The sequence below is a fragment of the Thermus sp. 2.9 genome (assembly GCF_000794385.1).
GTDB lineage: Bacteria > Deinococcota > Deinococci > Deinococcales > Thermaceae > Thermus > Thermus thalpophilus.
The window spans coordinates 1-54,803 of the sequence record NZ_JTJB01000031.1 but is presented as its reverse complement, the minus strand read 5'-3'; the positions used below and the strand labels follow the sequence as shown (position 1 = coordinate 54,803).

The 54,803-nt window shown below is 67.4% G+C and carries 51 protein-coding genes, 2 tRNA genes and 7 pseudogenes (1 of these 60 running past the window's edge); 26 read left to right on the top strand and 34 right to left on the bottom strand.

From position 1 onward, the window contains the following. The 4 genes in view from soxA to QT17_RS07480 are tightly spaced (at most 43 nt apart) and all read right to left on the bottom strand, a layout consistent with a single transcriptional unit that may run on beyond the window. Window positions 1-64, bottom strand: the start of a protein-coding gene (gene soxA / locus QT17_RS07495) for a sulfur oxidation c-type cytochrome SoxA (RefSeq protein ID WP_039458515.1). 719 nt of this gene lie to the left of the window's left edge; 64 of the gene's 783 nt are visible here — the first part of the coding sequence; its start codon is at window positions 62-64; the stop codon falls past the left edge of the window. A 43-nt stretch (window positions 65-107) separates the two neighbouring features. Then, entirely contained in the window at window positions 108-434 is a 327-nt protein-coding gene (gene soxZ, locus QT17_RS07490) for a thiosulfate oxidation carrier complex protein SoxZ (protein WP_039458512.1), read from the bottom strand. Between the two features lie 16 nt (window positions 435-450). Further along, window positions 451-903 carry a thiosulfate oxidation carrier protein SoxY gene (soxY, locus tag QT17_RS07485; RefSeq protein WP_039458510.1) on the bottom strand — a complete coding sequence of 151 codons (453 nt, stop codon included), beginning with the start codon at window positions 901-903 and terminating at the stop codon, window positions 451-453. After that, window positions 896-1,297: a thioredoxin family protein gene (locus QT17_RS07480; protein ID WP_235283832.1), complete on the bottom strand. Its 402-nt coding sequence runs from the start codon at window positions 1,295-1,297 to the stop codon at window positions 896-898. Before QT17_RS07480 ends, soxY begins: the two co-directional genes overlap by 8 nt. 270 nt (window positions 1,298-1,567) lie before the next feature. On the opposite strand from QT17_RS07480, the gene cycA reads away from it, so the two are divergent. The 5 genes and pseudogenes from cycA to QT17_RS07455 all read left to right on the top strand — a co-directional run bounded on the left by cycA (window position 1,568) and on the right by QT17_RS07455 (window position 4,810). Further along, window positions 1,568-2,014 carry a cytochrome C-552 gene (gene cycA / locus QT17_RS07475; RefSeq protein WP_039458505.1) on the top strand — a complete coding sequence of 149 codons (447 nt, stop codon included), beginning with the start codon at window positions 1,568-1,570 and terminating at the stop codon, window positions 2,012-2,014. Between the two features lie 53 nt (window positions 2,015-2,067). After that, window positions 2,068-3,017, top strand: a pseudogene (locus QT17_RS07470) (ABC transporter ATP-binding protein). Beyond that, window positions 3,014-3,625: a thiamine diphosphokinase gene (locus QT17_RS07465; RefSeq protein ID WP_039458502.1), complete on the top strand. Its 612-nt coding sequence runs from the start codon at window positions 3,014-3,016 to the stop codon at window positions 3,623-3,625. The pseudogene QT17_RS07470 and the gene QT17_RS07465 overlap by 4 nt, the downstream one beginning before the upstream one ends. Window positions 3,626-3,665: 40 nt before the next feature. Next, window positions 3,666-3,741: transfer RNA gene (locus tag QT17_RS07460), tRNA-Lys, on the top strand. 43 nt (window positions 3,742-3,784) lie between these two features. Continuing rightward, a complete protein-coding gene (locus tag QT17_RS07455; protein WP_200883386.1) occupies window positions 3,785-4,810 on the top strand; it encodes a DUF815 domain-containing protein in 1,026 nt (341 codons plus the stop codon). Here the strand turns inward: QT17_RS07455 and QT17_RS07450 are convergent. After that, window positions 4,807-6,453 carry a CTP synthase gene (locus QT17_RS07450; RefSeq protein ID WP_039458499.1) on the bottom strand — a complete coding sequence of 549 codons (1,647 nt, stop codon included), beginning with the start codon at window positions 6,451-6,453 and terminating at the stop codon, window positions 4,807-4,809. The genes QT17_RS07455 and QT17_RS07450 overlap by 4 nt on opposite strands. A 113-nt stretch (window positions 6,454-6,566) precedes the next feature. On the opposite strand from QT17_RS07450, the pseudogene rplM reads away from it, so the two are divergent. Both rplM and rpsI read left to right on the top strand, forming a co-directional pair. Next, window positions 6,567-6,991, top strand: a pseudogene (gene rplM / locus QT17_RS07445) (50S ribosomal protein L13). Further along, complete coding sequence (gene rpsI / locus QT17_RS07440) at window positions 6,991-7,377, top strand: 30S ribosomal protein S9 (protein WP_039458497.1); 387 nt, start codon at window positions 6,991-6,993, stop codon at window positions 7,375-7,377. Before rplM ends, rpsI begins: the two are co-directional and overlap by 1 nt. 25 nt (window positions 7,378-7,402) lie before the next feature. Here rpsI and QT17_RS07435 read toward each other — a convergent pair. From QT17_RS07435 to QT17_RS07400, 9 genes and pseudogenes are all read right to left on the bottom strand, one after another. Next, window positions 7,403-9,980, bottom strand: a pseudogene (locus tag QT17_RS07435) (UvrD-helicase domain-containing protein). Beyond that, the gene (locus QT17_RS07430; protein ID WP_039458495.1) at window positions 9,977-12,187 is read right to left on the bottom strand and encodes a hypothetical protein; all 2,211 of its coding nucleotides are present in this window, start codon (window positions 12,185-12,187) and stop codon (window positions 9,977-9,979) included. Before QT17_RS07430 ends, QT17_RS07435 begins: the two are co-directional and overlap by 4 nt. 15 nt (window positions 12,188-12,202) lie before the next feature. Further along, window positions 12,203-12,622: a hypothetical protein gene (locus QT17_RS07425; RefSeq protein WP_039458492.1), complete on the bottom strand. Its 420-nt coding sequence runs from the start codon at window positions 12,620-12,622 to the stop codon at window positions 12,203-12,205. Continuing rightward, on the bottom strand, window positions 12,622-12,783 hold the full coding sequence (locus QT17_RS15010; protein ID WP_369792375.1) for a hypothetical protein: 162 nt from the start codon (window positions 12,781-12,783) through the stop codon (window positions 12,622-12,624). The genes QT17_RS07425 and QT17_RS15010 overlap by 1 nt, the downstream gene beginning before the upstream one ends. 34 nt (window positions 12,784-12,817) lie before the next feature. Next, the gene (locus QT17_RS15005) at window positions 12,818-13,156 is read right to left on the bottom strand and encodes a hypothetical protein (protein WP_369792374.1); all 339 of its coding nucleotides are present in this window, start codon (window positions 13,154-13,156) and stop codon (window positions 12,818-12,820) included. Window positions 13,157-13,180: 24 nt separating this feature from the next. After that, a complete protein-coding gene (locus tag QT17_RS07415) occupies window positions 13,181-14,482 on the bottom strand; it encodes a HAMP domain-containing sensor histidine kinase (protein WP_039458489.1) in 1,302 nt (433 codons plus the stop codon). Beyond that, window positions 14,457-15,101 carry a response regulator transcription factor gene (locus QT17_RS07410; RefSeq protein ID WP_039458639.1) on the bottom strand — a complete coding sequence of 215 codons (645 nt, stop codon included), beginning with the start codon at window positions 15,099-15,101 and terminating at the stop codon, window positions 14,457-14,459. The genes QT17_RS07415 and QT17_RS07410 overlap by 26 nt, the downstream gene beginning before the upstream one ends. Beyond that, on the bottom strand, window positions 15,098-17,050 hold the full coding sequence (locus QT17_RS07405) for a protein kinase (RefSeq protein WP_039458486.1): 1,953 nt from the start codon (window positions 17,048-17,050) through the stop codon (window positions 15,098-15,100). The genes QT17_RS07410 and QT17_RS07405 overlap by 4 nt, the downstream gene beginning before the upstream one ends. Then, entirely contained in the window at window positions 17,050-17,805 is a 756-nt protein-coding gene (locus QT17_RS07400) for a PP2C family serine/threonine-protein phosphatase (protein WP_039458483.1), read from the bottom strand. The genes QT17_RS07405 and QT17_RS07400 overlap by 1 nt, the downstream gene beginning before the upstream one ends. A gap of 25 nt (window positions 17,806-17,830) precedes the next feature. On the opposite strand from QT17_RS07400, the gene QT17_RS07395 reads away from it, so the two are divergent. After that, window positions 17,831-19,546: a hypothetical protein gene (locus QT17_RS07395; protein WP_039458481.1), complete on the top strand. Its 1,716-nt coding sequence runs from the start codon at window positions 17,831-17,833 to the stop codon at window positions 19,544-19,546. 38 nt (window positions 19,547-19,584) lie between these two features. Then, a pseudogene (locus QT17_RS07390) lies at window positions 19,585-20,789 on the top strand (MFS transporter). Between the two features lie 14 nt (window positions 20,790-20,803). Here QT17_RS07390 and QT17_RS07385 read toward each other — a convergent pair. Then, a complete protein-coding gene (locus QT17_RS07385) occupies window positions 20,804-21,637 on the bottom strand; it encodes an IS982 family transposase (protein ID WP_039454941.1) in 834 nt (277 codons plus the stop codon). Between the two features lie 59 nt (window positions 21,638-21,696). On the opposite strand from QT17_RS07385, the gene rnhA reads away from it, so the two are divergent. The 3 genes from rnhA to QT17_RS07370 are packed head-to-tail and all read left to right on the top strand — an operon-like array spanning window position 21,697 to window position 24,722. Next, window positions 21,697-22,185 carry a ribonuclease HI gene (rnhA, locus tag QT17_RS07380; RefSeq protein ID WP_039458479.1) on the top strand — a complete coding sequence of 163 codons (489 nt, stop codon included), beginning with the start codon at window positions 21,697-21,699 and terminating at the stop codon, window positions 22,183-22,185. 24 nt (window positions 22,186-22,209) lie between these two features. Then, window positions 22,210-23,871: an acyl-CoA carboxylase subunit beta gene (locus tag QT17_RS07375; protein WP_039458476.1), complete on the top strand. Its 1,662-nt coding sequence runs from the start codon at window positions 22,210-22,212 to the stop codon at window positions 23,869-23,871. Continuing rightward, the gene (locus QT17_RS07370; RefSeq protein ID WP_039458473.1) at window positions 23,868-24,722 is read left to right on the top strand and encodes a hydroxymethylglutaryl-CoA lyase; all 855 of its coding nucleotides are present in this window, start codon (window positions 23,868-23,870) and stop codon (window positions 24,720-24,722) included. The genes QT17_RS07375 and QT17_RS07370 overlap by 4 nt, the downstream gene beginning before the upstream one ends. On the opposite strand, the gene QT17_RS07365 is transcribed toward QT17_RS07370, so the two are convergent. Genes QT17_RS07365 through QT17_RS07355 form a run of 3 tightly spaced genes read right to left on the bottom strand, consistent with a single transcriptional unit; the run spans window position 24,719 to window position 26,649 of the window. Continuing rightward, entirely contained in the window at window positions 24,719-25,669 is a 951-nt protein-coding gene (locus tag QT17_RS07365; protein ID WP_039458470.1) for a zinc-binding dehydrogenase, read from the bottom strand. The genes QT17_RS07370 and QT17_RS07365 overlap by 4 nt on opposite strands. A 59-nt stretch (window positions 25,670-25,728) precedes the next feature. Beyond that, entirely contained in the window at window positions 25,729-26,124 is a 396-nt protein-coding gene (locus QT17_RS07360; RefSeq protein ID WP_039458469.1) for a DUF3197 domain-containing protein, read from the bottom strand. Between the two features lie 36 nt (window positions 26,125-26,160). Continuing rightward, a complete protein-coding gene (locus QT17_RS07355; protein ID WP_039458466.1) occupies window positions 26,161-26,649 on the bottom strand; it encodes a DinB family protein in 489 nt (162 codons plus the stop codon). Between the two features lie 23 nt (window positions 26,650-26,672). Between QT17_RS07355 and QT17_RS07350 the strand changes: the two genes are divergently transcribed. Together QT17_RS07350 and QT17_RS07345 are read left to right on the top strand one after the other, a co-directional pair. Next, on the top strand, window positions 26,673-26,870 hold the full coding sequence (locus QT17_RS07350) for a hypothetical protein (RefSeq protein WP_052155184.1): 198 nt from the start codon (window positions 26,673-26,675) through the stop codon (window positions 26,868-26,870). After that, window positions 26,867-27,493: a YkgJ family cysteine cluster protein gene (locus QT17_RS07345; RefSeq protein WP_039458464.1), complete on the top strand. Its 627-nt coding sequence runs from the start codon at window positions 26,867-26,869 to the stop codon at window positions 27,491-27,493. The genes QT17_RS07350 and QT17_RS07345 overlap by 4 nt, the downstream gene beginning before the upstream one ends. Here QT17_RS07345 and QT17_RS15000 read toward each other — a convergent pair. From QT17_RS15000 to QT17_RS07305, 8 genes and pseudogenes are all read right to left on the bottom strand, one after another. After that, window positions 27,487-28,437, bottom strand: coding sequence for a hypothetical protein (locus tag QT17_RS15000; protein WP_369792376.1), 951 nt, complete (start codon window positions 28,435-28,437; stop codon window positions 27,487-27,489). The genes QT17_RS07345 and QT17_RS15000 overlap by 7 nt on opposite strands. Window positions 28,438-28,661: 224 nt before the next feature. Further along, window positions 28,662-28,847 (bottom strand): annotated as a pseudogene (locus QT17_RS14995) (DUF4900 domain-containing protein); the annotation flags it as partial. Between the two features lie 566 nt (window positions 28,848-29,413). Continuing rightward, entirely contained in the window at window positions 29,414-30,310 is an 897-nt protein-coding gene (locus tag QT17_RS07335) for a prepilin-type N-terminal cleavage/methylation domain-containing protein (protein WP_039458461.1), read from the bottom strand. 12 nt (window positions 30,311-30,322) lie between these two features. After that, window positions 30,323-30,799, bottom strand: a complete 477-nt coding sequence (locus tag QT17_RS07330; protein WP_039458458.1) for a prepilin-type N-terminal cleavage/methylation domain-containing protein — start codon at window positions 30,797-30,799, stop codon at window positions 30,323-30,325. Next, window positions 30,796-31,197, bottom strand: coding sequence for a type IV pilin (locus QT17_RS07325; RefSeq protein WP_235283830.1), 402 nt, complete (start codon window positions 31,195-31,197; stop codon window positions 30,796-30,798). The genes QT17_RS07330 and QT17_RS07325 overlap by 4 nt, the downstream gene beginning before the upstream one ends. A 128-nt stretch (window positions 31,198-31,325) precedes the next feature. Next, window positions 31,326-31,417, bottom strand: a tRNA-Ser gene (locus QT17_RS07320). Continuing rightward, the gene (gene tilS, locus QT17_RS13070) at window positions 31,396-32,925 is read right to left on the bottom strand and encodes a tRNA lysidine(34) synthetase TilS (protein WP_052155186.1); all 1,530 of its coding nucleotides are present in this window, start codon (window positions 32,923-32,925) and stop codon (window positions 31,396-31,398) included. Before tilS ends, QT17_RS07320 begins: the two co-directional genes overlap by 22 nt. Then, on the bottom strand, window positions 32,897-33,310 hold the full coding sequence (locus tag QT17_RS07305; RefSeq protein ID WP_039458452.1) for a copper chaperone Copz family protein: 414 nt from the start codon (window positions 33,308-33,310) through the stop codon (window positions 32,897-32,899). Before QT17_RS07305 ends, tilS begins: the two co-directional genes overlap by 29 nt. 31 nt (window positions 33,311-33,341) lie before the next feature. Here QT17_RS07305 and QT17_RS07300 point away from each other — a divergent pair, with 31 nt between their 5' ends. Then, a complete protein-coding gene (locus QT17_RS07300; protein ID WP_039458450.1) occupies window positions 33,342-33,548 on the top strand; it encodes a CDGSH iron-sulfur domain-containing protein in 207 nt (68 codons plus the stop codon). On the opposite strand, the pseudogene QT17_RS07295 reads toward QT17_RS07300, so the two are convergent. Then, window positions 33,542-34,616: pseudogene (locus tag QT17_RS07295) on the bottom strand (radical SAM protein). The gene QT17_RS07300 and the pseudogene QT17_RS07295 overlap by 7 nt on opposite strands. An 18-nt stretch (window positions 34,617-34,634) precedes the next feature. Between QT17_RS07295 and QT17_RS07290 the strand changes: the two are divergent. The 4 genes from QT17_RS07290 to wecB are packed head-to-tail and all read left to right on the top strand — an operon-like array spanning window position 34,635 to window position 38,308. After that, a complete protein-coding gene (locus QT17_RS07290) occupies window positions 34,635-35,474 on the top strand; it encodes an aminoglycoside phosphotransferase family protein (RefSeq protein ID WP_039458446.1) in 840 nt (279 codons plus the stop codon). 10 nt (window positions 35,475-35,484) lie between these two features. Further along, a complete protein-coding gene (gene upp / locus QT17_RS07285; RefSeq protein WP_039458443.1) occupies window positions 35,485-36,111 on the top strand; it encodes a uracil phosphoribosyltransferase in 627 nt (208 codons plus the stop codon). Then, entirely contained in the window at window positions 36,108-37,193 is a 1,086-nt protein-coding gene (locus QT17_RS07280; protein ID WP_039458440.1) for an MraY family glycosyltransferase, read from the top strand. Before upp ends, QT17_RS07280 begins: the two co-directional genes overlap by 4 nt. Beyond that, window positions 37,190-38,308, top strand: coding sequence for a non-hydrolyzing UDP-N-acetylglucosamine 2-epimerase (gene wecB, locus QT17_RS07275; protein WP_039458437.1), 1,119 nt, complete (start codon window positions 37,190-37,192; stop codon window positions 38,306-38,308). The genes QT17_RS07280 and wecB overlap by 4 nt, the downstream gene beginning before the upstream one ends. Here the strand turns inward: wecB and QT17_RS07270 are convergent. Next, window positions 38,283-39,479, bottom strand: a complete 1,197-nt coding sequence (locus tag QT17_RS07270; protein WP_039458433.1) for an MFS transporter — start codon at window positions 39,477-39,479, stop codon at window positions 38,283-38,285. The genes wecB and QT17_RS07270 overlap by 26 nt on opposite strands. A 71-nt stretch (window positions 39,480-39,550) precedes the next feature. Between QT17_RS07270 and QT17_RS07265 the strand changes: the two genes are divergently transcribed. From QT17_RS07265 to QT17_RS07245, 5 genes are all read left to right on the top strand, one after another. After that, the gene (locus QT17_RS07265) at window positions 39,551-40,654 is read left to right on the top strand and encodes a site-2 protease family protein (protein ID WP_039458431.1); all 1,104 of its coding nucleotides are present in this window, start codon (window positions 39,551-39,553) and stop codon (window positions 40,652-40,654) included. A gap of 32 nt (window positions 40,655-40,686) precedes the next feature. Next, window positions 40,687-41,670, top strand: coding sequence for a TAXI family TRAP transporter solute-binding subunit (locus tag QT17_RS07260; protein ID WP_039458629.1), 984 nt, complete (start codon window positions 40,687-40,689; stop codon window positions 41,668-41,670). A 61-nt stretch (window positions 41,671-41,731) separates the two neighbouring features. Beyond that, window positions 41,732-43,840: a TRAP transporter fused permease subunit gene (locus tag QT17_RS07255; RefSeq protein WP_039458429.1), complete on the top strand. Its 2,109-nt coding sequence runs from the start codon at window positions 41,732-41,734 to the stop codon at window positions 43,838-43,840. 38 nt (window positions 43,841-43,878) lie between these two features. Beyond that, window positions 43,879-44,853, top strand: a complete 975-nt coding sequence (locus tag QT17_RS07250) for a TAXI family TRAP transporter solute-binding subunit (protein WP_039458427.1) — start codon at window positions 43,879-43,881, stop codon at window positions 44,851-44,853. Window positions 44,854-44,857: 4 nt separating this feature from the next. Then, window positions 44,858-45,271 (top strand): hypothetical protein, encoded by a 414-nt coding sequence (locus QT17_RS07245; protein WP_152607352.1) that lies wholly within the window; start codon window positions 44,858-44,860, stop codon window positions 45,269-45,271. Here the strand turns inward: QT17_RS07245 and QT17_RS07240 are convergent. After that, window positions 45,268-46,488 carry a S1C family serine protease gene (locus tag QT17_RS07240; RefSeq protein ID WP_039458424.1) on the bottom strand — a complete coding sequence of 407 codons (1,221 nt, stop codon included), beginning with the start codon at window positions 46,486-46,488 and terminating at the stop codon, window positions 45,268-45,270. The genes QT17_RS07245 and QT17_RS07240 overlap by 4 nt on opposite strands. A gap of 46 nt (window positions 46,489-46,534) precedes the next feature. Continuing rightward, window positions 46,535-47,389 carry a formyltetrahydrofolate deformylase gene (gene purU, locus QT17_RS07235; RefSeq protein ID WP_039458422.1) on the bottom strand — a complete coding sequence of 285 codons (855 nt, stop codon included), beginning with the start codon at window positions 47,387-47,389 and terminating at the stop codon, window positions 46,535-46,537. An 18-nt stretch (window positions 47,390-47,407) separates the two neighbouring features. Here purU and rraA point away from each other — a divergent pair. After that, window positions 47,408-47,896 (top strand): annotated as a pseudogene (rraA, locus tag QT17_RS13320) (ribonuclease E activity regulator RraA); the annotation flags it as partial. Here rraA and mutL read toward each other — a convergent pair. The 3 genes from mutL to QT17_RS07220 are packed head-to-tail and all read right to left on the bottom strand — an operon-like array spanning window position 47,793 to window position 53,022. Further along, window positions 47,793-49,421 (bottom strand): DNA mismatch repair endonuclease MutL, encoded by a 1,629-nt coding sequence (mutL, locus tag QT17_RS07230; protein ID WP_039458419.1) that lies wholly within the window; start codon window positions 49,419-49,421, stop codon window positions 47,793-47,795. The pseudogene rraA and the gene mutL sit on opposite strands and share 104 nt — an antisense overlap. After that, window positions 49,418-51,844 (bottom strand): DNA mismatch repair protein MutS, encoded by a 2,427-nt coding sequence (mutS, locus tag QT17_RS07225; RefSeq protein WP_039458417.1) that lies wholly within the window; start codon window positions 51,842-51,844, stop codon window positions 49,418-49,420. The genes mutL and mutS overlap by 4 nt, the downstream gene beginning before the upstream one ends. Window positions 51,845-51,897: 53 nt before the next feature. Further along, window positions 51,898-53,022, bottom strand: a complete 1,125-nt coding sequence (locus tag QT17_RS07220; RefSeq protein ID WP_008632315.1) for a transposase — start codon at window positions 53,020-53,022, stop codon at window positions 51,898-51,900. A gap of 235 nt (window positions 53,023-53,257) precedes the next feature. On the opposite strand from QT17_RS07220, the gene QT17_RS07215 reads away from it, so the two are divergent. Further along, window positions 53,258-54,103 (top strand): transposase, encoded by an 846-nt coding sequence (locus tag QT17_RS07215; RefSeq protein WP_014628970.1) that lies wholly within the window; start codon window positions 53,258-53,260, stop codon window positions 54,101-54,103. A 95-nt stretch (window positions 54,104-54,198) separates the two neighbouring features. Here QT17_RS07215 and QT17_RS07210 read toward each other — a convergent pair. Then, window positions 54,199-54,803 (bottom strand): transposase (locus QT17_RS07210; RefSeq protein WP_039458399.1); only part of this gene is annotated, 605 nt, incomplete at its 5' end.

The following is a 54,803-nucleotide window of genomic DNA, read 5'->3' as shown; positions in this document are numbered from 1 at the left end:
CCTGGGCCAGGGCCGAGGCCAAGAGAAGGGCCACGCCTACCACCCACCACGCCTTGGACCGCATATACCCACCTCCATAAAGGCGCCCGGTTTCCCGGGCGCCCCATTTAGGCTAGCTCCAGCTTTACTTGGGCTTCCCCGGTGTCGCCGCTGGTGTCCTTAAGCCTTACGGTGTAGGTCCCCGGCTTTTCCGCCTTGAACTTGAACGCGTAGTTGGGATTGGTGGCAATAGAGGGGCCGAGGCGGGCTTCCGCCACCTTCTCCCCTTCAAAGTAGACCTCCACCAGGTTGATGTAGTTGGCGGGGATGAGGTTCCCCTGGGCGTCGCGGCGGGTACCCGGCTCGTTGGGGTGTTGCGCCAACACAGTGAGCTTGAACCCCTCTCCCGCCTTGGGCTTGGCCGGGGTGAGGCGAACGATGGTACGGATGGGCATCTTCTACCTCCTTTCTTTAGCCGCAGCCCCCCACGGTCACGCGGGTGCTGGCCGAGGCCAAAAGCAGCTTGCCGTCGGTGGTTTCCACCACGGCCCGGACAGCCGAGGTTTCCGCCAAACGGATCCGCACGTAGAAGTAGGGTTCAGCCCTAATAGGCATGTAAGCGAAGATGTGAGGTGTAGGGTTCTTGTCGGCGAAGAGGTGGATGGCCTTCACCTGGCTTGCGGGCAGGTTCACCTCCACCTCCGCGGGCACGTTGGCCCCGCTCTCCGCGATGGCCGGCATGGTGAGCTTCACCAGGTTGGAGGGGGTAAGGTCTTTAAACCCCTTGCCCAAAGCCTCCTGCAGGGCCTTTTCCAGGTGGGCCAGGTCCTCGCCCTCCAGCCCCTGGGCCATGGCGGGAAGCCCCGCCACGGCGAGGGCGGAAAGGGCCGCTCCGGTCGCCTTCAAAAACGCTCGCCTATTCACACGCACCTCCTTTGGCGCACATCTGGCGCAGCTCCGCAAGGAACTGCGCCCGGGGCCGGCTGCCAAAAAGCCGGCCCACCTCTTCCCACGCCCCCTTCCGGGGGACGAGGAAGACAAAGGTGGGGGTGCCCGGCACGCGGAAGCGCCGGGCCAGCTCCTGCCCCTCCGGGGTATCCGTACCCACGGAGGCCACCACGAAGCGCTCTTCCAAAAGGCGGCTCACCGCGGGGTCGGAGAGGACAAAGGTGTTCATCTGCTCGCAGTAGGGGCAGTGGGCGCTATGAAAGTACACCATGAGCACCCGGGCGTGCTCCTGGGCCAGGGCTTGGGCTTGGGGAAAGGGATACCAGCGCCCAAAGTCCGGCGCCGCCAGCGCCACGCCGAGGAGGAACATCCAAAGTACCCTGTATGCGTACATCACCTTACACCACCCGGGTACACCCAAGGACATTTGTACCTTACCAGGTTGGTCAGGGGAAAATCAAGCCCCCGACTACACTACTTTGACCGCTTCTTCACATTATACCCCCTGTTGTTTTGAGCTGAGGGGTAGATGACCCCCTCCCGCGCCAAGCGGTGCCTTACCCCCGACTAAAGGAAAGCTAAAGCCCAGGCTCTTGACGAACCCGAAGGGACAAACTACCCTATACCCCGGAGGGTAAAGATGAAGCGGACCCTTATGGCTTTCCTCCTACTCGGCGGCCTGGCCTTGGCCCAGGCGGACGGCGCCAAGCTCTACGCCCAGTGCGCGGGCTGCCACCAGGCCAACGGCCAAGGGATCCCCGGGGCCTTCCCGCCCCTGGCGGGCCACGTGGCGGAGATCCTCGGCAAACAGGGGGGGCGGGAGTACCTGATCAAGGTGATCCTATGGGGCCTTCAGGGGCAGATTGAGGTCAAGGGCATGAAGTATAACGGAGCCATGCCCGCCTTTAACGGCCTCAAGGACGAGGAAATCGCCGCCATCCTCAACCACATCGCCACCGCCTGGGGCGACGACAAGAAGGTCCAGGGCTTCAAGCCCTTCACCACGGCCGAGGTCAAGGCCCTGCGGGACAAGAAGCTCACCCCCCAGCAGGTGCTGGAGGAGCGTAAGAAGCTGGGCCTGAAGTGAGGCCATGGCCCGCCCCCGGGGCCCAGGGGCCCCGGGGGCTTTTTAATGGAGGGGTGCTGGCCTTCGCCCTGGAAAAGCGCTTCCCCGGTTTCCGGCTAGAGGTGGCCCTCGAGGTGCAAGCAGGCGAAGTCCTCGCCCTCCTCGGGCCCTCCGGCAGCGGAAAGAGTACCCTCCTCAAGCTCATCGCCGGCCTCCTGCCCCCCGACCGGGGCTTCGTGCGCCTCGGCCCCCTGGACCTCACCCCCCTCCCCCCCGAAAAGCGGGGGGTGGGCTTCCTCTTCCAGGACTACGCCCTCTTCCCCCACCTCAGCGTGGCGGAGAACATCGCCTTTCCCCTGGTGGAGGCCCGCTGGCCCAAGGCCCGGCGGGAAGAAAGGGTGCAGGAGCTTCTCTCCCGCATGGAGCTTTCCCCCCACGCCCGCAAGCGGCCCGAGGCCCTTTCGGGGGGGGAAAAGCAGCGGGTGGCCCTAGCCCGGGCCTTGGCGGCGAGGCCCCGCCTCCTCCTCCTGGACGAGCCCTTGGGGGCTTTGGACCTCAGGCTTCGCGAGGAGCTCCTTTTCTTCCTGCGCAAGACCCTGCGGGAAGAGGGCGTCACCACCCTCCTGGTGACCCACGACCAAAAGGAGGCGTTTCTCCTGGCGGCAAGGGTGGCGGTGCTCCGGGAAGGGAGGCTCGTGCAGGTGGGCACCCCGGAAGCGGTCTACGCCCAGCCCAAGGACGCCTGGACCGCCCGCTTCCTCGGGCACAAGAACCTGCTGGGCCCCGAGGAGAGCGTGCGGCTCGGGCTTCCGCCCCGGCTTCACCTCCTTCCCCCCCGGGCCTTGCGCTTGGGGGGGGACTGGGCGGGGGTGGTGGAGGAGCGGCTTTTCTACGGGAACCGGGTGGGGCTATGGGTGAGGGCGCGGGGCGTGAGGCTCTACCTGGAGGCGGAGGAGGGCCCGGAAGAAGGGGGGGAATGGGGCTCCACCTGGACCTAGCCCAGGCGGTAGCCTTGGAGGGATGAGGCGCTTCGCCCTCCTCTTAGGGGGCCCTCTGCTGGTCACAGAGCCACTTAGGGAAAAGCTTCAAGGATACCGCCTCCTGGCGGCGGACTCAGGGGGCAGGCACGCCCTCGCCTTAGGGCTCATCCCCGAGGTGTGGCTGGGGGACTTTGACTCAAGCCCCCCTTGGCTGCAGTCGGCCCTTCCCGCCCCCAAGGAGGTCCTGCCCCGGGAAAAGGACCTGACCGACGGGGAAGCCCTGTTGCAAAGGGCCTTGGCCCTGGGGGCGGAGGAGGTGCTTTTGCTCGGGGGGATTGGGGGGAGGCTGGACCACACCCTGGCCCACCTGGCCCTTTCCTTTTCCCTGGCGGAAAGGGGGGTAAAGGTGGCCCTCACGGACGGGCTCACCTGGGCCTACCCCCTACTTCCCGGGGCCCACGCCTTTCCCTTGGCGCCGGGCACCCCCTTTAGCCTCCTTCCCTTTCCCGAAGTGGCCTTGGCCCTGGAAGGGGCCCGCTGGAACCCCCCCTTGACCCCTTTGGCGGCCACCACCCGCACCCTGGAGAACGAGGCCTTGGGGGCGATCCGGATAGAGGTGGCGGTGGGGCGGGCGGTGCTCTACGTCTATTGACAGGGGCAAAAGGGGGGGGCTACACTAGCTTTTGGCGTTTGGGCCGCTAGCTCAACCGGTAGAGCAACCGACTCTTAATCGGTGGGTTACAGGTTCGAGTCCTGTGCGGCCCACCAAGGACCCCCGGGGAAGCCCGGGGGGTTCCGTATCATGGTCGCTATGGACCACCCCAAGAACCCCTTGGACCTTCTGCCCATGGACCTTCCCCAAGGGGAACCCTGGGGCTACGCCTTGGCGCAAAGCCTCCTCAAGGCTCCTTGGGCTTTCCGGGCCCTGAAGGCCACCCCAGGGGTATTGGACCTGATGCGGCTGGACCTCGAGGCCCTCTACCTGGAGCTGGAGCGCCTGCGCCGGGAATACCCCCTGCGAAGCCTGGGGGAACGCCCCCCCCACCCGGCGGAGGAAGGGGCGCTTCAGGCCCTCCTCGCCCGCGACCCCGAGGCCATGGCGGCGGTCCTAAAGGCCCACGGGCCCTGGCCCTTCGCCCTGTACCGCGCCTTCCGCTTTGATGGGGAGCTCCACCCCCTTCCCTCCCCCCGCCTGCCCAAGCCGGGGGAACTTTTGGGGTATGAAGCGCAACACCGGGCCCTGGAGGAAAACGCCCGCCGCTTCCTCGCGGGCAAGCCCGCCCTCCACACCCTCCTCTACGGGGCCCGGGGCACGGGAAAAAGCACCGCTGCCAGGGGGCTATTGCACCTGGAAGGGGCTCGCATGGTGGAGGTGGAGCCCAAGGCCCTTTCCCAGCTGGAAACCCTTCTGGCCACCCTTGCCTCCCTCCCCCACCGCTTCTTCCTCTTCCTGGACGACCTCTCCTTAGACCCCGAGGACGCGGCTTTCCACCACCTCAAGGCGCTTTTGGAGGGGAGCCTCGAGGGGGCGGCGGAAAACGTCCTCCTCCTGGCCACCTCCAACCGCCGCCACCTGGTGCGCCGCCTGGGGGAGAACCCCCTGCCGGGCGAGGCCCCCGAGGCCTGGGACGCCCTTCAGGACACCCTGGCCCTTTCCGAGCGCTTCGGCCTCGTCCTCACCTTCCCACCCTTTGACAAGGGGCTTTACCTCCAGGCGGTGGCCCACCACTTGGGCCGCCCCCTCCGCCAAGAGGAAGCGGAAGAGGCCCTTCGCTTTGCCCTGCAAAAGGGCTTTTCCGGCCGGGTGGCCCGGCAGTTCGCAAGCCTCCTCCGCTAGCCCCGGCGGCGCAAGGCCGCCTCCACAAAGCCGGCGAAGGGAGGCGAGGGGCGCATGGGGCGGCTTTTGAACTCGGGGTGGCTTTGGAGGGCGAGGAAGAAGGGGTGGTCCCTTAGCTCAATGGCCTCCACCAACCCCGCCCCCCGGCCCCGCATCCCCGGGGTGGTGGCGGAGATGACGAGCCCAGCCCGCTCCAACTGGTCCACGTAAAGGGGGTTGACCTCGTAGCGGTGGCGGTGCCGCTCCATGGCCTCCTCCTTGCCGTAGAGGCGGTGGAGGAGGGTGCCCTCCTTGATGCGCATGGGCCAGTCCCCGAGGCGCATGGTCCCGCCCAGGCCCTCCACCTCCAGTTGCTCCGGCATGAGGTCAATGACGGGATGGGGCGTGTAGGGGTCAAACTCCGTGGAGTTGGCCCCCTTTAGCCCCGCCACGTTGCGGGCGAACTCAATCACGGCGATCTGCAGGCCCAAGCAGATGCCGAGGTAGGGGATTTTGCGCTCCCGGGCGTACTGGGCCGCCCGCACCTTGCCCTCAATCCCCCGCACGCCAAAGCCCCCGGGGACCAGGATGCCGGAGACGTCGGCGAAGGCCTCGTCCAGGTCTCCCGCCTCCAGGGCCTCGGCGTCCACCCACTTCACCTCCACCCGGGCCCGGTTCTTGATGCCGGCATGCTTCAAGGCCTCCAGGAGGGAAAGGTAGGCGTCCGGCATCTTCACGTACTTCCCGGCGATGGCGATGCGCACCGTGCGCTCGGGGTGTTTGAGGACCCGGACCGCCTCCTGCCAGAAGGCCAGGTTGGGGAAGACGGGCTCCAATCCCAAGGCCCGCTCCACCGCCCGGCCCAGGCCCTGCTCCTCCAGGAGGAGGGGAACCTCGTAGAGGTGCTCCACGTTGGGGCTGGAGAAGACGTGCCCGGGGCGCACGTTGGTGAAGAGGGCCACCTTGTTCCGCACCTCCTCGGGCACGGGCTTCACGGAGCGGAGGACGATGGCGTCGGGCTGGATGCCCACACCCCGCAAGGTGGCCACGGAGTGCTGCGTGGGCTTGGTCTTGAACTCCTCGCTGGTCTCCAGGTAAGGGACCAGGGTGAGGTGGATGTAGAAGGTGTTCTCCTCCCCCTCGTCAAAGCGGAACTGGCGGATGGCCTCCAAAAAGGGGAGGCTTTCTATGTCCCCCACCGTACCCCCCACCTCCACCACCACCACCTCCGCCTTCTGCTCCTCCGCCACCTTGCGGATGCGGTCTTTGATCTCGTCGGTGATGTGGGGGATGACCTGGACCGTCTGGGAGAGGTACTCGCCCCGGCGCTCCTTCTGGATCACGGAAAGGTAGACCTGGCCGGTGGTGAGGTTGTTCCCCCGGGAGAGGTCCATGTCCAAAAAGCGCTCGTAGTGGCCGATGTCCAAATCGGTCTCCGCCCCGTCGGCGGTGACGAAGACCTCCCCGTGCTCATAGGGGCGCATGGTGCCGGCGTCCACGTTCACGTAGGGGTCAATCTTGATGGCCGTGACCCGGTACCCCCGGGCCCTTAAGAGGGCCCCTAAGGAGGAGGTGAGGATCCCCTTCCCCAGGCTGGACACCACCCCTCCGGTGACGAACACGTACTTCCTGGGCCTTGTTGGGCTATCGGAAACCCCGCTCACGGGACTTTAGCCTACCACATCTGGCGGAAGGCCTTGGTTTGTGGTAGAGTCTTCTTTGGCGTTCTTGCGGGGTCCCCCGATCCCCCGGCAAGAACTTGAGGAGGGCCCTGGTCATGCAAACGTACGTGCCGAAGAGATTGAACCCCGTTGGGTTCTGATTGACGCCGAGGGCAAGACCCTGGGGCGGCTCGCCACCCAGATCGCCACCCTCCTTAGGGGCAAGCACCGCCCCGACTGGACCCCCAACGTGGCCATGGGGGATTTTGTGGTGGTGATCAACGCCGACAAGATCCGCCTCACGGGGAAGAAGCTCAAGCAGAAGATCTACACCCGCTATAGCGGCTACCAGGGGGGCCTCAAGGAGATCCCGGCGGAGAAGATGCTCGCCACCCACCCCGAGCGGGTGCTGGAGCACGCGGTGAAGGGGATGCTCCCCAAGGGGCCCTTGGGGCGGAAGCTCTTCAAGCGGCTTAAGGTCTACGCCGGGCCCACCCACCCCCACCAGGCCCAGAAGCCACAGAAGCTGGAGGTCAAGTGATGGAGCAGTACTACGGCACCGGCAGGCGCAAGGAGGCGGTGGCCCGGGTCTTCCTCAGACCCGGAAGCGGTAAGGTCACCGTGAACGGCCAGGACTTCCAGGACTACTTCCAGGGCATCGTGCGGGCGGTGGCGGCCCTGGAGCCTTTGCGGGTGGTGGACGCCTTGGGCCGCTTTGACGCCTACATCACCGTGACGGGGGGCGGCAAGAGCGGCCAGATTGACGCTATCAAGCTAGGGGTGGCCCGGGCCCTTCTGCGCTACAACCCGGATTACCGCGCCAAGCTCAAGCCCTTGGGCTTCCTCACCCGCGACCCCCGCATGGTGGAAAGGAAGAAGTACGGCAAGCACAAGGCCCGCCGGGCGCCCCAGTACTCCAAGCGCTAGGCGCCACCCTTTCCTCCCCCCGGGCTCACCCCGGGGGGATTTCCCTTGGCATCTGGTTCAAAGCCTCCCGCAGGGCCTCTGGGGAAAAGGCGTGGACCTGGCCGTGGCGCAGGTAGACGAGCCTGGCCTCCGCCTCCACCCCCAGGGCTCGCCGCACCGCCTCGGCGTAAAGGGCGATCTGGAAGCGGTAGGCCTCGGGCTTCACCGTTTGGTCGGTCTTGTAGTCGTCCAGGAACCACCGCTCCCCCACCCTATAGAGGCGGTCCAGGACCCCGTGCCAGACGGTGCCCCCCAGGGGAAGGACCAGGGGAAGCTCGGGGTAGTCCTCGGCCCGGGCCTCGAGGGAAGGCAAAGCCTGGCCCAAAAGCTCCCGGTAGCGGGCAAGGAGGGCCTTCACCTCGGCGAGAAGCGCCGCCTTTTCCCCCTCGGAGAAGGGGAAGGCCACCTCCTGGAGGAGAAGGGCCGCCATGGCCCCCTCGTCCTGAGGGTCCAGGTCCCGAGCGATGGCGTAGTGGACCAGGGTGCCCAGGGCCCGGGCGTACTCGGAGGCCGCCTCCCCCTCCAAGGCCTCCGCCAGGGGCTTGGGCTCGTCCTTGTCCTTGCGGAAGGCGCTTGGGGAGTAGACCCAGGGCAAGGGGCTTGGGTCCGGGCGCCAAGCGGCGTAGGGGGCGGGCCTGGGGCTCTCTCGCTTCCCTTTGGGCTGCACCCGGGGCAGGGGGCTTAGGGAGTGGCGGCGCACCAGGGGGTCTTCCCCGTCGGGGCCCAGGCCCAAATCCCAAAGGACCTCCGCCCAAGGCCCGGGGCGCCCGGAGAGGCTTCCCGTGAGGAGGAGGACGTCCCTAGCCCGGGAAAGGGCCACGTAGAGGAGGCGGAACGCCTCCTCCCGTTGCGCCTTCTTTAGGGCCCCGGCCAAGGGCTCGTAGCCCGGGGTGCCCTTCAAGGCCACCTGCCCCCCCTCCCCCACCAGGAGGGGCTCCCGGTCCGGGGGCTCCCCCCGGGCCAGGTCAAAGACCGCCACCACCGGCCACTCCAGGCCCTTGGCGGCGTGGACGGTGAGGAGGTTCACCCCCTCGCCCCCCTCGGGAAGCTCCCCGGCCTCGGGGTCCTGGGCCCTCACCTTGAGCCATTCCAGGAGGGCCTCGATGTCCGGAAAGCGCTCCCGGGCGGCGAGGAGCAAAAGGGCGTCCAGGTTGGCCCGGGCCCTGGGCTCAAGCCGCCTGAGGAAGACCTCGTCCTGGACCAGGGATTTAAGCGCCTCCAAAGGCCTTTTCCCCGCCAGGGTCTTGAGCCAGGCCAGGCGGGCCTGCGCCTCCTCGGGCAGGTGGGGGTAAGGGGTCTTCCGCCCGCAAGGCCTCCTCCACCGCCCCCAGGTTGAGCCCCAAGAAAGGCCCCCGCAAAAAGGCCAGAAGGGAAAGCCGCTCGGAAGGGGAAGGAGGGCCTTCCAGGAGGGAAAGCCTGAGGGCGTGGTAGAGGTCCCGCACCTCGGGCCGGGTGAAGAAGCTCCGCCCCCGCCGCAACACGTAGGGCACCCCCAGGGCGCGGAAGGCCCTTTCCAGGGGGGGAAGGCTCGTGCGGCTTCGCACCAAGACGGCCATGTCCGGGAAGGGCACCCCCTCCTGCGCAAGCGCCCGAAGCCGCTCGGCCAAAAGGCGCGCCTCAAAGGCCCGCTTGGCCTCTAACTCGCCTTCCCCCACCACCCAGTGCACCTCCACCCGCCCCTCCTCCTCCCGCAAGGGCACCAGGGGCACCCGTTCCGCCTCGGGGAAAAGGGCCAGGAACCGGTTCAAGAAAGCCGCCACCTCCCTGGCGTGGCGGCGGCTTTCCTTAAGCTCGCGCCTTTCCACCCGGGCCAGGGCCTGGCGGAAGACCTCCACCCGGGCGTTGCGGAAGAGGTAGATGGACTGCTTGGGGTCCCCCACGGCCACGAGCCTGGCCCCCGCCTCCTCCAACGCCCCAAAGAAGCGGGCCTGAAGGGGGTTCACGTCCTGGTACTCGTCCAGGAAGAGGTGAGGGAAGCGCTCCACCAGGCGGGAAAGGGCGAGGGGGTTTTCCACCAGGCGGAGGGCCAGGGCCTCGAGGTCGCTCGGCCCCAGGGCCTCGAGGGTCCGGCGGCGGTAGCCCGCAAGGACCTCCCCGTAGAGGGCGAGGAGCCTCCCGTTTTCCTCCCCCTCGGCGGGCAGGAAGGCCTCCGCCAGGGAACGCTTGCGGTAAAGGGCCCGGAGGAGCTCCTCCCACTCGGGGGAAAGCCCTTTAAGGTAAAGGAGGCTTCGCACCTCCTCCAAGAAGACCTCCTCGGCCAAGAACTCGTCCAAAAGGGCGAAGTCGGGGTCCAGGGAGAGGAAGGGGGCGGTGTGGCGCAAGGCCTCGGCCATGAAGCCGTGGATGGTGGTGAAGACCGCCCCATAGGCCTCCCGCCTCGCCGCCTCGTCCCCCAGCTGGGCCACCGCCTCCAGGATCCTTCCCCTGAGCTCCTCCGCCGCCTTGCGGGTGAAGGTGAGGGCGGCCATGCGCCTTAGGGGCACGCCTTGGCGGAGGCTTTCCAAAAGCTCCCGCACCAAGGTGTGCGTCTTCCCCGTGCCCGCCGAGGCAACGTAAAGCTTCATACCTCCTCCTTGCGGCAGACGTCGGCCAAGTGGCAGTGGTAGCAGTGGGGGCCGGGCTTGGGGGGAAAGGCGCCCTTCTCCCATGCTTGGTAGGCCGCCTGCGCCATTTCCTCCACCTCCTCCGCCAAGGGAAGCCGCTCCTTCGGGCGGTAAGGGGTCTTGCGGTGGGGTTTGGGCGCCCCCAGCCAGGGCCAGACCCAAAGGAAGACCTCCTCCACGTCCTTCCGCGAAAGGAGGGCCTTTAGGGCGTACCACTCCGTCCAGCGGGTCTTGGGGCTCAGGTCGGGTTCCTTGCCCGGGGGAAGGAGGCGGTAGAGGTGGACCCTCTTCCCCTCCCGCCGCACCCCGTCCAGGCGCAGGACGAATCGGCGGCCCTGCCAAGGCACCCAAAAGGCCATCCCCTCCAGGTGCTCCCTGTGCGCCGAAAGCCAAGGGCCCACTTGGGGGTCCTCCTTCAGGCGGGGAAGCTCCTTGGGCAGGAGGTGCCAGCCCGGGGCCCCGTCTTCCTCTTGGAGGTTAAAGCGCAGGGCGTAGGCGCGAAAGGGGCACTCCAAATAGCGGCGGAGGGCCTCGAGGTGGGGCGGGGGCGCCTGGGTGGTGGGGTCCTCCACCCGGAAAGGCTCGTGGGGCAGGGCCTCCAGGAGGCTTGCCGGGGGCAAGGGCTCGGGCCTTTCCCCCTGGGCCAAGGGGGCATAGGGCCCCGAGGGCCCCGCCTCCGGGTAGAGGAGGAAGACCTCCTCCCCCCGGCTCGCCATCTCCTCCTGGAAGAGGGGGTCTAGCCCCCGAAGCCGCCTGGGAAGCCCCTTAAGAAGCCCCCTTTCCCTAAGGTCCTCCAGGAGGAAGTAGTCCTCCCGCTCCTCGAGGGTGTACCGCCCGGCGAGCCACTCCAGGACGTAAACCCGCCGGGCCCGCACCCCCGTGGCCCGCAAGGGGGGAAGGGAGGGGCACCGCCCCCGTTGGGGCTCGAGGGGGGTTAAGGTTTCGTCCAAAAGGAGGCTCCGCCACCAGGAAAGGGGATTGGCCCGGTCCACCCGCAGGGCCAGGCGGAGCCGGGCGAGGAAGGGCTCCTTGTCGGAAACCCCAAGGCACCTCAGAACCGCTTCCCCCCAAGCCAAGGCGTCCTCCCCAGGGGTCCTGAGGGCGCAAAACGCCTCCCACTCCGCAAGGAGGCCTTCCCGCTCCGCCAAGGCCCGAAGCGCCTCCTCCCCCGCCAGGCCCAGGCGCAAGGCGCGCCGGCCCAAGGCGGAAAACCCTAAGGCCAAGAGGTCCCGCCCCGTGGGGAAGGGGTTGAGGAGGGCGAGAACCCTTTCCCCCTCCTCCGTGTCCGCCAGGGCCCGTTCCCTCCCGTCCACCAGGGGAAGGCCGTACTCGTCCTTGAGGAGGAGAAGCCCGGGGATCCGCCCCTCCGGGGCCACCACCAGCACCTCCTCGGGGGCAAGCCCCTCCCCGCCCAGCGCCTTGGGGGCGAGGGCCCGCTTCAGGGCCCTCAGGAGGTAGCGGCTCTCCTCCACCGGGTTGGCGAGGGCGTAGACCTGGCGGCGGATGGGCCTTGGGGAAAGCTCTTCCACGGGCTCCAGCCCCTCGGGGAGAAGCTCTAGGGTGAGGAGGACGGGAACCTCCTGCGCCAAGCGGCGGAGGAAGTGGAGGTCCAAGGGGCCGATTTCTCGGAATCCGTCCACCACCACCAGGCCCGGCCTGGGGAAAAGCCTCAGGGGCACCTTCCCGGCCAGGCGGCGAAAGTCATCGTAGTCCAGGGCCTTTCCCTTGAGGCGCTCGTAGAGGAAGTACACCCGCCTCAGCCGCCCCGCCTCCCCCTCCTTAGGCAAGGCGAAGGGGGAAAGGCCAAACCGCTTCAGCTCGGCGATGGCCCGGGCGAAGAGGCGGGCCTCCCCCGGGGCCACCTGGGGGCCGGAAAGCGCCCGCAAGGCCTCCGCCACCAACGCCACCCGCCCCGCCCCTGGCAGGAGGGGCCCAAGCCTTCCCGCCTCCGCCACCACCCGGTAGTAGAGGGCCTGGAAGGAGAGGAACTCCAGGCCCAAAAAGGCTCCCTTTTGCCCCAAGAGGCGGTAGACGTAGGCCCGTTGATGGGGTAACCCCACCCACCAGACCCGCTCCCGCCGCCTAAGGGCCTCTAGGGCGAGCTCCAGGGCCCAAGCGGTCTTCCCCGAAGCCGGCGGCCCCACCACGGGATAGAGGCCCGGCTTCATAGGGCCTTAGTTTACTCAAGGGGAAAAGCCTTCCAAGGGTAACGGGGTGAAGTCCTTCGCCAGGCGCAAAACCCCCACCACCCGGCCCCGGTGGAGAACGAAGCAACGGTACTCCCCTTCCCCCACCGCCACGAAGCGGGCCAGGGTGAGCTCCCGGAGGAAGGGAAGGGGGCGCCTGCCCATGGGGCGGCCCCGGGGGAGGCCCGCATGGGGCATGGGCCTTCCCCCCTCCAGGGCCAGGAGGAGGAGGGGGCGGTCCCGGCCCAGAAGGACCAGAACCGCCCCGTCCTCCCGGTAAAGGGCCTGCACCTCCAGGGTCCGCACCACCTCGAGGCACCGGACGAGGGCCCGCTCCTCCCCTCCTTGGGCCCAGGCCAGGCCCAAGAGGGTCAGCCCCCAAGGGGCTACCTTGCAGAGAAGGGCGAGCCCGCGCATCAGAAGCCTCGCTCCGCCGAGATGAGGGCCAAGGCCGCCCGGGCTAGGAGGAAGGCCCTACCCGGCTCCTTTTCCAACCTAGCCTTGGCCTCCGCCACCAGGTCCTTCACCAAGGCGTCTTGGGCGCGGTAGTAGGCGAGCTCCTTCTCCGCCCGGTTCACGGCGAGCCTCGCCCGCTCCGCCCACTGGGGCGCCTTAGCCCTCCACCCCCAGTCCCAAGGGCCGTGGCCGCGGTGGAACCCAGGGCGGGCGGGGGTCCGCACTTGGGGCTCCCCTTGGGCCCCCCCGGTAGAGGAGGAGGGCCGCTTGGGCCTCCCGGGCCGCCTTGAAGTAGGCCTTGGCCTCAAAGTCCTTTTCCGCCCGGGCCTGCACCCCCTTGGCCCAGTCCAGGAGCTTGGCCTCGCCCTGGGCGCTTTGGGCCACCGCCTGGAGCCGGGCCAAGGCCGAGGCCGCCAAGGCCGCCTGCCGGTAGTCCGCCCCTTGGGCCAAAGCCAGGCCCGCCAGAAGAAGGAGTCCGAATACCGCTTTCCGCATACCCCATCACCTCCACGCCCAAGCCTAGCCCCCTTCCCCAAAGCCCGCAGCGGGGGGAACCTTAAGCGAAGCCAAAGGCAGGAAAAGCCCCACCGCCGCCCCGTCCCGGTTCGCCGCCACCGCCTTCCCCCCGTGGGCCCGGGCCACCGCCGCCACCAGGGCGAGCCCCAACCCCGTGCCCCGCCCCCCGTGGACGAAGGGCTCCAGAACCCGGGGGAGGAGGCTTTCCGGGAAGCCCGGCCCCCCGTCCACGAGCCAAAGCCAGACGCCTTGGCCCTCCTTCAGGATTTCCCCCCGCACCGGGGGCTTGCCGTGGCGGCGGGCGTTTTCCAAGACGTTCTCCACCGCCAAGGCCAAAAGCTCGGGGTCCGCCAGGACCTCCGCGTCCCCCGCCACCTCCACGCCCCGCTCCCGCAGGAAGGCGGCGAGGCTCAAGGGCCTTAGGCGCAAGGGGGTGGCCTCCACCTGGGAAAGGCGGAGGAGGCCGGAGAGGAGGGCCTCGAGGCGGCCCGCCTCCCGCAAGGCTCCCTCCAAGGCCTTGGGCTCCCCTTTGCGGGCCAGGACCTCCAGGTACCCCTTCAGGGCGGCCAAGGGGTTCCTGAGCTCGTGGGAGGCATGGCGGGCGAAGCGCCGGGCCAGGGCCTCCTTCTCGGAAAGCTCCTCCAAAAGCGCCCGCACCCGGGCTAGGAGGCCGTTCATCGCCTCCACCACCGGCACAAGCTCAGCCACGGGAGGCCGGGGCAAGGGGGAGAGGTCTTCAGGGCTTCGGTCCTTAAGGGCGCGGGCGAGGTCCCTCAGCGGCCTCAAGGCCCAGGAAAACCCCAGGGCGGCCAAGGCGTAGACCAGAAGGAGTACCCCGCCCCCCCAGGTGGCGTAGAGGAGGAGGAGGCGCCGCCCGAGCCCCGCCACCCCCTCCAGGGGCACCGCCAGGCCGAACCCCCCGCCCTCCCAAGGCAGGGCCACGTAGAGCACCCCCCACCACACCCCCTGGTAGGTCCGCCCCTCGGCCAGGGCGGAAAGGAGGGCGGGGGGAAGGGCCAGGGGAGCGAGCTCCGTGGAGCGCACCTCCTCCCCCACCACGAACCCCACCCCACCCCCATAGACCTGGCCCAGGCGGAAGAGCTCCGCCAAGAGGGCCGCCTCCCCCTTGGGACCTTCCTCCTTCAGGAGGAAAAGCCGGGTGAAAAGGGCCCGCCTGAGGTCCTCCGTGGCCGCCCGCTCCGCCTCCTTGGCCGAGAGGAGGGCGAGGGGAAAGGCCAAAAGGAGGAGGGCCAGGAAGAGGAGGGCGAAAAGCCTCCCCCTAAGGGAGGAAAAGGCGGTAGCCATAGCCGCGGAGGGTCTGGATGGGGCTCGGCTCCCCCAGGGCCTTGCGCAGGGCGGAGAGGTGGACCTCCAAGGTGGCGGGCTCCACCACCTCGCCCCAGACCTTGAGCATCAGGGCTTCCTTGGAAAGCACCTCCTCGGGGGCCTCCAGGAAGGCCTTGAGGAGGAGAAAGGCCTTGGGGGAAAGGTTAAGCCGCCGCGCCCCCCGGTAGGCCTCCATGCGCCTTGGGTAGAGGCGGATTTCCTTGTAGGCCAAGACTCCCTCGGGCCTTTGCGCCCGCCGCCTTAGGGCCTCGAGGCGGGCCAAAAGCTCTTGGAGGCTATAGGGCTTCACCAAGTAGTCGTCCGCCCCCTCCCTCAAGCCCTTCACCCGCCACTCCACCGCATCCAAGGCGGTGAGCATGAGCACCGACACCTCCGAGCGGGCCCGGATCTCCTTGAGGAGGGAAAACCCATCCCCTTCCGGCAGGAGGACGTCCAGCACCACCGCCTCCGCCCAGGGCAGGAGGGCCAGGGCCTCCTTGGGGGTTTCCACCGCCTTCACCTCGTGCCCCTCCAGGGAAAGCCCCAAGGCCAGGGCCTCCCGCACCCCTGGATCGTCCTCCACCACCAAGACCCTCATGCCGGGTTCCGCCAAAGGGCCAAGGCCCGCACCGGGGCGTAGACCTCCAGGGGCGGAAGCGCCTCCCCGGTCTTGAGGTCCAGGCGGTGGAGGCGGCCTGAGCCCCTGCGGGCGGCGTAGAGAACGCCCTCAAAGGGCAGAAGCTCCACCAGGCTCCGGGCGTCTTCCCCCTCCAAAAGGGGCAAGGGCCAGGAGGCGAGGAGGTTGCCCGCGAGGTCCACCACCCGCACCTTGGCCGCCTCCACGTCGTAGAGGTAAAGCCGCTCCCCGTCCGCCCCCACGCCCCCCAGAAGCCTGAGCTCCTCGCTGTCCCTCGCGCGGCGGAAGGCGTAGCGGGAAAGGTAGCGCCCGTCCAGGCTCAGGCGCTGCACCTGGCGGTTGCCGTAGTCCAGGACGAAGAGGAACCCCCCCGCCGCCACCAGGGCCTTGGGGTCTTGGAAGGTGCCCCGCCCGGGGCCCTGCCCGCCGAAGCGCCCCTGGTACCGCCCCCCCAGGTCCAGGCGGCTTAGGGTGGCGGTTTCGGCGTCCAGGACGTATAGTGCCCCGTCCGCCACCGCCAAGGAGGCGGGGAAGAGGAACTCCCCGGGCTTCATCCCGTAAGGCCCGGTGGAAAGGAGAAGCTCCCCTTCCGGGGAGAAGCGGTGGAGGAGCTTGGCCCCATGCTCAAACACGGAAACCCAAATCCCCCCTTCCGGGTCGGCGGCCACGGAAAGGGGCGGGGCGGAGAAGTGGCCGGGGGCGGAGCCGATACCGGAGATGAGCCTAGCGGCGGTGCCCTCCAGGTCCACAAGGCGCACGCTTCCCTTTTTGGCCTCCACCCCGAGGAGGAGGTAGAAGGGATGGGGCAGGCCCTTCTCCTCCTCCCACGGGCCCATAAGGCCCCGGATCACCTCGTCCAGGCTGGGCCTCTTGGCGGGGTCCTTCTCCAGCATCTTTAGCACCAGGTCGGAAAGGGCCTGGGGGATCTCGGGCCTAAGCTGCTTGGGCGGGGTGGGCACCTGGAAGATCTGCTGGTGGATCACCGTTTCATACCCGCCCGTGAAGGGGGGCTGGCCCGTGAGGGCCTCGTAGAGCACGATGCCCAGGGAGTAGATGTCCGAGCGGTGGTCCAGCTTCTGCCCCTTGGCCTGCTCCGGGCTCATGTAAACGGGGGTGCCGATGCGGGCCCCGGTGATGGTGAGCCGGGTCAAGACCTTGCCGGCGGCGATGCCGAAGTCCATGAGGCGCACGCCCCGGGGGTCCACCCCATCTTCCCGAAGGGCCCCTTTGAGGACCATGATGTTCCCCGGCTTGATGTCTCGGTGGACGATGCCCTGGGCGTGGATGTGCTTTAAGGCGTCCGCCACCCGGGCCAGGATGGCCGTGGCCTGGGGAAGGCTTATGCGCCTTTCCTCAATGAGCTTGTCCAGGCCCTCCCCTTCCAAGAACTCCATGGCGATGAAGTGGACCCCGTCCACCTGGCCGTGATCGTAAACCTTGACGATGTTGGGGTGGTCCAGCTTGGCCAAGACCTCCGCCTCGCGGTGGAAGCGGCGCACGAAGCGGGGGTCGCCCACAAAGCGCTCCTGGGGAACCTTTAAGGCCACCAGGCGGCCCGTCTTCTTGTCCTTGGCCTTGTAGACCGTGGCCATCCCCCCCACGCCCACCTTTTCCAGGATCTCGTAGCGTTGGGAAAGGGCCTGGGTCTCCTCCGTGGTCTTGGGCCCCTCCCGTTTGGCCGCCTTGGCCGGGCGGCGGGTGGGCCTCCGCCTCGGCCCCAGGTAGACCCGGGGGGCCGCCAAGGTACCCAGAAGGAGGAGAATCCAAGGCAGGACCACCTCCGCCCTCACCCCCGTGGCCACCCCCGCTCCGGCGAGCAGGGCGAGGAGGAACAAGAGGGGCCACGGGGAAAGCCGCGCCGCCAATAGGGCGGTGAGGAGAACCAAGAGAAACGCCAAAAGCCCGTGCATCACTCCACCCGCAAGGCCACGGCGGTGACGTTGTCGTCCCCGCCCCGGCGGAGGGCCTCGGCCAAGAGGGCCTCGAGGCTCCCCTGCAAGTCCTTGCCCAAGACCCACTCCTCCTCGGGTACCAGTCCATAAAGCCCATCCGTGGCCAGCAAAACCCCCTCCCCGGGAGCGAGGCGCACGGGGACGAGGTCAAACCGGGCCTCGGGCAAGCCCAGGGCCCTTGTGAGAACGTGGCGGTAGGGGTGGCGCTCGGCCTCGGTGGAGGTGAGGACCCCCTCTTTAAGCCTTTCTGCCACCCAGGAGTGGTCCTCCGTAAGGCGCTTAAGCCCCCCGAGCCCCATGAGGTAAGCCCGGGAGTCCCCGATGTGCCCCACCACCCCCTCCTTGAGCCAGTCGGCGTAGAGGAAGGCGGTGAGGGTGGTCCCCATCCCCTTTCGCCCGGGCTTTTCCGCTTCCTTCTCCACCCGTCTCTGGGCCAAGGTAAAGGCTTTTTCCATCACCTTGGGAAGCCCCACCGCGGGCCGGCCCGTGCGTAAGTGCTCGGCGTAAGCCCGAACCGCCTCGGACAAGGCCTCAATGGCCACCTTGCTCGCCCACTCCCCCGCCTCGAGGCCCCCCATCCCGTCCGCCACCGCCAAGAGCAAAAGGTTTCCTTGCGGCACTTCCAAGCGCAAAACGCGGTGGAAGTCCTCATTGTTTTGGCGGCGGCCCACGTGGGACACGGCGGCCACGCTGAACCGGGGAGCCAGGCGCATCGGCCTCATTGTATAGGATGGAGGGGTGGAGCACCTGGCCGACCTGGTGGACCTCTACGAGTACCGGGTGGAGGACCTGGTGGCAGGCCGCACCCCCAAGGGGGGCAAGAAGGCGCTTTTGCAGCTAAGGGCCCTGTTGGCGCAGGCCCGCCTCCCTGGCCCCCTGGCCAAGCGCTTCCGCCAGGCGGACGCCCGCTTCCGGGCCCTAAGGGGAAGCCTCGAGCCCCCCCCACCTCCCCCCGAGCTTCCCATCCTGGTCCCCGAGGAGCCGGAAACCCCGGCCCTGCCCGACGCCGCCCCCGTCCTCAAGGCCCTCGCCGAGAAGGTGTGGCGGCTTTGGGTGGAGCGGGAGGTGAAGGCCCGGGCCAAGGACCTCCTCACGGGTAGGCGGGAGGAGCTCAGGCTCATCCACGCCTTCTTGCAAAACTACCCGGACTACCGGGAAAAGGAGGGCTTCAAGCGGGACTTCAACCTCTCCCGCTTCGCCCCCACCCACCCCATCCCTTCCCTCTCGGAGAGCCTTCTGGACCTGGAGGACCCCAAGGTGGCGGAGGGCCTCCTCCTGGAGTTCTTGGAAACCGCCCTGCACATCCCCCAAGACCTCCCCTTACCCCCAGAGGAAACCCGGGCCTATCTCCGCCGCTTCCTCAACCGCCTCCTGGAGTGGGAAGAAGCCTACGGCCTTCCCCCCAAGCGGGACCTCCTCGCCCTGCGGCGGGCCCTGGAGGAGGCGCGGCGGCTTGGGGCCAGCGCCCAGGAGATCGCCCGCCTGGAAGAACGCCTGAAGAAAGAGGCTCTGGAGGAAAGGCGGCGGGAGCTCCTTCTGGAGGAAGAAAAGCGCCGCTTCCAAGTGGCCTCGGAGAAGGTCCTCGCCCTCCTCAACCTCCTCCCCACCCCCCAAGGGGAAACCCCCTGGCCCTGGGTGCCCGAGCCCGGCCATGGGGAAGAAGGCCTCCTCACCCTTCCCCTCGCCCCAGGCCGCATCCCCTTGGGGCCCTTGGTCCTCACCCTAAGCCAGGTGGAGGGCGTCTGGCACCTGGGCCTCGGCGGGGAGGACCACGTCTTGGAGGAGGCCTTAGTGGTGCCCTGGGAGGACCTCGAGGTCTGGGCGGTGAGGGAAGGGGAGCTCTTGCACCTCCGCCTGGAGGCGCGAAGCGGCCTTAGGCTCTACGAGCTCTTGGCCGAAGGCCGCCTCCTGGCCCGGCTCCTAAGCCCGGAAGGGGACTACGCCCATTTGCGCCTTCTTCGCGCCCTTTCCGCCAAGCTCAAGGGCGAGTTCCAGCCCCAAGGCTTTGGCAAGGAGCTCGCGGAAAAGTTCCGCCAGGCCACCGAGGAAGCCCTGCAGGACTTCGCCCGAAAGCTTTTGGAACTCACCCTAAGGCGCCTGGGCCCCGCCGACCCCACCCCACCCCTCCTGCAGGTGGGCCAGGCCCTGGGGCTGGAGAAGGAGGCGCAAACCCTGGCGGAAGCCCTGCGGGAGTACCTGGGCCGCCGCCCGCCCACCCGGGAAACCTTAGGGGGAGAAGTGCACCTCCTTTCCCTCACCCCTGAGCCCGTGGCCCTGCGGTTCGGGCCAACCGTCCTCTCCCTTCGCCTCAAAGAAGACGTGGTCTACGTGGGGCAAGCGGGGGAAATCCCCAAACGGCTTAAAGACCTTCTGGTCTACCGCCTTCCCGAAGGCAACGTGGTTCTGGCCCGGGAGGGAAAACGCCTCGCCTACTTGGTGGTGGCAACCCCCTAACCGGGATACCCTGGTATAATCCCGGAGAAGGGGGTTATATGAAGGCACTCCGGCACAAAAGCTTCGCCCGGCTCCTCCTGGCCTACCTGGTCTCCCAGGCGGGCAGCAAGATCCACCGGGTGGCCCTTCTCGTCCTCATCTACCTTCTCACGGAGAACGCCCTGTGGGTGTCCTTGACCCTGGGGGTGCAACTCCTGGGCACCGTGGTCTTCTCCCCCCTCCTCTCCGCCTGGGCCGACACCCAAGACCGCAAGCGCCTTCTGGTCTGGTCGGATCTCCTCAGGGCCCCCTTGGTGGCCCTCATCCCCCTTTTGGGGGCGAAGAGCCTGCCCTTTTTGCTCCTCTTGGTCTTCCTCATAGAGCTCCTCCGCAACCTCCACGACCCCATCCAAAACGCCGTGGTGCCGGACCTGGTGCCCAAGGAGGAGGTGGACGAGGCCAACAGCCTCATCCTCCTGGCCGACCGGCTTTCCGAGGTCCTCTTCGTGGGGGCGGCGGGGGTCTTGGTGGCGGCGGTGGGGCCCGCCTACGCCTTTTATCTGGACGCCGCCACCTACCTGGCCTCCGGGCTCCTCCTCCTGGGGCTTCCTTCCCTGAAGCCGGAGCGGATGCCCAAGGCGGGCTTCTTCGCCCGGGTCAAGGAGGGCCTGGGGCACCTTTGGCAGACTCCTTCCATCCGCCGGGCCGTGGGCACCCTCTTCGCCGCCGCCGCCTTCGGATCGGTGGAAACCGCCTTGGGGGTGGTATTGGCCATAAAGTGGCTCCAGGTGGGCTCCGCGGGCTTGGCTTCATGGAGGCGGCCATGGCCCTGGGGGCCATCCTGGGGGGGCTCGCCCTGCCCCGGCTTTTGGCCAAGGTTCCCCGCGAAAGGCTTTTCCTCCTCGCCCTCCTGCTCTTCGGCCTCTTTGAGGCCTCCGTGGGGCTTTTCCCCGTCTTCGCCTGGGTGCTTTTGGCCTTCTTCGTGGGCGGCTTCCTGAACATGGCCTTCATCGTCCCCGCCCGCTCCATCCTGCAGCTCAACACCCCCCAGGAGATGCGGGGGCGGATCTTCGCCGCCTTCGGCGCGGTGATGAACGCCGCCGTGTTCATCGGCACCATGCTGGGCGGGGCCCTCGAGGGCCCCTTGGGCGCCCCCACGGTCTTCCTCCTGGCGGGGCTCGGGGTGAGCTTCGCCGCCACCTATACCCTCCTCACCGGGGGCATCCCCGCCCCGAGGGAAGGGCGCAAAACGCAAGAGGCGTAGGCTAACCCAAGTTGCTACCCAGCCATCTTCTGGGTCAGGAGACTGATGTTATGGGCCAGGACGAAGGTGAGAACTTTGATGACGAAACCCTCCTGGGTCACGGCGTGGATGCGCCTGGGGAAGAGGTGATGGAGCATGCTCCCCACCGTCTCCACCACCCTCCGCCCCACGATGGCCAGGTACTGCATCCAAGGGAGATACCGCCGGCTGTTCCTCCTGCGGATGACCATGGGAACAACCTCCTGGGCCTCCCGGAGGAGGTCCTCGTACAGATGGCTCTCGTACCCCCGGTCCAGGTAGAGCTCCGCCCCCTCGGGAAGGTCCAGGGGAAGGAGGAGAAGCGAAGCGAGGTCGTGGAAGCTCCCCGGGGTCAGGTTCACCTCGTGGACGAACTTCCCGTCGTCCACCAGGAGGTGGAGCTTGAGGCCGTGGAAGTAGACCCGCTTGCTGGGGATGAAGCCGCGGTAGGCCTTGTCCGGGAAGAGGCGGGAGCGGGGGGCGCGGATGTTCTCGCAGGCGGGGAGGGGGAAGGTGTCCAAGGCATACGCCTGGGCCTGGTGGAGGTGCTTCCAGACCTGGGCCAGGAGGTGGAGGAGGGGGAGAAGGAGGGGGTAGAGGGCGTGGAGCCTGCGGTTGAAGCGGCTTGGGGAGGGGACGTGGGTGAAGAGGCCGAGGTCTTTGGCGAGGGCCAGGGCCTTGTTGTGCTTGCCGCCGAACTCTAGGGCGGCAAGGAGGGCGAGGGTGAGGATGGCGGAGGCGGGCGTTTTGGCTTGGGGGTCATCCTTGTAGCCCATGGCTTGCAGGGCGTCGTCTATAATGCAAAAGGCCGCTATGAGACGGGAAAGCATAGCGGCCACTATTTTTTCAGATCCAGGGGATAGGTAGCAACTTGGGTTAGGCTATAGGCGTGAAGCGGGTGGCGCTTTTCACCGACGGGGCCTCCCTGGGAAATCCGGGCCCTGGGGGGTGGGCGGCCCTCCTCCGCCATGGAAGCCGGGAGAAGCTCCTTTCGGGGGGGGAGCCCTGCACCACCAACAACCGTATGGAGCTCAAGGCGGCGGTGGAGGGCCTCTTGGCGCTTAAGGAGCCCTGCGAGGTGGACCTCTACACGGACAGCCAGTACCTGGAGCGGGCCTTCGCCGAGGGGTGGTTGGATAGGTGGCAAATGAACGGCTGGCGGACGGCGGAAGGGGCCCCCGTGAAAAACCAAGACCTCTGGAAGGCCCTCCTTAAGGCCATGACCCCCCACCGGGTGCGCTTCCACTGGGTGAAGGGCCACGCCGGCCACCCGGAAAACGAACGGGTGGACCGGGAGGCCCGTCGCCGGGCGGAGGAGGAGAAACGGAAGGGCCTCCCCTGCCCCCCACCCCCTGAAGGCACGCTTTTTTCCTCATAGGCGAAAAAGCGTTATACTCAAGCCATGCTGGAAACCGCCCTCCGCCCCGAGGACCGGGAAAACCCCGCCTTCAAGGCCAACAAGGACGCCTGGGTGGCCCTGGTGCGGGACTTCAAGGAAAGCCTGGACAAGGTGCGTCAAGGAGGCGGCCCCAGGGCCATAGAGCGCCAGCACCAAAAGGGACGCCTCACCGCCCGGGAGCGGATCCAGAGGCTCATAGACCCGGGCACGGAGTTCTACGAGCTCATGGCCTTCGCCGGCTACGGCATGTACGAGGAGTGGGGTGGGGCCCCGGCGGGCGGGGTGGTCACGGGGATCGGGAAGATCCAGGGTCGGGACTGGATGATCATCGCCAACGACGCCACGGTGAAGGCGGGGGCCTTCTTCCCCATCACCGCCAAGAAGGTGATCCGGGCCCAGACCATGGCCCTGGAAAACCGCATCCCCACGGTCTACCTGGTGGACTCCGCCGGGGTCTTCCTACCCCTACAGGACGAGGTCTTCCCCGACCAGGACGATTTCGGCCGCATCTTCTACTTGAACGCCCGCATGTCCGCCCTGGGCATTCCCCAGATCAGCGCCATCATGGGCAACTGCGTGGCCGGGGGGGCGTACCTGCCGGTGATGACCGACGTCCTCATCATGACCGAGGGGAGCGGGCTCTACCTGGCGGGGCCCGCCTTGGTGAAGGCGGCCATCGGCCAGGAGGTTTCCTCGGAGGAGCTCGGGGGGGCCAGGATGCACGCGGAGGTCTCGGGCACCGTGGACTTCCACGAGCCCACGGACGAGGCGGCCCTGGAGCGCATAAGGCAACTCGCCGCCCTCTACCCGCCCCCCCGCCTCGCCCCCTGGGCCGAGGGGCGCAAGGAACCCAAGGAGCCCCTTTACCCCATAGAGGACCTCTACGGCCTCATCTCCCCCGACGGCTCCCGGCCCTACGACCTAAGGGAGGTGATCGCCCGCATCGTGGACGGCTCGGAGTTCTTGGAGTACAAGGCCCCCTACGGGGAGACCCTGGTCACGGGCTTCGCCCGCATCGGCGGCTTCCCCGTGGGGATCGTGGGCAACCAGCGCCTCGTCCTCAAGAAGAAGGGGCGGATTGAGGTGGGCGGGGTCATCTATCCCGAGGCGGCGGACAAGGCGGCGCGGTTCATCCTCGAGGTCAACCAGATGAACATCCCCCTCCTCTTTCTCCAGGACGTGACGGGGTTCATGGTGGGCAAGGAGGCGGAGCAGGCAGGGATCATCCGCCGCGGGGCCAAGCTGGTGAACGCCGTCTCCAACTCCGTGGTGCCCAAGATCACCCTGATCCTCGGGGGCTCCTTCGGGGCCGGGAACTACGCCCTGGCGGGCAAGGCCTACGCCCCCCGCTTCCTCTTCGCCTGGCCCAGCGCCAGGTATGCGGTGATGGGAGGGGCGCAGGCGGCGAAGACGCTTTTGGAGCTGGAGGTGGAAAAGCTTAAGCGCCAAGGCCAAGAGCCCTCGGACGAGGAGCTCAAGGTGCTCTACGAGCGCATCAAGGGGCGGTACGAGGAAACCCTAGACCCCCGCTACGCCGCGGCCAGGCTCTGGGTGGACGGGGTGATCTTCCCCCACGAGACGCGGAAGTGGCTCATCAAGGCCCTCGAGGCCTGCGCTCTTAACCCGGAACGGGAGCCTTTTAGGGTGGGGGTGTTCCAGGTATGACCGCCAAGTGGGTGGAGTGCCCCCGCGACGCCTGGCAGGGCTTTTCCCGCTTCATCCCCACCGAGGAGAAGGTGGTCTTCCTGAGGAAGCTTTTGCAGGCGGGCTTCCGCCATCTGGACCTCACCAGCTTCGTCTCCCCCAAGTGGGTGCCCCAGATGCAAGACGCCGAGGAGGTGCTTAAGGCGCTTCCGCCCCCCGAGGGGCGCACCTACTTGGCCATCGTGGCCAACGAGAAAGGCTTGGAAAGGGCGCTCCAGGCAGAACGCCTCACCCACGTGGGCTACCCCTTTTCCCTTTCGGAAACCTTCCAGCGGAAGAACACCAACCGCTCCCTCGCCGAGTCCTGGCCCCTGGTGGCGGAAATGGTGCAGGCGGTGGAGGGACGGCTTGGCCTGGTGGTCTACCTCTCCATGGCCTTCGGCAACCCTTACGGGGACCCGTGGAGCGTGGAGAGGGTCCTCGAGGCCATCGCCCGGCTAAGGGAGCTCGGGGTGCGGGAAATCGCCCTGGCGGACACCTACGGCGTGGCGGACGCGAAGAGGATCCGAGCCGTTTTGGAGGCCGCCGTGGCCCGCTTCGGTCCCGAAGGGCTTGGGGCCCACCTCCACGCCCGGCCCGAAGAGGCCTTGGCCAAGGCGGAGGCCGTCTTGGAGGCCGGGGTCTTCTGGTTGGAAGGGGCCCTGGCGGGGGTGGGGGGGTGCCCCTTCGCCGGGGACGAACTGGTGGGCAACCTGCCCACGGAAAGGGTCCTCCCCTTCCTGGAGGCCAGGGGACTCGCCACGGGGGTGGACCTAAGCCGCCTCCCCCATTTGGCGGAGGAGGCGGCGCGGCTTAAGCTCCGGTACGCCTAAAAAGTCAGGACGACCTTCCCCCGCCCGTGGCCCGAATCCATGCGGGCGTGGGCCTTGCGCAGGTTTTCCAAGCCGAAGGGCAGGACCTCGGCGAGGAGGGGCTTCGCCTGGCCCCGCTCAAAGAGGGGGCGCATCTCCTCCAGCCGCTTCCGCTCCCGGGTGAGGAAAACCCCGTAGAGGGTCTGGTTCTTGGTGTAGAGCCCGGAAAGGTTCCCCTGGGGAGGCAGGATGGTGGCGATGCGGCCAAAGGGACGCACCACGGGGATCACCCGCTCCACCAGGTTCTCCCCCGCCGTCTCAAAGGCGGCGTCCACCCCCTGGCCCTCCGTGGCCCGGAGCACCTCCTCCTGCCAAGGGCCCCGGTAGTCCAGGGCGAGGTCCGCCCCCAGTTCGGTGAGCACGGGAAGGTTCTCCCGGCTGGCCGTGGCGACGACGAAGGCCCCGGCCGCCTTGGCAAACTGCACGGCAAAGGAACCCACGCCGCCCACGCCCCCCATGACGAGGACCACTTCCCCAGGGCGCACCGCCAAGCGGCGCACCACCGCTTCCCAGGCGGTTCCCCCCGCCAGGGGAATGGCCGCCGCTTCAGCGAAGGAGAGGTTCTTGGGCTTCCGGGCCACGAGGTTGGCGGGCACCGGGGTGTACTCCGCGTACGTCCCGTGGGGGTTGCCGAAGATCTCCGGGGTGTAGTAGACCTCGTCCCCCTCCCGGAGGTCCCTCACCCCAGGGCCCACCTTGGCCACCACCCCAGCGGCGTCGTACCCCAGAACGAAGGGGGGTTCCACCCCCGCCCAACGGCCAGCGGCCCGGATCTTGGCGTCCACGGGGTTCACGGCCACCGCCAGGTTCTTTACCAAAACCTCACCCGGCCCTGGCTCGGGCACCGGCAGGTCCCGCTCTTCCAACATTTCCAAACCGCCAAACCCCTTGAGCACCACCGCGCGCATGGCCACCTCCGGGCTTCAACCTAACCGTAGGTCTCGGCCCTTTTTTGTCAAAGAGGTCACTAAGCCGCCCGCTTAAGGTAGATGCCGGGGTCCGTGGGGTTGGCAACGGCCACCACCCGCTTCACCAGTTCCTCCGGGGGAAGGTCTAAGAGGGCGGTCATTTCCCCAGGGGAGACCACCGCCTCATAAAACCTCCTCGCCCCGCCTTGGAGCAAGAGGCGCACGAGCTCCGCCAGGGCCTCCTCCCCCCCGGGAAAGGCGGGGCCGAAGGCGTCGGGGACCAAGAGGTCCTTCTTCCCCCCGTGGAGGAGGAGGGCGTAGCGGGCCTTGTCCCTCCGGTCCTGCCAGTCGGTGATGAGGTAGACCTTGGCCTCAGCGAGGCGGACCCCCCGCAGGGCCTCCTCGAGGGCCTTCAGGGTAAGCCTAGGCGCCGCACGCAAGCCCACGCGTTCCATGCCTCCATCTTACGCCCAAGGGGGAGGGCAAACGCCCTAGAGGAGCTTGCGGGCGTAAATCACCTGGCCGGCGTGGTGCTGGGCGTGTTCCACCAGGTGGTGGAGGACGTGGGCCCTGGGGGCCTTCGCCCCCAGGTGGCCCACGGCCACCTCCTCGGCCAGGGCCTCCTCCCGCACCTCCTTGAGGGCGGAAACAAGGCTTTCCCAGGCCTCGCGGAAGCGGGCCACCACCCTTTCCTTGGGCTCCGCCTCCCCTTGCAGCTCCCACTCCCGCCCCCGCTTGGCCCACTCGGGAAGGGGCAGGCCGAGGGCGTAGGAGGCGAGGCGCAAGGAGCTTCCCGTGATGTGGCGCACCAGGCCGCCGATGGGGTTCGCCCCCTCCTTGGGCCGCCACCAGAAGGCCTCCTCGGGAAGGTCAAAGGCCCACTTCTCCAAGTGCTGGGCCACCTCCTCCAAGCCCCTAATCCAGGCGGACACAGCCGGGGAGACCCCGGGTACTAGGGGTTCCAAAAAGGGCGCGGGCATGGCTCTAGTTTAAGCTAAAGGGCGTGGAGCTCTTGGTCCTTTTCGGGCTTGTCCTCCTCGCTTACCGCCTCTGGCCCCGGCGGCCCGCCGCCTGCCCCGCCTGCGGCCTCCCCCGGGGCCTGGCGGAGGAGGTGCGCCGCCATGGGCGCTTCTGCCCCCACGTGGCTTCCCGCGCTTGCCCCTTTGACCCCCGGAAGGGGGTTTACCGCCTGCGGCGATGACCCCAGAGGAGGCCTGGCGCGACCTGGACCTGGACCTCGCCGACTACCTGGCGAAGAAGGCCATAACGCCCTCCTGCCGGGCGGGGTGCTTCGCCTGTTGCTTCGGCCTGGTGACCCTTTCCCGCCTCGAGGGAGAAGCCCTCCTCCCCCACCTCACGGAGGCGCAAAGGAACCGGGTCCTGGAGGAGGGTCCAAGGCGCCTCGCCCTTTTAGCCCAGGGCAAGGACCGAAAGGACTTCCCAAGCCGCTTCTTCCGAAGCCGCACCCCCTGCCCCTTCCTGGAAGGGGGGCTCTGCGGGGTCTACCCTCACCGCCCCCTCGCCTGCCGGGGCCTCCTCACCGCCGGCGACCCCGCCCTCTGCGCCCCCGAGGCTTTGGCCCCTGAAGGGCACTTCCTCCCCGTGCCCTGGCGCATGGCCCGGCGCAGGATGGAAGCGCTTTGGGAAGAAGAGGCAAGGCGCTACGGCCACGTGCTCCTGGGGGAGATGGTGGGGCTCCTTTACCTCCTCCTGACGGGGCTTCCCAAGAAGCGACAGGAGGTGGAAACCCACCTAAAGGCCCTGGGGGTCCTGGGGGGGCGGTGGGGGTTCCAGGTGGTCCCCCCACCTGGAACCCCTCAGTAGACCTGCTCCCGTTGCCCGTAGCTGAAGACCGCAACCCCTATCACCTGGTCCTGCCCCGTGGTGGGGAAGAAGGGAGGCGCCACCCCTTGGAGGAAGCGGCGGTCGTAGGTGAAGGCCCGGCCATAGCCGGTGGAGTTCCGCCCGGTCTGGGCGTTAAACGTGCCAAAAGCACCGTAGTACTTCTCAATAATGCCCCCAATGAGGTACACGCTTCCCTTCTCGGGGATGGTGTTATAGTTCTCCACCGCCACTACCCCTTTGGCGCTCATAAGGGAAGCGTGGATGTGAAGGTCACGGGGAGCGCTTTTGTCTATGAGCACGTCCCCATCCTGGCTATAGACGCCAAGCACGTTCCTCGCGGTGAGGTTGTCGCAGGTAGCGGGGGTTACGGTGCCATCCGGATTACGGGTCGGCACGCCGGAGCAAGGGGGTGTTTCGTACTTGAGGTCACCGGCAATCTGGATCGTCCCCGAGGCCGCCACGGTGATCTGGGCAAACTCCGCCAGGGCCGGTCCAGCCGTGTTCGGATCGTTGGGGCCTGTGCGGTCCGGTCCCTTTAGGCTTTGAATAGCCCCGTCGGTAAAGATGACGCCGTTAAAGTAAACCTCGCTCCCCTGGCGCTGAACCACCTGCCAGGAAGCGTTCTGACCTTGGCCTACCTTTTGGTAAAGCTTCCGGTCCTCCCCGTAGCGGTAAGTCTCCGTGTTCGTGTCCGTGCAGTTACGGTTTGCACAGTAGGTGACCTCTATGTACTGGTACTTGGTCACCCCCACGGGAAGGGACAAGCTACAGGGCACCTCCAAGCCCGTGGTTTCGTTCACGCATTTGCGGGAAAGGCGCAAAGAGGTAATGGTCCGCTGGAAGTAAAGCCCCGCGGCCTGGGCCGCCTCTTTCTGCTCCTGGTTGTTCTGGGGAAGGGGAATGAAGGGCGCACCCCAGTCCACCCCGGCGGTGAACTGCGGCGCGTGGGTGCCGTAGTGTTGGTGTAAGAGGGAGCGCTGGCGGAAGGCTGCATATCGCTGGCCCGAACCAAGTTGCCCCCATTGACCCCATAGAAATAGGCCCCAGGCCTCGTCTGGCCGCTGCAACTGGAGTCCCCCGGATTGGTGCATCCAGCGCTGGTCACCTCCCCCCCAAACCAAGGCTGGCGGTAAAAACGGAAGTGGCTATTGGTGTGAACGGGCCCATCAAAAAGAGTGCGGTCGGTGAACCAAACGTCCGTGCCGTCAGGAAGGGTATGCACGTTGGTAAAAAGCGCCCAGCGGGCGAAGCTGGCCCGCCCCACGGTGAAGCGGTACTCCCCTTGCAGGACGATGTTGCGGCGGTAGGGGCCAAGGCGTGCCTCCGCCACCATGACAAAGGGCAGGGCATACGTTTGCGAAGCCCCGCTCCCCACCCCCCGGGGCGCACCCTCCACAAAGCGCCCTTCCGCCAAGCGGGTGTTAGGGGGAAGGCTTTGGCCACAAGCGCTAGGGGTGAAGTGGACCCGCAACGTCACCGTGGCGTTAAGGCCGGAAGGCGAAAGGTTTCGGGGCGCTCCATTAGGGCAAAGGTAGTTATCCACTTGGGTTTGGAACTGGGTGGCCACCGTGGCAAGGGCCTGGGCCACAGCCACTGGGTCGGGCTGGCCCCCCGTTTGGCAGTTGTTGCTCCCCCCGTAGGCCCAGCAGTCCGTGGTGCTCGCCGTGGCCCGCACGATGACGCTCAAACGGTCCCGCGCCGTGGTGCTCAAGAAGGTACCCCCAGCGTTGGCCGCACCCCGGGCCAGCATCAAGGTCTGGACAATGCCCTGGTCTTGGCCGCTATGGCGAATTTCGCCCAAAGTGCGCAGGAAAAGCAAGGTGCCGATGCCCGAGACCACCAACACCGTGGCCAGGGCGATGACCAAAGCGATGCCTCTTTGCCGCATACTCCTCCCTCCTATCGGCAAGGCAGAATGCGCCGCACCTGGTACTGGGTGTTGGAGGAAAGCTCCACCTGGCTCGTGTACACCCGGTCCACCGTGCGGCCGCGGGAAGGCGTCTCGGTCCCCAACACTAGGGAAAGGCGCCTCAGGGTATACGTCTTGCCATTCTGGGTAATCTGAAATGGCGGCGTCCCAGTGGGGTTGGCATAATCATAGCCTTGCGGGTTCACCAACACCTCCCCTTGCCCCGCCTCATAGACGTAACCGATGGCGAAGCGGGTCAGGTTAAACGCCACGGGAACCTCACCCCCCGAACCTTCGCGGTACACCAGTTCCTTCGTGCTCGGGTTGTACCTAAACCCCAAGGTACGCACCCGGAAGAGAAGGGTATTGGGCGTGTAATCAATGGTGTTGCCGCAACCCGCGTGGACCACGTGCCAACGGTTAGGTTGCCCTCCCACGGCGTTCACCCCCGTGACGGGAAGGATGACCCCATCCCCGTTGGCGTTGACCATGAGAACGTAATCCCCAGGGGAAATTCCTATGGCGGAGGCTTGGCTTGCCAAAACCAGGATTTTGGCCTCCGCAGCTTGCTTGAAGCTGTTGTTGCTCCCGCTATCGTGGGGCAAAACGGGATACCCTGCGCCTCCCTCAATAAGGGCGAAGGAAACGCTGACCTGGCCGGTGGGATAGGGCGTGGAGGCCAGCCCCCCGAACACCGCACTCCGCAAATCCTGCGTAAACACCTCCACAATGCGGCGTAGCTTAGCTTGTGCACCCGCTGCGGCGTCCACGTCTGAGCGAAAGCCCATGAACTGCACCATTCCACCGTAGGCGATGGCCATAACCGTGGCCAAGATGGCCAAGGCCAGGAGAAGCTCCAAAAGGGTGAAGCCAAAGGTTTTCCGCATGGTTCCCTCCCGTTAGTTAACCCCCTCTAGGGGTGGAGGTGGGGATCCTGAGGCGGCAGGCGGCGCAGAAAAAGTCCTTCCTTCCGTACAGTACTCCTGGCCACTTTGCCGCCAGCACACCTGGATCCGGTACTCGTTGAGGCTAACCCCTAAGGAGGAAGTCCAGCTCGGGGCTCCCAAGTTGCTCACCACTACCCGGTAAAGGTCAGGATTGGCAAAGCGAGCTTCCTGGGGGAGGTCCGGAAATGCCTGGCGAAGCGTCCCATAGCCGTAGGTGATGGGGGTGGACCCAGGAAGCAAGGCCGCATCTCCCCCTACGATCCTGCGGCCAACGTAGTTCAGGATTTGTACCGCCTGGGTCCTCGCCCCGGAAACGGAAGTCTGCCGCAGGCTGGAAACCAAAACGGCGTTAAAGGCCAATAACACGAGGGAAAGGATAGATAGGGCGATGAGCACCTCCAACAAGGTTAAGCCCGGGTTCTTTCTCATGGTACCCTCTTCGCCTCCCCGATGAGGGAAATGGTGTAGGTGTAGGTTCTCCCGTTTACCGCGGCGGTGAAAGTGAGGGGTTGGGAAAGGGGCCGTCCTTGGGGATCCTGCACCTTGCCTGGAGGCGTAAACCGGGCGATGGGACCGTCGCCGAGCGAAAGGACTACGCCCTGAGGAATATCCCAAGCGCGAAGCACCGTGGACCCCCGTTTCAACTCCAAGCGGCTTCCATTCCGCTCCAAGGTGAGGTTTTCCCCCCGGCTCGCCGCCTCAGTGGCCCCCTGCCAGAAAACGTTCTGGAGAGTATTGAGGAAGGCCGCTTGTTCTTGGCCTGAAAGGGTCCGTCGCCCGTTCAGGGCCCCCATGGCCAAGACCCCAGCCAAAATAGCGAGGAGCACCAGGAGCTCCATCAAACTAAGTCCTTTGGCACTCACCCTTACCTCCCCATGGGCCATGGTAGAACTCCTAGGGAACCCAGCGCATCCCCCAAATGGGGGATATGAAAAGGCGGCCAGAGGCCGCCTTTTGGCGGAGGGGGCGGGATTCGAACCCGCGAGGCCCCTTGCGGGGCCTACCGGTTTTCGAGACCGGCCCGTTCAACCGCTCCGGCACCCCTCCCTGAGCCGGGCGAAGAAATCCCTTAAGAGCTTAGCACACTCCCCTTCCCGCACGCCACCCAAGACCTTTCCCCGCTGGCCAAAGCGGGTGAGGGCTCCCTCCTTGAGGTTTTCCGCCCCGTAGACCACCTCCACCCCCGCCTGGGTGAGGGCGTGCTGGCACATGAGGCAAGGCTCCAGGGTCACGTAGACCCGCCCGCCCCGGGCCTCCTTCCCGGCCTGGCGCAGAAGGAGCATCTCCGCGTGGGCCGTGGGGTCCTTCGTGGCCTCCACCCGGTTGTGGGCCCGATAAAGCCGCTCTCCCGCCACCAACACCGCCCCCACGGGCACCTCCCCCTGGGCCAAGGCTTCCTGCGCCTCCTCCAAGGCAAGCCCCATGAGCCTCTCCCCCTCCCCCGGGGGAAAAAGCCCGTAGACCTCCACCACCCGCTTCCCCTCCGCCCGCACGGGCCAGAGGCCCTTGAGTTCCTTGGGCACCCCTTTTTCCGCCAGGAAGTCCACCAGGCGCTTGCGGCCATAGGGCATAACCAGGTAGTCCCCCGGCTCCGGGCGGCGGAAGCCCGGGGGAAGGGGAAGCCTGGGGGCGGGAGGGATGAGGAAGAGCGTCCCCCCCTTGCGGCGAGCCGTGTGGCCTTCCGGTAAGGTGGCGGCCCGGCCCGCCAAGGCGCCTTCCAAGAGGGCGATGTGCCGGGCCTCGGGGCGGAGGAAGAGGCCCTCCAACACCTGGCGCAGGGCGCGGCGGCGGAGGGCGGGGGGGGCTTCCACCAGAGGGGCCACGCGGTAGGCGGGGACGAAGAAGCGGGGGTCTGGGAGGAGGCGGGCCCTGGCCTCCTTTTCCAGGTGGGCGTCCTCCATCTCCCGGGCCTGGGCGAAGCGGGCCAAAGCCTCCCGGGCGGCGGGAAAGCGCTCCAGCAGGAGGGGGAAGACCACGAGGCGGAGGTAGTTGCGGTCCAAGGCGGGGTCTTGGTTGGTGGGGTCCTCCCGCCAGGCCTCCCCCAAGAACCCCAGGTAGTCCCGGAGGGCCTCCCGGGGGAAGGGGAGGAGGGGCCGCACCACCAGGCCCTCCTTCTCCCGGATGGCAAGCCCCCGGGCCGTGCCCTGGAGGAGCTTGAGGAGAAGGGTTTCCGCCTGGTCGTCCAGGGTGTGGGCGGTGAGGATGGCCTTGGCCCCCACCTCCCTGGCCACCCGGTGGAGGAAGGCGTAGCGCACCTCCCGGGCCAAGGCCTCGAGGTTCTCCCCCCTCTCCCGGGCGATCCGCCCCACCTCCACCCGCTCGGCATAGAAGGGAAAGCCAAGCCTCTCCGCCAGGGCCCGCACGAAGGCCAGGTCCCCGGCGCTATCGGGCCTTAAGGCGTGGTCCAGGTGGGCCACCACCCCCCTTCGCCCCGCCCGGTGGACCAGGTGGGCCAGGGCCACGGAGTCCCCGCCCCCCGAGACCGCCAGGACCAAGGGGTCCTCCGGGGCCAGGGCCGCCAGGCGTTCACGGAAGGGGGCCTCGAGGGGATGCAAGCCTCGCCACCTCCGCCCTCAGCGCGGGCAGGCAGCACTTGCCCCGGGGGTTGCGCACCTCGCAGGCGCACCGCTTGGCCCTCACCCCCGCCTCCACCTCCGCCACCGGGTCTTTCCCGGCCAAGAGGGCTTCCTGAATGGCCTCCCGCGTCCAGTCAAAGCAGTAGCACACCCAGGAAGCGCCCTTGTCGTACACGGGGAAGCGGACATCCTCCAGGCGGTACACCCCCTCCGCCCCGTAGTAGACCACGGGACAGCGAGGGTCCTGGCAGAGGTAATGGGCCGCTTCTGGGTCAAGGCGGGCCAAGGCCCTTCCTGTGAGGAAGTTCTTCACCGCCTTGAGGGGCACGGGAAGCCCCTCCTGGCCGCTTTGGGGGCAGCGCATACCCCCACTATACGGGTATCCTAAGGAGGCCATGCGTCTCCGCTTCCGGGAAAACGGCCCTTACGTCCTGGACCTCCCCGAGGGGAGCACCTTCCGCCTAAACGGGGAGGAAAGGCGGCTAGAGCGACCCAGGCTCGCCCTTTGCCGCTGCGGCCACTCCGGGAACAAGCCCTTCTGCGACGGCGCCCATAAGGAAGTGGGCTTCCAGGCGGAAGCCGGGGAAATAGAGGTTCAGTAGAGGAACTCCCGGATGTCATAGCGGCCCGCCCTGAGGCCCAGGCGGCGAAGGGCCTCCTCCCAGGCCTCGAGCTCCGCCTCCACCTCGGGAAGGGGTTCTAGGCCCAGGGCGGCGTAGGGGGTGCTCGGGTCCTCCTGGAAGGGGGATTAGGTAAACGATGTCCCCCCGGTCCAAGGGAAGCTCGGCCAAAAGGGCGAGGCTATCCCGGAAGTGGGCCTGGGCGAAGGGCTTTCCCCCAGCCCCCACCAGGAGGATCACCCCCACGGCCACCCCCGCCCGCTTCAAGGCGCCCACCAAGGCCACGACCTCCCGGGGGTGGCCGGGCTTCCCCAGGAGGGCGAGGAGGGGGGCGTGGCCCGTCTCCAGCCCCACGTACACCCGCCTCAGGCCCAAGGCCCGAAGCCCTTCCCACCAGGAGGCCTCCTTCTTAAGCCCGCTGAAGAGGTCCAAAAAGCCCAGGACCGGCTCCCCAGGGAAGGCCCTTTGCACGATCTCCAGAAGGGGGAGAAGGGGCTCGGAGAGGGCGAGGGCGTTCCCGTCCGCCAGGAACACCCCCCGCCGGAGGAGCATCCCCCGGCCGAGGAGCTCCCGCACCCGCTCCACGTGCTCGGCGAAGGCCTCGGGGCTCCGCTTCTGGAAGGGGCGGTCCTGGTAAAAACTACAAAAGGTGCAGCGGTTCCAGGTGCAGCCCGTGGTGGCCTGGAGGACCACGGCGAGGTAGGCGTCGGGGGGAAGGATGCTAATGGGCCAGGCGTAGGCCCTCTGGTAGGGCCCGGGGTCCAGGAGGGCCTCCGGGGTCCAGCGGAGGACTTCCCGCCGCCTCGTCTCATCCCGCAGGTGGGCCTCCGCCAGGGCCAAGGCCTCCCGGTAAACGCCAAGGGCCTCCTCCGGGGCGAGCCGCCGGCGCCGGCGCACACCCTCCCGGTGGCGCAGGTGGAGGCTTCCGTCCAGGGCCCGCTTGTAGGTCATCCCCTGGCGGAAGTAGTGGTAAAGCCGCCCTTCCCGGTCAAAGGAGAGGACCCTATCTCCCAAGGAGAGGAGGGTGGCCTCGGGCCTCAAGAGCTCCACGGCCTTAGAATAAGCCCCGTGGCGCTTTCCGCCCTGAAGGGCCTCCTCTCCCCGGAAACCCTCGCCCACCTCACGCCCCTAGGGGGGTTTGAGGCCCGGGTCTACACGGACGGGGCGCAGGTCTACAAGGTCTACCGCCCTGAGGAGGCGCACCTGGCCGCCCTCGAGGCCCGCCGCATGGCCCGGGCGGGCCTGGGGCACTTCGTCCTGGGGGTGGCGGAGGTGGAGGGCCAAGGGGTCCTCATCACCCGCCGCTTCCCCGGCCGGCCCTTCGCCCCCGAGGCCTTCACCCCCAAGACCTTAGCCGCCTTGGCCCACCTCTTCCTCTCCCTCCACCGCCTCCCCGAGCCCGGGTACGTGCGCGAGGCGGAGCTCCTAGAAAGGCTAGAGCGCTTCGCCGAAAGCCTCCACGCCATCCCCGAGGCCCTCGCCCTCATTCAGGGGCTAAGGCGGGAGGTGGGCCTTGCCGCCGGGGTGGAAAGGCGCTTCTGCCACCGGGACGCCTGGGCGGGCAACCTCCTGGTGAAGGATCCGGGCGCGGAGGGTCCCGAGGTCCTCCTGGTGGACTGGGTGCGTTCCGGGGGCGATGACCCCGCCCGCGACCTCGCCCTCCTGAAGACGGGAAGCCTGGACCTTCTGGGGGAGGAGATGGCCCGGGAAGCCCTCCTCCGCATCGCCCGCTTCTACCCCGCCGAGGTGCGGGAGAGGCTCGCCTTCTACGTTCCCCTCACCTACCTCCACGACCTCCACTGGTTCCGCACCAAGCGCCCCGAGGCCTTCCTCGAGGCCCTCAAGGAGAAGCTCCCCAAGGCCCTAAGCTTCTTCCAGGACTGCCTTTCCCCCCGAAGGGCGTGTTAGGCTTTACGGGATGAGGATCACCCTGGTGGACCACCCCTTGGTCCAGCACAAGCTGGCCCACCTGCGGGACAAGCGCACCGGCCCCAAGGACTTCCGAGAGCTCGCCGAGGAGCTTTCCCTCCTCATGGCCTACGAGGCCATGCGGGACCTGGAGCTCACCGAGGCCACGGTGGAAACCCCCGTGGCGGAGGCCCGGGTCAAGGTCCTCTCCGGCAAGAAGCTCGCCCTGGTGGCCATCCTCCGGGCGGGGCTCGTCATGGTGGAGGGCATCCTAAAGCTGGTTCCCCACGCCCGGGTGGGGCACATTGGGCTCTACCGCGACCCCGAGTCCCTCAAGCCCGTGCAGTACTACGCCAAGCTCCCCCCGGACATCGCCGAGCGCCGGGTCTTCCTCCTAGACCCCATGCTGGCCACGGGGGGTAGCGCCAGCCTGGCCCTCTCCCTCCTCAAGGAAAAGGGAGCCAAGGGCATCAAGCTCATGTGCCTCATCGCCGCCCCCGAGGGCCTAAGGCGCATCGCCGAGGACCACCCCGACACCGAGGTGGTGGTGGCGGCGGTGGACCAACACTTGAACGAGCACGGCTACATCGTCCCCGGCCTTGGCGACGCCGGGGACCGCATCTACGGCACGAAATGAGCGAGCTTCTGAAGCGCGTAGGCGTGGCCGACCCTGGGGGCACGGGTTGGCTTTCCGTGGCCTTCGCCTTTTTTCTGGCCCTTTTCTTCACCTGGCGCTTCCTTCCCCACGTGCGCCGCTTCGCCCTCAAGGTGGGTTGGGCCGACCTACCCAACGAGCGCCGGCTCAACCGGGAGCCCTTGCCCAACGCCGGGGGGCTTGCCGTCTACGCCGGGGTGGTGCTGGCCCTGGTGGCCGCGGCCTTCCTCCGGCCCATCCTGGTGGAAAGCGTCCTCATCCAGGTCCTGGCCATCCTCCTGGGCGGGGCCTGGCTGGTCCTGGTGGGCTTCATCGACGACCAGTTCGGCCTTCCGCCCCTCTTCCGCCTCTTTGTGCAAACCCTGGCCGCCCTCCTCCTCATGGCGGTGGGGGTGCGCTTTGAGGCCGCCTTCGGCACCCCCTTGGACCCCGCCTTGGGGCTCTTCCTCACCTGGCTTTGGGTGGTGGGCATCACCAACGCCCTCAACCTCATGGACGGCCTGGACGGCCTCGCCGGAGGCATCGCCTACATCAGCGCCGTAAGCCTCCTCTTCGTCTCCGCCCAGTTCCCCTTCTGGGCCGCGGGCACCCTGGTCCTCGCCGCCTTGGCGGGGGCCGCCCTTGGGTTTTTGCGGCACAACCTCCACCCAAGCCGCATCATCCTGGGGGACGCCGGGGCCTACTTCCTGGGCTACACCCTGGCGGCCACCGCCCTTTTGGGCAACCTCAAGCTCACCACCTTCTTGGGCCTCCTTCCCCCCATGCTCTTCCTGCTCCTACCCATCCTGGACACCACCCAGGTGGTGGTGCGAAGGCTCCTTCGGCGGCAAAACCCCCTCTCCACCCCGGGCAAGGACCACATCCACCACCACCTCCTCTCCCGGGGGCTTTCCCAGCGCCGGGTGGCCTTCGCCCTTTGGAGCGTGGCCCTCCTCTTTAACCTCCTCGCCATGCTTTACCTCCGAATGCCCGGGGAAGCCATAGGGGCGAGCCTCCTCGCCACCCTCTTTGGCCTTTCCTGGGTCACCTACCGCCGCCTGCGGGCGCTATGGAGGGGCGAATGAAGCGCGTGGTCTTGGCCTTCGGCACCCGGCCCGAGGCCACCAAGATGGCCCCGGTGTACCTAGCCCTAAAGGCCATCCCCCACCTCACCCCCCTCGTCCTCCTCACGGGGCAACACCGGGAGCAGTTAAGGCAGGCCCTGAGCCTTTTCGGCATCCCAGAGGACCGGAACCTGGACGTGATGCAAGAGCGCCAGGCCCTCCCCGACCTGGCGGCCCGGATCCTTCCCCAAGCGGCCAGGGCGCTAAAGGAGATGCGGGCGGACTACGTCTTGGTGCACGGGGACACCCTCACCACCTTCGCCGTGGCCTGGGCCGCCTTCTTGGAAGGAATCCCCGTGGGCCACGTGGAGGCGGGGCTTAGGAGCGGCAACCTCAAGGAGCCCTTCCCTGAGGAGGCCAACCGCCGCCTCACCGACGTCCTCACCGACCTGGACTTCGCCCCCACGCCCTTGGCCCGGGAAAACCTCCTAAAGGAGGGGAAGCGGGCGGAGGGGATCCTGGTCACGGGGCAGACCGGGGTGGACGCCGTGCTCCTGGCCGCCAAGCTGGGGCGCCTTCCCGAGGGGCTTCCCCCGGGGCCCTACGTCACCGTGACCATGCACCGCCGGGAAAACTGGCCCATCCTCGCCGAGCTGGCCCGGGCCCTAAGGCGGGTGGCGGAGGCCTTCCCCCACCTCACCTTCGTTTACCCCGTGCACCTGAACCCCGTGGTGCGGGAGGCGGTCTTCCCGGTGCTCAAGGGGGTGAGGAACTTCGTCCTCCTAGACCCCCTGGAGTACGGCCCCATGGCCGCGCTAATGAAGGAAAGCCTCCTTTTGGTCACGGACTCGGGGGGCCTGCAGGAGGAGGGGGCGGCCTTGGGGGTGCCGGTGGTGGTCCTAAGGAACGTCACGGAAAGGCCCGAGGGGCTGGAGGCGGGCATCCTGAGGCTGGCCGGCACCGACCCCGAAGGGGTCTACCGGGTGGTGAAGGGGCTTCTGGAAGACCCCGAGGCCCTCGCCCGCATGCGCCGGGCAAAAAACCCCTACGGGGACGGAAGGGCCGGGGAGCGGGTGGCCCAGGGGGTGGCCTGGCGGCTCGGCCTCGGCCCTAGGCCGGAGGACTGGCGTCCTTAGGCCAGGCCCGAAGCTGGTAAAGGCCCACCAAGAAGACGGCGCTTCCCAGGAGGAAGGCGGCAAGCCGCCCCCCGAGAAGCTCAAAGAGGAGGCCCGTGAGGTAAGCCCCCAAGGGCCCCGTGCCCAGCATCACCAGGCTGTAGACCGCCATAACCCGGCCCCTCAGGCGATCGGGCACGGAAAGCTGCACCAAGGTGTTGGCGTTGATGAGGACGGAGATCATGCCAAACCCTCCCAGGGCGAGGAAGAGGGGGACCCAGGTGGGGTGGGGAAGGAAAAGCCCCAGGTGGGCGAGGGCCAGGGCGAAGACCCCAAGGAGGAGGCGCCCGGGCCTAGGCCTTCCCGTGAAGGCCATGACCAGGGCCGCCCCCAAGGCCCCAAGCCCCACGGCGGAAAGGAGAAAGCCGTAGCCGGTGGCGGAAAGCCCCAGGACAAGCCGGGCGTAGGCGGGGACCAGGGTCTGGAAGTTCATGCCGAGGAGGCTGGCGAAGAGGACGAGCCCCACCACCCGCCGCACCAGGGGGTGCTCCAGGACGAAGCGGACGCCCTCGAGGGCCTCCCTCAAGAACCGCCCATCCCCCTCCTCCCCCCTGGGCCCCGGGGGCACCCGCAGGAGGACGAGGAGGAGGGGCAGGAAGGAAAGGGCGTTGGCGAGGTAGGCCACCCCCACCCCGTAAAGGGCGATGAGCACCCCAGCGAGCGCCGGCCCCAGGAGGCGGCTCGTGTTAAAGCCAAAGGAGTTTAGGGCGATGGCCCCGGGATACCGCTCCCGCCCCGCCAGCTCCACGGTGAAGCTTTGGCGCACGGGCTGGTCCATGGCGTTTAGGGCCCCATAGAGGAAGGCGAAGAGGAGCACATGCCCGTAGCGCACCGCCCCCGTGAGGATGAGGAGGGCCATGAGGAGGGCGAGGAGCATCATCCCCCCCTGGGTGAGGAGGAGGAGGTTCCGCTTGGGGTAGCGGTCGGCCAGGACCCCGGCGGGCAAGGAGAAGAGGAGGGAGGGCAGGAACTGCAAGGCCACCACGAGCCCAAGCCGCTCCGCGCTCCCCGTGAGGAGGAGGACAAGCCAGGCCTGGGCCGCCGACTGCATCCAGGTGCCCATCTGGGAGGTGAAGAGGGCGAGCCAGTAGGCGCGGTAGCGGGGATCTTGGAGGAGGGCGAGGGCCAGCACCCCTCCATCCTATCTCTGACTGACCGGTCATTATCAAGGCGAAGCCCCTACCGGCGGACCTATACTGAGGCATGGCGGGGCGCGGGATTTTCCTCTTCCGCCTCTTCGGCATCCCCCTTTACCTAGACCCCTCCTTCCTCTTGGTCCTTCCCCTTCTGGCCTTCCTCATCGGGCGGAACCTTCCCCTCTATCTGGAGCTCTTCGGCCTCCCCCAAGACCCAGGCCTCCTGGAAGGGCCTTGGCCCTTCCTCTTGGGGCTTTCGGCCGCCCTTGGGCTTTTCCTTTCCGTGCTCCTCCACGAGCTCGGCCACGCCCTCACCGCAAGGCGCTTTGGGGTGGCGACCCGGCGCATCACCCTTTGGCTTTTGGGCGGGGTGGCCCAGATGGAAAGGCTCCCCAAGGAGCCCGCCAAAGAGCTCGCCATAGCCCTGGCGGGCCCGGCGGTGAGCCTCGTTTTGGCCCTCCTCTTCCACCTCGTAAAAGCACCCTCCGGCGCCTTGGGGTTCCTCACCCACCACCTGGCCTTGGTGAACCTCATGCTGGCCCTCTTCAACCTCCTTCCCGCCCTGCCCCTGGACGGGGGGCGGGTTTACCGCGCCCTCCTCTCCCTAAGGAAGCCCTACGCCAAGGCCACCCAGCAGGCGGCGGCCCTAAGCCAGGCGGTGGCCCTGGCCCTGGGGCTTTTCGGCCTTCTGGCCCTCAACCCCTTTCTCGTCCTCATCGCCTTTTTCGTCTACATGGCCTCCCGGGCCGAGGCGGAGGCCACCCTCCTCGCCCAGGCCTTGGAAGGGCTTCGGGTGCGGGACCTCATGACCCCTGACCCCATCGTCCTCCCCCCCGACCTTCCCGTGGCGGAGGCCGTGCGCCTCGCCCTCCACCACAAGGTTTCCGGCTTTCCCGTGGTGGAGGGGGAAAGGGTCCTTGGGGTGGTGGGGCTGGAGGGTTTGGAGGGGGCCGACCCCTTGGCCCCCGTGACCCGCTACCTGCAAGCGCCCCTCCTTCTCTCCCCGGAAGAGGAAGCCCTGGCCGCCTTGGAACGCATGGCGGAAAGGGGATATGTCCGGGCCCTGGTGGTGGAAGGGGAAAGGCTTGTGGGGGTCTTGAGCAAAACGGACCTCTTAAGGGCCTTCCAGGTGCGGCTTCTTGGGCTTGACAGGCCTAGGGGGGTGGGGTAGGTTAGGGGCGCAAAAGTATGCGGGAGGTGCCCATGAAGCGAGCTTTGGTCCTTATCGGTTTGTTGGTCCTGGGATTGGGCCTTGCCCAGAAGCCCCGGGTGGCCATCGGCACAGGAAGCACCGGGGGAGTCTTCTTCTACTACGGCACCGCCCTGGCCGACATCCTGAACAAGGCCGGGGTGGTGGAGGCCCAGCCGGTGCAGACCGGGGGTTCCTACGATAACCTGCAACTCCTCCGCGACCGCACGGGCGGGGGCACCTACTACTGCGCCCTCACCACCACGGACTCCGCCTACTTGGCTTATACCGGGGAGGAGCCCCGCTTCAAGGAGCGGCCGGCCAAGAACCAGCGGGTCCTGTTCTACATGTACCCCTCCTTTATCCACATCGTCACCACCGAGAAGAGCGGCATCAAGGTGGTCCAGGACCTGAAGGGCAAGCGGGTTTCCACGGGCCAGCCCGGCTCCAGCACGGAAAACCTGGCCCTTTTGGTCCTGCAAGGGGCGGGGGTGAAGCCGGAAACCTTCGCCAAGCGGGAGCGCCTCCCCGTGGCCGAGGGGGCCAAGGCCCTGGCGGAGGGCACCCTGGACGCCTTCTTCTGGGTGGGAGGCGTGCCCACGGGCTCCATCGTGGAGCTTTCCCAGACCCTGGCCCGCAAGGGGGACCGGGTCCACCTGGTGCCCATTGACCCCAAGAGCACCACGGCCCAGGTGGTCATGAAGCGCTTCCCCGGCCTGGTGGATCCTTACCGGGTGCCCAAGAGCGTGTACAACACCCGTACGGACGTCCCCGGCCTGGCCACGGGCAACATCGTGGTCTGCCCGGACAGCCTCCCCGCCGAGGCGGCCTACGGCATCATGAAGGCGGTGTTTGAGAACCTGGACACCCTGCGCACCGCCGTGGCCGCGGCCAAGGACACGAGCCTCGAGGCCACCGCCAAGCTTTACGGCAAGCTCCCCATCCCCTTCCATCCCGGGGCCGAGCGGTACCTGAAGGAGAAAGGCCTCATCAAGTGATCCTCGTGGCGCCCGGGTGGCCTGGGACCTCCCAGGCCCCGGGCCTTTTGGAGGCTAAGCCATGGAGCTGGAACACCCCAGAACCCCCCAAACCCCCCTAGGCCGCCTCACGGACTGGATCCTGGTCCTGGGGGCCCTTTATAGCCTCTACCTGGTCCTCCACCCCTTCACCCCCTTGGCCAAAGCGGACATCCCCATCCTGGACATTGTCCAGCTCGAGCGGAGCACCCACGTCCTCTTCCTCCTCGTGGGAGGCTACCTCGTCTCCTTTTATCTTCCGAGGAAGCGCACCCTGGGCGCCTGGGTCTACTTCCTCTTCACCCTCATCCCCCTCTACCACTTCCTCTTCCCGGGCATCCCCGGGGTGGAGCTCCCCCCGGCGGCCAAGGCCCTGGGCCTCCTCTACTGGGCGGTGGCCACCCTTCCCGCCCTCCTCCCTCCCCTCAAGCGCCCCGCCGACCTCCTCGCCGTCCTCCTCGCCCTTTTCCCCACCCTCTACCAACTCCGCCACTTTGAAGAGCTCGTCTACCGGGCCGTCCTCCCCGCCCCCTGGGACATGGCCATGTCCTTCGGCCTCATCATGCTGGTCCTGGGCCTCGTCTACCGCCTCCTGGGCCCGGTGATGCCCGTTTTGGTCCTCTTCTTCTTCAGCTACAACCTCTACGCCGACGTCTTTCCCGGGCCCTTTAAGGGCACCAAGCAGGGGATTGACCTCCTCCTGGGCAAGACCTTCAACGAAACCGAGGCGGGCATCTACGGCCTCATCACCGGGGTCTCCGCCAAGTACCTGGTCTACTTCACCCTGCTTTCCGGCATGATCGGGGCCCTGGGCCTGGGCCGGGTGGTGGCCAACCTGGCCCTGGCCCTGGTGGGCAAGCACCCCGCCACCCCGGGGCGGGTCACGGGGCTCGCCAGCATCTTCATGGGGATGTTCTCCGGCTCGGGGGCCGCGGACACCCAGTTCGTGGCCGCCCTCACCAAGCCCCTCTACGAAAAAGCCGGCTACGACAGGCTCACCGCCGCCGGCCTCGTGGCCACCGCCGGCACCATCGCCCTCATCACCCCCCCGGTCCTGGGTTCCATCGCCTTCATCATGGCGGAGGTCTTGCAGATCCCCTACCTCAAGGTGGCCCTCATGGCCATAGGCCCCGCCCTCCTTTACCTCACCGCCGTCCTGGCCTTTAACGAGTTCTACTCCCGCAAAGCGAAGCTCCCCCCGGTGGGGGCGGAGCTCGGCATGAGCCGCCGGGCCTATGCCTTGCGCTACTCCATCATCTTCCTCCCCATCCTCCTCATCATCGCCATGCTCTACCTGGGCTACGAGGTGAGCACCGCCGCCAGCTCGGCCCTGGTCCTCTTCGTCCTCCTCGCCTACCTGGACCCCACCTTGAGGCCTAGGGGCATCGCCCCCATCTTCCAGGGCCTCGCCGAGGGCTTCCGCACCCTCCTCCCTATCGGCGCCGCCGTCACCGCCGCCAACCTCATCTTCGCCATGATGGTCATCTCCGGCCTGCCCTCCAAGTTCAGCCAGCTCCTGCAGCAGGTTTCCGGGGAAAGCCTCCTCCTCGCCACCCTCATCACCGCCCTCTTCAGCCTGGTCCTGGGCATGGGCGTGCCCCCCACCGCCACCTACGTCCTCACCTCCGCCCTCACCGCCCCCGCCATCATCACCCTGGCCAAGCAAAACGGCATCCCCGACTCCGCCGCCCTCCTCGCCACCCACATGTTCCTCTTCTACTACGCCGTCCTGGCCGACGTGACCCCGCCCGTGGCCCTTTCCGCCTACGCCGCTGCCAGCGTCTTCGGCACCAACCCCTTGCGGACCGGGGTCTATGCCGCCCGGGTGGCCCTTGCGAAGTACCTGGTGGGCTTCTTCTTCCTCTTCTCCTACGCCGGCACCGCCCTCCTCATCGTCCCCGTCCTGGAAAACTCCCCACCCGGCGAGGCCTGGCCCATGATCCTGGAGCGCTTCCTGGCCGTGGCCGCGGGCATCGTCTACCTCTCCGCCTCCGGCGTTGGCTACACCCGGCGGGTCCTGAAGCGCTGGGAAGCCTGGGCCCTAGGGATCCTGGCCCTGCTCCTCTTCATCCCCCACACGCTTCTCAACCTCCTCGCCTTCCTCCTGGGGCTTCCCTTCTTCATGAAGCCCAAGGGCTTGACGTCGCCTTAGGAGAAGGGGTAGCGTAGCCCCAGAAAGGGGGTAAAGCGATGAGAAGGGTTCTCCTCCTGGTAGCCCTCTTAGGGATGGCCGTGGCCCAGAAACCCCGGGTGGTCATCGCCACCGGCGGGGTGGGGGGGGTCTACTTCTACTACGGCACCACCTTGGCGGAGATCTGGAACAAGGCGGGGGTGGCCGAGGCTCAGGCCATCCAGACTGCGGCCTCCATAGACAACCTCCTCCTCCTGGAAACCCGCACCGGCGGGGGCACTTACTACTGCGGCACGGTCTTGCCCGACTCCGCCTACCTGGCCTACACAGGCCAGCACGAGCGCTTCCGGGAGCGGCCCGCCAAAAGCGCCCGCATCCTCTTCGCCATGTACCCCAACTACCTCCACCTCGTCACCCGGGAAGGCTCGGGCATCCGGGTGGTGCAGGACCTGAAGGGCAAGCGGGTCTCCACGGGGGCCCCGGGCTCCGGCACAGAGGTGGAGGCGCTTTTGGTCCTGCAGGCGGCGGGGCTTAGCCCCAAGGACTTCGCCAAGCAGGAGCGTTTGGGGGCGCAGGAAAGCGCCAATGCCCTCTCTGAGGGGAGCATTGACGCTTTCTTCTGGTCGGGCGGCCTGCCCACGGGGGCCATCACGGAGCTTTCCGCCGCCCTGGCCCGGAAGGGGCAGAGGATCTACTTGGTACCCCTAGACCCCAAGAGCACCGTGGTCCAGACCTTCAGCCGCCGCTTCCCCGGCCTTGCGGGCCCCGGGGTTATCCCCAAAAGCGTCTACGGCACCCGGGCCGACACCCCCACCCTCACCTTCTGGAACCTCTTCCTCTGCCCGGAAAGCCTCCCCGCGGAGGCCGCTTACGCCCTCACCAAGGCCACCTTTGAGAACCTTCCCGCCCTGCGCCAAGCGGTGGCCGCCGCCAAGGACACCTCCCCGGAAAACGCCGTGCGCTTCGTGGGGGGCACCATCCCCTACCACGAGGGAGCTCTGCGCTACTTCCGCGAGATCGGGGCCCTGAAGTAGGGGCATGCTGGCCAAGAAGCTTCCGGCCCGGCTCCTTGCGAGCTGGGCCTTTTGGCTTTCCCTCCTCGTTTTGGCCTCTTTGCGGGTGGTGGAGGTGGAAGGCCCTGAGGGCAGGAGGCTTCTTCTCCTTGGTCCTTGGCAGGAAGTGCGGGTGGAGTTTGTGAACTCCGTGACGGGGAAGCCCGTCCTCCTGGAGTTCCACCCCCTTTGGGCCTTCCAAGGCTTCCGGGCCTTCACCGACCCCGAGACGGAAGCCTACTACACGGGGGGCGAGTACCCGTGGAACGAGCGCTTAGCCCGGGAGCGGCGCAAAGAGCTCCGCTACTGCTCGGAGGTGGGCCTGGCCCTGGCCCTGGGAGGGCGGTGGTTCCAGGCGGCGGGAGGGTGCCTAAGGGTCCGGCTCCTTTGGCCCCCTTAGCGCATCACCTGGGGCACCACCCTTACGGTAAGGGTTTTCCCCTGGCGGAAGACCTCGAGGGCCACCGCCTCCCCCGGCTTCTTCCCGTAGAGCACCTGGCGGAGCTGGGCGATGGAGGTGAGGGGCACCCCGTCCGCCTTTAGGAGCACGTCCCCGTCCACCCCCACCTGCAGGGTCTCCCCGGTGGGAAGCTGGATGTAGGCGAAGCGGCTTGGGGCCTTGAGGCCCGCCCGGGCCGCGGGGCTATTCCGCTCCACCTCCTGCACCATGAGCCCCGTGGCGGGCAGGCCGTACTGCTGCCTGAGCCTTTCCGGATAGAGGGAAAGGGGAATGAGGGAAACCCCTAGCCTGGGGCGACTCCGGATAATCTCCTCGGCGGTCAAGGTTTTCCCCGCCCTAAGCTCGGGCAGGTACTGCTTCACCAGGTTGATGGGCAGGGCGAACCCCACCCCGGCGAACTGGGCGGCGCCAAACTGGCCTGAGGGGGTGAAAATGGCGGTGTTGATGCCGATCACCTCGCCCCGGGAGTTCAAAAGGGGCCCCCCGGAGTTCCCTGGGTTGATGGCGGCGTCCGTCTGGATCACCTGGGGCACCAGGCCGGAATCGTCCCCAATGGCCCCGGGGTTTTCCCGTATGGCGGAGACGATCCCCTGGGTCACGGTGAACTCCAGCCCAAAGGGGTTGCCCATGGCGATGGCCTTCTGCCCCACCCGGATCCGGTCCGAGTCCCCGAGGACCAGGGGCACGAGCCTATCCTTGGGGGCGTCCACCTTGAGGAGGGCCAGGTCCAAGGGCGGGGCCGCCCCCACGAGACGGGCCTGGTACTCCTTGGGGTCGCTGTGGAACTTCACCGTGATGCGGCTCGCCCCTTCCACCACGTGGTAGTTGGTGAGGATGTACCCTTCCTTGTCTATGACGAAGCCCGAGCCCGTGCCCTCCTGGGGCGGCATCTGGAGAAAGGGAGCGAAGGACTCAAAGCCCGGGGGAAGCTGGACGTTTTGCGGCCGGGTCACCACGGCCACGTAGACCACCCCGTCCCCGTACTTCTCCACGATCTCCACGGTGTTCCGCTCGTACTCCAAAAGCCCGCCCTCGGCGGTGGGAGCTTTGGGGGGTTGGGCGCTTGGAGCCTGGCTGTTGGAAATCCCCCACCAAAGCACGGCCCCCGCCATGAGGGCCAAGGCCAAGAAACCCACGAAGGAACGGCCAAGGTTCATGCCTCACCTCCTCCTTCCACCCTACGCCCCCCCGGTTAGGAGGCGATTAGACGAAGACCACCGTCTTGTTGCCGTGGACGATGATCCGGTCCTCCAGGTGCCAGCGCACCGCCCGAGCCAGGACCGTGCGCTCCAGCTCCTGGCCAAGCCGCCGCATCTCCGCCACGGAGTGGCGGTGGGAGACCCGCACCACGTCCTGCTCAATGATGGGCCCGGCGTCCAGCTCCTCCGTGACGTAGTGGGCCGTGGCCCCGATGAGCTTCACCCCCCGTTCATAAGCCTGGCGGTAGGGGTTGGCCCCGGCAAAGGCGGGCAGGAAGGAGTGGTGGATGTTGATGATCCCCATGGGGTAGCGCTCCACAAAGCGGGGCGAGAGGACTTGCATGTAGCGGGCGAGGATCACGAGCTCCACCCCTTCCCCTTCCAAAAGGGCAAGGATCCGGTCTTCCGCCGCCTCCTTCCCGCCCGGCTCCACGGGCACATGGTGGTAGGGAATGCCGAAGCGCTCCACCTCCTCCCGGTGGTCGGGGTGGTTGGAGATCACCAGGCGCAGGTCCATGGGAAGCTCCCTCACCCGGTAGCGCCAAAGGAGTTCCAAAAGGGCGTGGGCGGGCTTGGAAACCAGAATGGCTGCCTTCTTCCGCTCCGAGGCGTAGGCGATGCGCCAACGCATGCCGAAGCGCTCCGCCACCACCTCCTGGAAGGCCCGCTCCAAGGCGGGGCGGGAGAGGTCCAGGTGGGGGGTGGCGAAGGCGAGGCGCATGAAGAAGGTGCCCCCTTCGGGGTCGGTGGAGTGCTGCTGCAAATCCGTGATGTTGGCCCCATGGGCGTAGAGGAAGCTGGAAACCGCCGCCACGATGCCGGGCCGGTCGGGGCAGGTGATGAGGAGCCTGGCCTCCATGCCGGCTACTATATCCCCATGGAGCTTTCCACCACGGACCTTTCCGACCTCCACCCCGAGGCGGTGGCGGTTCCCATGGTCTACCAGGCCTTCGGCGGGAAGCGGCGCTTTGCTGGCCGGGTGCGGACCCTAAAGGTCCTCGAGGACAACGCCCTGGTGCGCCAGATCCTGGAGGAAGGCGGGGGAGAGGTGCTCTTCGTGGACGGGGGAGGTTCCCTGCGCACCGCCCTTTTGGGGGGCAACCTGGCCCGGCTCGCCTGGGAACGGGGCTGGGCCGGGGTGGTGGTCCACGGGGCGGTGCGGGACACCGCCGAGCTCGCCGCCCTCCCCCTAGGCGTCTTGGCCTTGGCCGCCACCCCCAAGAAGAGCGCCAAGGAAGGCAAGGGCGAGGTGGACGTGCCCCTTAGCCTTCCTTGGGGGACGGTGCTTCCGGGAAGCTATCTGGTGGCGGATGAGGACGGGCTTCTTCTCCTCCCCTCGCCCCCGAGCGGCGGCCAAAGCGGCGGAGGAGCTCCTCTTCCTTGAGGGCCAGGATCAGGGGCCGCCCGTGGGGGCAGACCCAAGGGGTTTCGCAGGCGAGGAGGGCGTCCAAAAGGGCTTGCCCCTGAACCCGGCCCAAGGGGTGGCCCGCCTTGATGGCGGGAAGGCAGGCCAAGCGGGCCAAGAGGCCCTTTAAGCTCCTTCCTTCCCCCCGCAAGGCCTCGCGGAAGACCTCGGGGAGGAGGAGGGGGTAGGGATGGAGGAAGGATGGCGCCCGCAGGAGGCGCACCCTTTGCGGCCCAAAAGGCTCAAAGGTGAAGAGCCCCTCCGCCTCGGGCAGGAGGAGGGCCTCCTCCGGGGTGAGCTCCACCAGCACCGGGTAGGGCAAGGGGGCGAGGCCCTCCTCTGCCAAGCGGCGCAAGAAGTCCTCGTAAAGGATGCGCTCGTGGGCGGCGTGCTGGTCCACCACGTAAAGGGTGTCCCCTCCCTCCGCCAGGAGGTAGCTGTCCCGGAACTGCCCCAAATAGCGAAGCCGAGGCAGCCCGGAGGGCGTGGGGGGGGTAAGGGGAGCGAGGGGCTTGGGCTCGGGGAGAAGCCGGGCCAAGTTTTTCCCCGCCAAAGCCTCCCGGATGGCCTCCTCCAGGAAGGCCTCCACCTCAGGGCTTAAGGCCACCTCCTCCTTTCTTGCGTCCAGGCGCAGGCGGTAAAGGCCAGGCGGCAGGGTGAGGTTGAGCACGCCCACGGGGTAGTGCCCTTCAGGAAGGAGTTCCTTGTAGGCCCGGCGCACCGCCTTCAAAAGCCCCGGGGGAAAGGCCACGGGGCGGCCGTTCACCGCAAGGAAGAGGGCGTCCTCCCGAGTGCGGGAGGCCTGGGGCCCGGAAAGCAGCCCCCAGAGGGCCATCTCCCGGGCCCGCTTCTCCAGGGGGAAAAGCCTTTCCGCCATCACCCGGCCAAAGGCCAGGCGGGCCGCCTCCTTAAGCCCCGCCCCCGGGAAGAGGAGCCTGGCCTCCCCCTCCACGAAAAGGGCCAGGACCAAGTGGGGGTGGTGGAGGAGGTAGCGCTTGAGAAGGACCTGGACCTCCCGCGCCTCCCGTGCTGGGTCCCGCCCCTCTCCCGCAAAGAGGCCCACCACCTCCACCCGGGTGCCGGGGGGCGCCGGGACGGGCCGCACCGCCACCCCCTCCCCCCGGGCGAGGAGAAGCCCGCCCCCAAGCTGTCCCCTGGGCCGGGAGCGGAGGCGCAGGGTGGCGGCCTGCCTCAGGGCGTAAAGGGCTTGGCCCCGGAAGCCCAGGGTGCGGATGGCCCCTGGGTCTTGGAGCTTGCTGGTGGCAAAGGGCTCCACGGCGAGGGGAAGCTCCTCGTAGGGGATGCCCTCCCCGTCGTCCTCCACCACAAGCCTTTCCAAGCCCCCACCCCAAAGCTCCACCTTCACCCGCTTGGCCCCGGCGTCCAGGGCGTTTTCCAAAAGCTCCCGCACCGCGTCCTTCACGGAAAGGAGCACCTCGCCCCGGGCCAGGAGGCCTTTTAGCTCGGGCGGCAGGGGGCGGATCACCCCTTCATGCTACCCAAGGGCGCACCCAGGGCCAAGGCCTTGAGCTCTCCGAGGAGCTTTAGGGCCTCGAGGGGGGTGAGGCGGTCGGGGTCCAGGGCAAGGAGCCGATCCAAGACCTCCTCCAAAGCGCCTTCCCGCCGCGCCGCCATGGCCTGGAGGAGGGCCTTGGCCCGCTCCACCACCTCCTCGGGAAGCCCCGCCATCCTGGCCACCTCCACCCCATAGCTCTTGGAGGCGGGCCCGGGGAGGACCTGGTGGTAGAAGACGAGCCCCCCCTCCTCCTCCTTGGCCGCCACGTGAAGGTTTTTAAGGCGGGGCAGGGAGAGGGCGGTGAGCTCAAAGTAGTGGGTGGCGAAAAGGGCGTAGCACCGCCTTTCGTGCAGGGCCTCTGCGACGGCGGTGGCGATGGCCAGGCCGTCCAGGCTGCTCGTTCCCCGCCCCACCTCGTCCAGGAGGACGAGGCTATCCTGGGTGGCCTCCTTCAGGATTAGGGCCACCTCCTCCATCTCCACCATGAAGGTGCTCTTCCCCCCCGCCAGGTCGTCGGAGGCCCCAATGCGGGTGAGGATGCGGTCAAAAAGGGGGAGCTCCGCCTCCTCCGCCGGCACGAAGCTCCCCATCTGGGCCAGGAGGGCGATGAGGGCGGTCTGGCGGAGGAAGGTACTCTTGCCCGCCATGTTGGGCCCCGTGACCAGGACGAGCTCGTGGGCCATCTCCAGGTCGTTGGGCACGAACTCCGTGCGCCTTTCCACCACCGGGTGGCGCCCCGCCCGGATGCAAAGCCGCTCCCCGAAGCGGGGCCTGGTGTAGCCGTGGCGCACCGCCACCTCGGCCAAGGCGGCGAAGACGTCCAGCTCCGCCAGGACCCTGGCCGCCTCCCTTAGGGCCTCCGCCTCCTTCTTGGCCCGTTCCCGCACCGCCAAGAAGACCTCCTCCTCCCGGCGGCGGATCAGGGCCTCCAGGCGGTAAAGCTCCCTTTCCTTTTCCTTCATCTCCGGCAGGGTGTACCGCTGCCGGTCCTTGAGCGTCTGCACCGCGCGGTACTCCTTGGGCACCCGTTCGTAGTAGGGGCGGGTGACCTCGAGGTAGTAGCCGAAGACGGCGTTGTAGCCCACCCTGAGGGTGGGGATGCCGGTCCTCTCCTTCTCCGCCTCCTCCAGGGCCACAAAGTAGGCCACCCCCTCGGCGTGGGCCCGCTTTAGGGCGTCCAGGTCCGGGTCGTACCCCTCGCGGATGAGCCCTCCCTCGGAAAGCTTTAAAGGTGGCTCGTCCACCAAGGCCGCCTTTAGGTCCTCCCGCAAAGCGCCCAGATCGGGCAGGATGGCCTCCTCCCCCAAAAGGGCCTTGAGCTCCGGCAGGATCTCCAGGCTCCGCCTTAGGGCGGCGAGGTCGCGGGGACCAGCCCGCCCCAGCTCCAGCCGGGTGGCGAGCCGCTCCAAATCGGCCAGACGGAAGAGGAGGCGCCGCACCCCCTCCCTTAAGGCCCCCTCCCGCACGAAGCGCTCCACCCGGTCCAGCCGGGCCTCTAAAGGGCCCCGCTCCAGAAGGGGATGGCGGAGCCAGCTTTGGAGTAGCCGCCTGCCCGGGGCGGTCCGCGTCTCGTCCAAGACGGCGAAGAGAGTGTCCTGCCCCCTTAGGGGCTCAAAGACCTCCAAGGCCCGCAGGGTGGCCTCGAGCAGGCGCACGAAGGCCCCGGGGTCGTAATAGCGGAAAGGCCGCACGCTCAAGGCCCCACCCTGGGTGGAGCGGGCGTAGGCCAAAAGCGCTCCCTGAGCCCGCCTTAGGGCCAAGGGGCCCTCCCCTTCCGGGTCAAAGGGGGCCTCGGAGAGCATCACGGGGAAGCGCTTGCGGAACTCCGCCAAAAAGGCCTCGTTTTCCCGGAGCTCCGGGGCTAAAAGAACCTCGGCGGGCCGGTGGCGAAAAAGCTCGTCGTAAAGGGCGCTCTTGCTCCTGAGAAGGGTCCCCTTGAACTCCCCCGTGGACACGTCCAAAAAGGCTAGGCCCCACCCGTCGCCCGTGGCGATGGCCGCCAGGTAGTTGGCCTCCTTGGGGAGGAGGGTTTCCTGCACCAAGGTGCCGGGGGTTAAAAGCTGGGTCACTTCCCGCCGCACCAGCCCCTCCGCCTCCTCCGCCGGCTCCACCTGGTCCGCCACCGCCAGGCGGAAGCCCATCTTTAGGAGGCGCTCGGCGTAGGCGTCAAAGGCCCGGATGGGGATGCCCGCCATGGGGGTGGTGAAGTCCTTGCTGGTCTTGTGGGTGAGAACCAGGCCTAGAGCGCGGGCCAGGCGCTCCGCGTCCTCGCCAAAGCACTCGTAAAAGTCCCCCACCTGGAAGAGGAGGAGGTAGTCAGGGTAGCGGTCCCGAAGCTCCACGTACTGCTGAAGGAGCGGGGGTAGTGGGCCAGGGCCTTCGCCCTTGAGCATGCCTCTTATTATGCCGCTTGGCCAGGGGGTATTGACATCCCTTCGTCAGGGCTTTACCCAAAACTCCTTCCTCGCCCTCCCTTAGCCTGCTTCAAGAGTTCTTGGGTGACTTCATAGTTGAGCAGGCGAACCAGGCCCCTCAGGAGCAGGTACGGACCATCCCTCTCGCTGGGCAGCCCCAGCTTGCCCCCGAGCTGCAAAAGAAACCCCTTGAACGGATCCCCCAACCGCTCAACTTCCCAAAGGAACACCGCCAGCCCCAGCAAAACCGCCACCACCTTCCGGATCCGGGCAAGCCCCCGCACCTGGAAGGTCTCAAGCCCCAGCCCCGTCTTCAAAAGCCGGAAGAACCGCTCCACCTCCCACCGCCTGCGGTACGCCTCCACCACCTGCGCCGCCTCCTCCCTCCCCCTCACCGGCAAGCTGGTCAGTAGCCACCACTCCCCACGCCGCCCCAGGGCTGGCACCCGGCAGACCACCAGGTGGAGCCGCCTCCCCTCCACCTCCACCTCCCTCCATCCGAAGTGGAGCCGCACCCGCTGGTACCTGCCCCCTACCCTCAGCTCCACCTCCTCCCCACAGGGAAGGGCCAGGGAAGAAGCCACCTTCGCCAGAGAACCCCCCTCCCCAAGCTTCCGGTCCCGGTAGACCCGCACCACGAACTCCTCCCCCAGGGCCAGCACCTGCCCAAACACCTTCCGGTCGTCAAACCCCCGGTCCGCCACATACACCAGCCTCCTGCCCACGCCCCCCAATCGCTCCCGGGCCGCCTCAATGGCTCCCTCCACCTCCTTGGGCAGGCTGGCAAACCCCCTCTCCCCGTAGGCCACCAGGTGGGCGTACCCCAGGGCCAGCCGCCCCGCGGGGTCCAACCCCAGGGCGGTGAGGAGCTCGTACCCGGGCCGCCTATCCTTCCCCACCCGGGCTATCCCCTCCAGGGCCCGGGCATAGGGCTTGGCCACCGGGCTCAGGTCCAGGAGGACCAGAACCTCCTCACCCTCCAGGGCAGTCGCGCTCTCCTGATAGACCCGGTCAAGGAGGGCTTCTGCCTCCACCCGTGGGTTGGACAGGAAGCGGTAAAGGGCTTTGGCCTGGTGGAAGCGGTTCTGGAGGGGAGAAGGGAGCGAGGCCACCATCTCGCTCACCCGGGCTGAGCCTGCGGCCAAGGCGCCCCGCACCACCTCTTCAAACCGTCGGTGGAGGCGCTTATCGGGGGAAAACGCTCGCAAAACGGCCCGTGAACTCCTGGAGCCTGGCCTCGGCCACCTTGAGCATGTCCATGGATCACCCCCGGTACCAGATACGGGCTGCGCCCGCAAGGGGAGATTTACCACGAAACGGAGATGTGGGTAAAGTCCTGCTTCGTGTGCTACTTGATCTGGACCCTCGGGATGTGAAAAAAGAGGGGGTGCTATGCAGCAAGATCGTGAGCACCCCCTTTACTATCTTGACGCGGAAACCCTTCTGGTGGCTACCTACATTTGGGTGGATGACGAACTCAAGGCCTTGCAAGCTCAGGACTTCAAGCTCCCCCCAAAGCAAAAGCACCAGAAGGCTACCCTGGCCGAGCTCCTAACCCTCGCCATCTTTCTCCTTTTGCAAGGCCAAGACCTCGCCAAAGGCTACTTGGCCGCCAAGACCACCCTCAAGGCCTACTTCCCCTCCCTCCCCCACCTCTCCCGCTTCTACCGGGTCCTTCAGAAGGCCCAGGGGTTGTTGGCTCACCTGGCCATGAGGCTCTCTGGGGGACAAGGCCTCCTGCAGGTGGTGGACCTCAAGCCTATCCCCCTGGCCCACGGCCACCGCATCCACGGCCTCTCTCTTCCCGAGGCCGCGATGGGGGTAGGACCTCTGGGGGCTTTCGCGGGCTACGTCCTCATGCCAGTGATGAACGAGCGGGGTCTCTTCTTTCGTTGGGCCATTCTCCCCGGTAATGCCCGGGAGACCTGGGGGAGGGACCTGCTGGACGGTCTGCCCGCGGTCCTCGGGGACCGGGGCTTTCGTTGGGTCCAGGGAGTCAAGACACCACCCTATCGGGTCAGGGGAGGAAGGGTGGTGGAGACGGGGTGGAGAGGGTGGATGGGAAGGGTACGGAACTGGATAGAGACCCGCTTCAGCGTGATGGTGCGGTCTTTGGGGCTTCATCGGATAGAGGCCCGGTCCTACTGGGGGCTGGTGGCCCGGGTGAACCTCATCCTGCTTGTTCACAACCTCATACGTAGCCGGGTGCTTCTCAGGATGGCCGGGGTGGAGCTATGAGGTAGCACACGAAGGCATCTTTTAGCTAACCTGGGTAAGGTACTTTTGTCCCGAAGGGAGGCACCCATGGGAAAAGGTATTAATAACCCAAGTTGCTACCCAGCCATCTTCTGGGTCAGGAGACTGATGTTATGGGCCAGGACGAAGGTGAGAACTTTGATGACGAAACCCTCCTGGGTCACGGCGTGGATGCGCCTGGGGAAGAGGTGATGGAGCATGCTCCCCACCGTCTCCACCACCCTCCGCCCCACGATGGCCAGGTACTGCATCCAAGGGAGATACCGCCGGCTGTTCCTCCTGCGGATGACCATGGGAACAACCTCCTGGGCCTCCCGGAGGAGGTCCTCGTACAGATGGCTCTCGTACCCCCGGTCCAGGTAGAGCTCCGCCCCCTCGGGAAGGTCCAGGGGAAGGAGGAGAAGCGAAGCGAGGTCGTGGAAGCTCCCCGGGGTCAGGTTCACCTCGTGGACGAACTTCCCGTCGTCCACCAGGAGGTGGAGCTTGAGGCCGTGGAAGTAGACCCGCTTGCTGGGGATGAAGCCGCGGTAGGCCTTGTCCGGGAAGAGGCGGGAGCGGGGGGCGCGGATGTTCTCGCAGGCGGGGAGGGGGAAGGTGTCCAAGGCATACGCCTGGGCCTGGTGGAGGTGCTTCCAGACCTGGGCCAGGAGGTGGAGGAGGGGGAGAAGGAGGGGGTAGAGGG

Bases quoted from the DNA above. Each gene is read 5' to 3' on its own strand.
- QT17_RS07415 (WP_039458489.1), bottom strand. From the start codon at position 14,482: ATGGCTACCGCCTTTTCCTCCCTTAGGGGGAGGCTTTTCGCCCTCCTC.
- QT17_RS07335 (WP_039458461.1), bottom strand. From the start codon at position 30,310: ATGCGGAAAACCTTTGGCTTCACCCTTTTGGAGCTTCTCCTGGCCTTG.
- QT17_RS07245 (WP_152607352.1), top strand. From the start codon at position 44,858: ATGCTGGCCAAGAAGCTTCCGGCCCGGCTCCTTGCGAGCTGGGCCTTT.
- QT17_RS07305 (WP_039458452.1), bottom strand. From the start codon at position 33,310: ATGCGCTGCCCCCAAAGCGGCCAGGAGGGGCTTCCCGTGCCCCTCAAG.
- QT17_RS07465 (WP_039458502.1), top strand. From the start codon at position 3,014: ATGAGGCGCTTCGCCCTCCTCTTAGGGGGCCCTCTGCTGGTCACAGAG.
- QT17_RS07265 (WP_039458431.1), top strand. From the start codon at position 39,551: ATGGCGGGGCGCGGGATTTTCCTCTTCCGCCTCTTCGGCATCCCCCTT.
- QT17_RS07255 (WP_039458429.1), top strand. From the start codon at position 41,732: ATGGAGCTGGAACACCCCAGAACCCCCCAAACCCCCCTAGGCCGCCTC.
- QT17_RS07330 (WP_039458458.1), bottom strand. From the start codon at position 30,799: ATGAGAAAGAACCCGGGCTTAACCTTGTTGGAGGTGCTCATCGCCCTA.
- QT17_RS07375 (WP_039458476.1), top strand. From the start codon at position 22,210: ATGCTGGAAACCGCCCTCCGCCCCGAGGACCGGGAAAACCCCGCCTTC.
- QT17_RS07260 (WP_039458629.1), top strand. From the start codon at position 40,687: ATGAAGCGAGCTTTGGTCCTTATCGGTTTGTTGGTCCTGGGATTGGGC.
- QT17_RS15005 (WP_369792374.1), bottom strand. From the start codon at position 13,156: ATGCGGAAAGCGGTATTCGGACTCCTTCTTCTGGCGGGCCTGGCTTTG.
- QT17_RS07480 (WP_235283832.1), bottom strand. From the start codon at position 1,297: ATGTTCCTCCTCGGCGTGGCGCTGGCGGCGCCGGACTTTGGGCGCTGG.
- QT17_RS07250 (WP_039458427.1), top strand. From the start codon at position 43,879: ATGAGAAGGGTTCTCCTCCTGGTAGCCCTCTTAGGGATGGCCGTGGCC.
- QT17_RS07405 (WP_039458486.1), bottom strand. From the start codon at position 17,050: ATGCACGGGCTTTTGGCGTTTCTCTTGGTTCTCCTCACCGCCCTATTG.
- QT17_RS07430 (WP_039458495.1), bottom strand. From the start codon at position 12,187: ATGAAGCCGGGCCTCTATCCCGTGGTGGGGCCGCCGGCTTCGGGGAAG.
- QT17_RS07410 (WP_039458639.1), bottom strand. From the start codon at position 15,101: ATGAGGGTCTTGGTGGTGGAGGACGATCCAGGGGTGCGGGAGGCCCTG.
- QT17_RS07385 (WP_039454941.1), bottom strand. From the start codon at position 21,637: ATGCTTTCCCGTCTCATAGCGGCCTTTTGCATTATAGACGACGCCCTG.
- cycA (WP_039458505.1), top strand. From the start codon at position 1,568: ATGAAGCGGACCCTTATGGCTTTCCTCCTACTCGGCGGCCTGGCCTTG.
- QT17_RS07355 (WP_039458466.1), bottom strand. From the start codon at position 26,649: ATGCCCGCGCCCTTTTTGGAACCCCTAGTACCCGGGGTCTCCCCGGCT.
- rpsI (WP_039458497.1), top strand. From the start codon at position 6,991: ATGGAGCAGTACTACGGCACCGGCAGGCGCAAGGAGGCGGTGGCCCGG.
- soxZ (WP_039458512.1), bottom strand. From the start codon at position 434: ATGCCCATCCGTACCATCGTTCGCCTCACCCCGGCCAAGCCCAAGGCG.
- QT17_RS07280 (WP_039458440.1), top strand. From the start codon at position 36,108: ATGAGCGAGCTTCTGAAGCGCGTAGGCGTGGCCGACCCTGGGGGCACG.
- QT17_RS07345 (WP_039458464.1), top strand. From the start codon at position 26,867: ATGACCCCAGAGGAGGCCTGGCGCGACCTGGACCTGGACCTCGCCGAC.
- upp (WP_039458443.1), top strand. From the start codon at position 35,485: ATGAGGATCACCCTGGTGGACCACCCCTTGGTCCAGCACAAGCTGGCC.
- QT17_RS07365 (WP_039458470.1), bottom strand. From the start codon at position 25,669: ATGCGCGCGGTGGTGCTCAAGGGGTTTGGCGGTTTGGAAATGTTGGAA.
- QT17_RS07455 (WP_200883386.1), top strand. From the start codon at position 3,785: ATGGACCACCCCAAGAACCCCTTGGACCTTCTGCCCATGGACCTTCCC.
- mutS (WP_039458417.1), bottom strand. From the start codon at position 51,844: ATGCTCAAGGGCGAAGGCCCTGGCCCACTACCCCCGCTCCTTCAGCAG.
- QT17_RS07240 (WP_039458424.1), bottom strand. From the start codon at position 46,488: ATGAACCTTGGCCGTTCCTTCGTGGGTTTCTTGGCCTTGGCCCTCATG.
- QT17_RS07370 (WP_039458473.1), top strand. From the start codon at position 23,868: ATGACCGCCAAGTGGGTGGAGTGCCCCCGCGACGCCTGGCAGGGCTTT.
- QT17_RS07360 (WP_039458469.1), bottom strand. From the start codon at position 26,124: ATGGAACGCGTGGGCTTGCGTGCGGCGCCTAGGCTTACCCTGAAGGCC.
- QT17_RS07215 (WP_014628970.1), top strand. From the start codon at position 53,258: ATGCAGCAAGATCGTGAGCACCCCCTTTACTATCTTGACGCGGAAACC.
- QT17_RS07300 (WP_039458450.1), top strand. From the start codon at position 33,342: ATGCGTCTCCGCTTCCGGGAAAACGGCCCTTACGTCCTGGACCTCCCC.
- QT17_RS07425 (WP_039458492.1), bottom strand. From the start codon at position 12,622: ATGCGCGGGCTCGCCCTTCTCTGCAAGGTAGCCCCTTGGGGGCTGACC.
- purU (WP_039458422.1), bottom strand. From the start codon at position 47,389: ATGGAGGCCAGGCTCCTCATCACCTGCCCCGACCGGCCCGGCATCGTG.
- wecB (WP_039458437.1), top strand. From the start codon at position 37,190: ATGAAGCGCGTGGTCTTGGCCTTCGGCACCCGGCCCGAGGCCACCAAG.
- QT17_RS07400 (WP_039458483.1), bottom strand. From the start codon at position 17,805: ATGCGCCTGGCTCCCCGGTTCAGCGTGGCCGCCGTGTCCCACGTGGGC.